This window comes from Streptomyces sp. NBC_01237 (assembly GCF_035917275.1).
Lineage (GTDB): Bacteria > Actinomycetota > Actinomycetes > Streptomycetales > Streptomycetaceae > Streptomyces.
The window spans coordinates 169576-226180 of record NZ_CP108509.1; the positions used below are offsets into that span (position 1 = coordinate 169576).

General features: G+C 68.8%; 52 protein-coding genes and 3 pseudogenes (1 of these 55 cut by a window edge). 25 read left to right on the forward strand and 30 right to left on the reverse strand.

What is annotated here, in order from left to right; genetic code table 11:
• Positions 1-742: pseudogene (locus OG251_RS37195) on the reverse strand (IS110 family transposase) (its annotated part extends 65 nt beyond the left edge of the window); the annotation flags it as partial.
• Between OG251_RS37195 and OG251_RS37200 the strand changes: the two are divergent.
• The 3 genes from OG251_RS37200 (at position 680) to OG251_RS37210 (ending at position 2329) form a co-directional block, all read left to right on the forward strand.
• Entirely contained in the window at positions 680-832 is a 153-nt protein-coding gene (locus OG251_RS37200) for a hypothetical protein (protein ID WP_326682817.1), read from the forward strand. The pseudogene OG251_RS37195 and the gene OG251_RS37200 sit on opposite strands and share 63 nt — an antisense overlap.
• Before the next feature lie 721 nt (positions 833-1553).
• Positions 1554-1760: a hypothetical protein gene (locus tag OG251_RS37205; RefSeq protein ID WP_326681690.1), complete on the forward strand. Its 207-nt coding sequence runs from the start codon at positions 1554-1556 to the stop codon at positions 1758-1760.
• Between the two features lie 395 nt (positions 1761-2155).
• Positions 2156-2329 carry a CsbD family protein gene (locus OG251_RS37210; protein ID WP_326681691.1) on the forward strand — a complete coding sequence of 58 codons (174 nt, stop codon included), beginning with the start codon at positions 2156-2158 and terminating at the stop codon, positions 2327-2329.
• Positions 2330-3276: 947 nt separating this feature from the next.
• On the opposite strand, the gene OG251_RS37215 is transcribed toward OG251_RS37210, so the two are convergent.
• Positions 3277-3759: a hypothetical protein gene (locus OG251_RS37215; RefSeq protein ID WP_326681692.1), complete on the reverse strand. Its 483-nt coding sequence runs from the start codon at positions 3757-3759 to the stop codon at positions 3277-3279.
• A gap of 855 nt (positions 3760-4614) precedes the next feature.
• Here OG251_RS37215 and OG251_RS37220 point away from each other — a divergent pair.
• Positions 4615-4986: an SbtR family transcriptional regulator gene (locus OG251_RS37220; RefSeq protein ID WP_326682747.1), complete on the forward strand. Its 372-nt coding sequence runs from the start codon at positions 4615-4617 to the stop codon at positions 4984-4986.
• A gap of 166 nt (positions 4987-5152) precedes the next feature.
• Here the strand turns inward: OG251_RS37220 and OG251_RS37225 are convergent, their stop codons facing one another.
• Positions 5153-5911, reverse strand: coding sequence for an SDR family NAD(P)-dependent oxidoreductase (locus tag OG251_RS37225; protein WP_326682748.1), 759 nt, complete (start codon positions 5909-5911; stop codon positions 5153-5155).
• Positions 5912-6060: 149 nt separating this feature from the next.
• Between OG251_RS37225 and OG251_RS37230 the strand changes: the two genes are divergently transcribed.
• The 3 genes from OG251_RS37230 (at position 6061) to OG251_RS37240 (ending at position 7861) form a co-directional block, all read left to right on the forward strand.
• The gene (locus OG251_RS37230) at positions 6061-6714 is read left to right on the forward strand and encodes a TetR/AcrR family transcriptional regulator (RefSeq protein WP_326681693.1); all 654 of its coding nucleotides are present in this window, start codon (positions 6061-6063) and stop codon (positions 6712-6714) included.
• Between the two features lie 306 nt (positions 6715-7020).
• Positions 7021-7326 carry a hypothetical protein gene (locus OG251_RS37235; protein ID WP_326681694.1) on the forward strand — a complete coding sequence of 102 codons (306 nt, stop codon included), beginning with the start codon at positions 7021-7023 and terminating at the stop codon, positions 7324-7326.
• A 43-nt stretch (positions 7327-7369) separates the two neighbouring features.
• Entirely contained in the window at positions 7370-7861 is a 492-nt protein-coding gene (locus tag OG251_RS37240) for a hypothetical protein (RefSeq protein WP_326681695.1), read from the forward strand.
• Between the two features lie 383 nt (positions 7862-8244).
• On the opposite strand, the gene OG251_RS37245 is transcribed toward OG251_RS37240, so the two are convergent.
• On the reverse strand, positions 8245-9186 hold the full coding sequence (locus OG251_RS37245; protein ID WP_326681696.1) for an alpha/beta fold hydrolase: 942 nt from the start codon (positions 9184-9186) through the stop codon (positions 8245-8247).
• Between the two features lie 117 nt (positions 9187-9303).
• On the opposite strand from OG251_RS37245, the gene OG251_RS37250 reads away from it, so the two are divergent.
• On the forward strand, positions 9304-10323 hold the full coding sequence (locus OG251_RS37250; protein ID WP_326682749.1) for a helix-turn-helix transcriptional regulator: 1020 nt from the start codon (positions 9304-9306) through the stop codon (positions 10321-10323).
• Positions 10324-10618: 295 nt separating this feature from the next.
• Here OG251_RS37250 and OG251_RS37255 read toward each other — a convergent pair whose 3' ends face one another.
• Positions 10619-11182: a YdeI/OmpD-associated family protein gene (locus OG251_RS37255; protein WP_326681697.1), complete on the reverse strand. Its 564-nt coding sequence runs from the start codon at positions 11180-11182 to the stop codon at positions 10619-10621.
• 820 nt (positions 11183-12002) lie between these two features.
• Positions 12003-12518 (reverse strand): tetratricopeptide repeat protein, encoded by a 516-nt coding sequence (locus OG251_RS37260; RefSeq protein ID WP_326681698.1) that lies wholly within the window; start codon positions 12516-12518, stop codon positions 12003-12005.
• Between the two features lie 295 nt (positions 12519-12813).
• On the opposite strand from OG251_RS37260, the gene OG251_RS37265 reads away from it, so the two are divergent.
• From OG251_RS37265 to OG251_RS37280, 4 genes and pseudogenes are all read left to right on the forward strand, one after another.
• Positions 12814-13599, forward strand: coding sequence for a GlxA family transcriptional regulator (locus OG251_RS37265; protein WP_326682750.1), 786 nt, complete (start codon positions 12814-12816; stop codon positions 13597-13599).
• Positions 13556-13723: pseudogene (locus tag OG251_RS37270) on the forward strand (helix-turn-helix domain-containing protein); the annotation flags it as partial. The gene OG251_RS37265 and the pseudogene OG251_RS37270, both read left to right, overlap by 44 nt.
• A gap of 116 nt (positions 13724-13839) precedes the next feature.
• Positions 13840-14433, forward strand: a complete 594-nt coding sequence (locus tag OG251_RS37275) for an HD domain-containing protein (RefSeq protein ID WP_326681699.1) — start codon at positions 13840-13842, stop codon at positions 14431-14433.
• 208 nt (positions 14434-14641) lie between these two features.
• On the forward strand, positions 14642-14899 hold the full coding sequence (locus tag OG251_RS37280) for a hypothetical protein (protein WP_326681700.1): 258 nt from the start codon (positions 14642-14644) through the stop codon (positions 14897-14899).
• A 134-nt stretch (positions 14900-15033) separates the two neighbouring features.
• On the opposite strand, the gene aac(6') is transcribed toward OG251_RS37280, so the two are convergent.
• The 7 genes from aac(6') to OG251_RS37310 all read right to left on the reverse strand — a co-directional run bounded on the left by aac(6') (position 15034) and on the right by OG251_RS37310 (position 19637).
• On the reverse strand, positions 15034-15507 hold the full coding sequence (aac(6'), locus tag OG251_RS37285; RefSeq protein ID WP_326682751.1) for an aminoglycoside 6'-N-acetyltransferase: 474 nt from the start codon (positions 15505-15507) through the stop codon (positions 15034-15036).
• Between the two features lie 282 nt (positions 15508-15789).
• A complete protein-coding gene (locus OG251_RS37290) occupies positions 15790-16599 on the reverse strand; it encodes a phosphotransferase (RefSeq protein ID WP_326681701.1) in 810 nt (269 codons plus the stop codon).
• 1 nt (position 16600) lies between these two features.
• Positions 16601-17068, reverse strand: a complete 468-nt coding sequence (locus OG251_RS45080) for a zinc ribbon domain-containing protein (RefSeq protein ID WP_442818473.1) — start codon at positions 17066-17068, stop codon at positions 16601-16603.
• Between the two features lie 640 nt (positions 17069-17708).
• A complete protein-coding gene (locus OG251_RS37295) occupies positions 17709-18158 on the reverse strand; it encodes a DUF3592 domain-containing protein (protein WP_326681702.1) in 450 nt (149 codons plus the stop codon).
• Between the two features lie 476 nt (positions 18159-18634).
• Positions 18635-18889 (reverse strand): hypothetical protein, encoded by a 255-nt coding sequence (locus tag OG251_RS37300; protein WP_326681703.1) that lies wholly within the window; start codon positions 18887-18889, stop codon positions 18635-18637.
• A gap of 17 nt (positions 18890-18906) precedes the next feature.
• Positions 18907-19494, reverse strand: coding sequence for a hypothetical protein (locus OG251_RS37305; RefSeq protein WP_326681704.1), 588 nt, complete (start codon positions 19492-19494; stop codon positions 18907-18909).
• Positions 19491-19637: a hypothetical protein gene (locus tag OG251_RS37310; protein ID WP_326681705.1), complete on the reverse strand. Its 147-nt coding sequence runs from the start codon at positions 19635-19637 to the stop codon at positions 19491-19493. Before OG251_RS37310 ends, OG251_RS37305 begins: the two co-directional genes overlap by 4 nt.
• A 550-nt stretch (positions 19638-20187) precedes the next feature.
• Here OG251_RS37310 and OG251_RS37315 point away from each other — a divergent pair.
• On the forward strand, positions 20188-21012 hold the full coding sequence (locus OG251_RS37315; RefSeq protein WP_326681706.1) for an FAD binding domain-containing protein: 825 nt from the start codon (positions 20188-20190) through the stop codon (positions 21010-21012).
• Positions 21009-23816, forward strand: a complete 2808-nt coding sequence (locus OG251_RS37320; RefSeq protein ID WP_326681707.1) for a molybdopterin-dependent oxidoreductase — start codon at positions 21009-21011, stop codon at positions 23814-23816. The genes OG251_RS37315 and OG251_RS37320 overlap by 4 nt, the downstream gene beginning before the upstream one ends.
• Before the next feature lie 584 nt (positions 23817-24400).
• Here the strand turns inward: OG251_RS37320 and phnE are convergent.
• From phnE to OG251_RS37345, 5 genes are all read right to left on the reverse strand, one after another.
• On the reverse strand, positions 24401-25219 hold the full coding sequence (gene phnE, locus OG251_RS37325) for a phosphonate ABC transporter, permease protein PhnE (RefSeq protein WP_326681708.1): 819 nt from the start codon (positions 25217-25219) through the stop codon (positions 24401-24403).
• On the reverse strand, positions 25216-25929 hold the full coding sequence (locus tag OG251_RS37330; RefSeq protein ID WP_326681709.1) for a phosphonate ABC transporter ATP-binding protein: 714 nt from the start codon (positions 25927-25929) through the stop codon (positions 25216-25218). The genes phnE and OG251_RS37330 overlap by 4 nt, the downstream gene beginning before the upstream one ends.
• Positions 25929-26837, reverse strand: a complete 909-nt coding sequence (locus OG251_RS37335) for a phosphate/phosphite/phosphonate ABC transporter substrate-binding protein (protein WP_326681710.1) — start codon at positions 26835-26837, stop codon at positions 25929-25931. Before OG251_RS37335 ends, OG251_RS37330 begins: the two co-directional genes overlap by 1 nt.
• Positions 26838-27044: 207 nt before the next feature.
• A complete protein-coding gene (locus tag OG251_RS37340; protein ID WP_326681711.1) occupies positions 27045-29219 on the reverse strand; it encodes an alkaline phosphatase D family protein in 2175 nt (724 codons plus the stop codon).
• Between the two features lie 234 nt (positions 29220-29453).
• Complete coding sequence (locus OG251_RS37345; protein ID WP_326681712.1) at positions 29454-30533, reverse strand: zinc-binding dehydrogenase; 1080 nt, start codon at positions 30531-30533, stop codon at positions 29454-29456.
• Positions 30534-30833: 300 nt separating this feature from the next.
• Here OG251_RS37345 and OG251_RS37350 point away from each other — a divergent pair, with 300 nt between their 5' ends.
• Positions 30834-31562, forward strand: a complete 729-nt coding sequence (locus OG251_RS37350; RefSeq protein ID WP_326681713.1) for a GntR family transcriptional regulator — start codon at positions 30834-30836, stop codon at positions 31560-31562.
• A gap of 523 nt (positions 31563-32085) precedes the next feature.
• Positions 32086-32529 (forward strand): hypothetical protein, encoded by a 444-nt coding sequence (locus OG251_RS37355; RefSeq protein WP_326681714.1) that lies wholly within the window; start codon positions 32086-32088, stop codon positions 32527-32529.
• A gap of 605 nt (positions 32530-33134) precedes the next feature.
• Here OG251_RS37355 and OG251_RS37360 read toward each other — a convergent pair.
• Genes OG251_RS37360 through OG251_RS37370 form a run of 3 tightly spaced genes read right to left on the reverse strand, consistent with a single transcriptional unit; the run spans position 33135 to position 35568 of the window.
• Positions 33135-33488 carry an STAS domain-containing protein gene (locus OG251_RS37360; protein WP_326681715.1) on the reverse strand — a complete coding sequence of 118 codons (354 nt, stop codon included), beginning with the start codon at positions 33486-33488 and terminating at the stop codon, positions 33135-33137.
• A complete protein-coding gene (locus OG251_RS37365; RefSeq protein WP_385895075.1) occupies positions 33485-34768 on the reverse strand; it encodes a PP2C family protein-serine/threonine phosphatase in 1284 nt (427 codons plus the stop codon). The genes OG251_RS37360 and OG251_RS37365 overlap by 4 nt, the downstream gene beginning before the upstream one ends.
• Complete coding sequence (locus tag OG251_RS37370) at positions 34768-35568, reverse strand: alpha/beta fold hydrolase (protein ID WP_326682753.1); 801 nt, start codon at positions 35566-35568, stop codon at positions 34768-34770. The genes OG251_RS37365 and OG251_RS37370 overlap by 1 nt, the downstream gene beginning before the upstream one ends.
• 344 nt (positions 35569-35912) lie before the next feature.
• Between OG251_RS37370 and OG251_RS37375 the strand changes: the two genes are divergently transcribed.
• The 3 genes from OG251_RS37375 (at position 35913) to OG251_RS37385 (ending at position 38801) form a co-directional block, all read left to right on the forward strand.
• Positions 35913-36743: a class I SAM-dependent methyltransferase gene (locus OG251_RS37375; RefSeq protein WP_326681716.1), complete on the forward strand. Its 831-nt coding sequence runs from the start codon at positions 35913-35915 to the stop codon at positions 36741-36743.
• Positions 36744-36808: 65 nt separating this feature from the next.
• Positions 36809-37594, forward strand: a complete 786-nt coding sequence (locus tag OG251_RS37380; protein WP_326681717.1) for a tRNA-dependent cyclodipeptide synthase — start codon at positions 36809-36811, stop codon at positions 37592-37594.
• Entirely contained in the window at positions 37581-38801 is a 1221-nt protein-coding gene (locus tag OG251_RS37385) for a cytochrome P450 (protein WP_326682754.1), read from the forward strand. Before OG251_RS37380 ends, OG251_RS37385 begins: the two co-directional genes overlap by 14 nt.
• Positions 38802-39219: 418 nt before the next feature.
• On the opposite strand, the gene OG251_RS37390 is transcribed toward OG251_RS37385, so the two are convergent.
• From OG251_RS37390 to OG251_RS37410, 4 genes are all read right to left on the reverse strand, one after another.
• Entirely contained in the window at positions 39220-40536 is a 1317-nt protein-coding gene (locus OG251_RS37390; RefSeq protein ID WP_326681718.1) for a tetratricopeptide repeat protein, read from the reverse strand.
• A 557-nt stretch (positions 40537-41093) separates the two neighbouring features.
• Positions 41094-41759 (reverse strand): nitroreductase, encoded by a 666-nt coding sequence (locus OG251_RS37400; RefSeq protein ID WP_326682755.1) that lies wholly within the window; start codon positions 41757-41759, stop codon positions 41094-41096.
• Positions 41760-42745: 986 nt separating this feature from the next.
• Entirely contained in the window at positions 42746-43177 is a 432-nt protein-coding gene (locus OG251_RS37405) for a hypothetical protein (protein WP_326681719.1), read from the reverse strand.
• On the reverse strand, positions 43134-43712 hold the full coding sequence (locus tag OG251_RS37410; protein WP_326681720.1) for a hypothetical protein: 579 nt from the start codon (positions 43710-43712) through the stop codon (positions 43134-43136). Before OG251_RS37410 ends, OG251_RS37405 begins: the two co-directional genes overlap by 44 nt.
• A 59-nt stretch (positions 43713-43771) precedes the next feature.
• On the opposite strand from OG251_RS37410, the gene OG251_RS37415 reads away from it, so the two are divergent.
• The 3 genes from OG251_RS37415 to OG251_RS37425 all read left to right on the forward strand — a co-directional run bounded on the left by OG251_RS37415 (position 43772) and on the right by OG251_RS37425 (position 47009).
• Positions 43772-43927, forward strand: a complete 156-nt coding sequence (locus OG251_RS37415; protein WP_326681721.1) for a hypothetical protein — start codon at positions 43772-43774, stop codon at positions 43925-43927.
• A 358-nt stretch (positions 43928-44285) separates the two neighbouring features.
• Positions 44286-45836 (forward strand): MFS transporter, encoded by a 1551-nt coding sequence (locus OG251_RS37420; RefSeq protein ID WP_326682756.1) that lies wholly within the window; start codon positions 44286-44288, stop codon positions 45834-45836.
• 186 nt (positions 45837-46022) lie between these two features.
• Positions 46023-47009 carry an Lrp/AsnC family transcriptional regulator gene (locus tag OG251_RS37425; RefSeq protein ID WP_326681722.1) on the forward strand — a complete coding sequence of 329 codons (987 nt, stop codon included), beginning with the start codon at positions 46023-46025 and terminating at the stop codon, positions 47007-47009.
• 162 nt (positions 47010-47171) lie between these two features.
• Here the strand turns inward: OG251_RS37425 and OG251_RS37430 are convergent, their stop codons facing one another.
• Entirely contained in the window at positions 47172-48200 is a 1029-nt protein-coding gene (locus OG251_RS37430; RefSeq protein ID WP_326681723.1) for a GNAT family N-acetyltransferase, read from the reverse strand.
• Between the two features lie 443 nt (positions 48201-48643).
• Positions 48644-48859, reverse strand: a pseudogene (locus OG251_RS37435) (transposase); the annotation flags it as partial.
• A 100-nt stretch (positions 48860-48959) separates the two neighbouring features.
• Here OG251_RS37435 and OG251_RS37440 point away from each other — a divergent pair.
• The gene (locus tag OG251_RS37440) at positions 48960-49286 is read left to right on the forward strand and encodes a hypothetical protein (protein WP_326681724.1); all 327 of its coding nucleotides are present in this window, start codon (positions 48960-48962) and stop codon (positions 49284-49286) included.
• A 102-nt stretch (positions 49287-49388) separates the two neighbouring features.
• Here OG251_RS37440 and OG251_RS37445 read toward each other — a convergent pair whose 3' ends face one another.
• Positions 49389-50510: an FG-GAP repeat domain-containing protein gene (locus tag OG251_RS37445; protein WP_326681725.1), complete on the reverse strand. Its 1122-nt coding sequence runs from the start codon at positions 50508-50510 to the stop codon at positions 49389-49391.
• A gap of 616 nt (positions 50511-51126) precedes the next feature.
• Positions 51127-52596: an FAD-dependent monooxygenase gene (locus OG251_RS37450; RefSeq protein WP_326681726.1), complete on the reverse strand. Its 1470-nt coding sequence runs from the start codon at positions 52594-52596 to the stop codon at positions 51127-51129.
• 68 nt (positions 52597-52664) lie between these two features.
• Between OG251_RS37450 and OG251_RS37455 the strand changes: the two genes are divergently transcribed.
• Together OG251_RS37455 and OG251_RS37460 are read left to right on the forward strand one after the other, a co-directional pair.
• On the forward strand, positions 52665-53288 hold the full coding sequence (locus OG251_RS37455) for a TetR/AcrR family transcriptional regulator C-terminal domain-containing protein (protein WP_326681727.1): 624 nt from the start codon (positions 52665-52667) through the stop codon (positions 53286-53288).
• Between the two features lie 1329 nt (positions 53289-54617).
• A complete protein-coding gene (locus OG251_RS37460; RefSeq protein ID WP_326681728.1) occupies positions 54618-55481 on the forward strand; it encodes an alpha/beta fold hydrolase in 864 nt (287 codons plus the stop codon).
• Between the two features lie 371 nt (positions 55482-55852).
• Here the strand turns inward: OG251_RS37460 and OG251_RS37470 are convergent, their stop codons facing one another.
• Positions 55853-56179 (reverse strand): hypothetical protein, encoded by a 327-nt coding sequence (locus OG251_RS37470; RefSeq protein WP_326681729.1) that lies wholly within the window; start codon positions 56177-56179, stop codon positions 55853-55855.
• Positions 56180-56605 lie beyond the last annotated feature (426 nt).

A 56605-nucleotide genomic window follows, 5' to 3' on the forward strand; every position in this document is an offset into this window, starting at 1 on the left:
TCAGCGATCCGGCCAGGCTCGGGACGATGAGGGCGGCCGCTTCGGTCCCCGGAACGGTCACGGTCTGTTCGTCCAGCGCGGCGAAGATTTCCTTGACCAGCCGCTCGGCCATCCGCAGCGCCTTCGGCCGCAGCAGCGTGACCAGCCGCCGACGCCCGCCTTGTGTATCTGTGCCGGGGACCCGAACCGCTCCAGCAGGCCGAGGACGGCCGGGTGCTGCAGCCGCGGCCCCAGCACCCGCTCCAGCGACGGGTGGATCTGCGTCAGCAGGCCGTGGAGCCGGTTCGCGACCCGGGTCGATTCCCCGGCCAGGTCGTCGTCGAAGCCGACGATCATCTCCAGCTCGGCGATCGTCTCGTCCTCGCCGTCGATCGCCGCAGCGTGTGCGGCATCGCGCGGGCCGCGTCCGCGATGGTGAACGCCTCCCTGGCCTCGGTCTTCGCCTCGCCCGCGTAGAGGTCGGCGATCCGTCGCATCGTCAGGCCCGAAGGTAGCCGACTGGGCAGCCCATGTCCCGCGCGACCGCCAGCGGCAGGCTCCGATCGAGGCGGGCTGGTCGACCACGACCAGCACGGTGCCGTGCTTGGTCTGGAGTTTCACGAACACTTCGCGGAGCTTGGTTCGGTGTTCGGCAGACACTTGTCGAGAGCCTTCTTGCGGCTGGCGTGATGGCGGTGGCGTGGTGTTCGCTCTTGCCGACGTCCAGGCCGAGGAAGACGTCGAAATTGCCGATGTCGATCACGTGCAGGCCCTCCATGACGCTTTCGTCCGGCCTTGCCTCGGCATCGAGCTGCCACACCCACGTTACGGAGAGCTCTTCCGGCTCGGGTGAAGCCGGTACTCAAGCCCCTCATCAGCGGTCCGTCGAAGCCTCCAGGCCCGGTGACACCACCCCCCGGATCATCAACCGCAACAAGGGGGAAGTCATGCCGGACCCGAAGGCCGGAGGCCCCCTTGCGGAGCCACGAAAAAGGTGACGGGGGGCAAGGGGTGGAGCGGGGCGTGACACCGGGCATGTCCGGTCGTTAAACCCGGTCGGGACAGACGTCACGTCATGTCGCACGGAGACCCCGGGCCCCCACACCCGGGGTCTCCTGCTGCCGGAACCCATGAACGGCGCCGTGCTCCTGGTGCTCGCCGTCCTACGTCATCCCGGCGACGAACGACGGTGGACGATGACGTACACGGCGATCCCAGCCGGGACGGCCAGCCGCACGAGAGGACCTGGCCCATGACCGAGACCGACCGCACCACGCACGTCCTGCCCCGGGCTGAACAACGCCGCCCCGGGGTCCCTCAGAGATCCAGAACCTCAAATTACTAACGAATTAGAGGTGTCGTCCTCCGGGACCGGCTTGCCTGCGGGGTCTGGCCTGCATAAACGGACCGTGTCCGTTCTTTTTTTGGGGGGCCCTACCTCCGGCAGTACCTCCGGTCCCCCGTCCGGAACAACCGTCCAGCCGCCCTCCGGTGCAACCCCTCCGGGCGGCTCGGGAAGGGCGCTGGAGGGGGATGACGGGTGTCCGCGTCCGGCGTCCGCTCGTTGCCTGCTCATGGATGACTTCGGAATCGTCGGTCGCATCGAGGTCCGGCCCGAGCTGGGCACGGGTCCGCTCGGGTGCGTGCAATGCGCGCTGACGCTGAGAGTTTTCGAGCTGCTGGCCGGTCCGGACACCTCGGCGGCACCGGGTACCTGCCCGGAGTGCGGCACGCCGCACTCCGAGGTCACCGCCCCGGTCGGCGTGCCCGCCAGGTCGTGATGCGTAGGGGCCTACTCGCCGTGTCCATCGGCTGCGGCCGACAAGCGCCCCTCAGCGGGGGCTCGTCCTACGGGGCCGGGCCCGCAGACCGGTGAACCCCACGACCCCCGCCTCAGTGATATCCACGTGCCGCTGGTGAACTGTCGGTATTCGAGAGCTGCAGTATTCGCCCACCGGGTGAGGGGCTCTGGGAGCCTGGCCGGCTGAGAACACTTCTGGTCCAGCCGGGTCGTGGCCGAGCAAAACCGGTGGTGACGGCGATCTGGCTGAAGGTCGGGGGCCGCGGCTCTCGTGAGACCGGGCAGGACTTTTTCGCAGCTGGCCTGTTTACGGGAGCCTTCGGCGGCCATACGGGGTTTCGTAGGACGTTTCCGTCGAACAGGGAGTGATCAGCTGTGTCCGGTGAGCAGAAGGCCGAGGCGAAGACCGAGCAGGCCAAGGGCAAGTTCAAGGAGACCGCCGGCCGCGTTACGGGCGATGAGAGGCTGACCGCCGAGGGCCGCGCGGAGCAGGCCAAGGGCGACGCCCGTGAGGCCAAGGAGAAGGCCAAGGACGTCTTCAAGCACTGATCGTCATGCCGCAGGGGCCGGGACCGCAGGAGCGGTCCCGGCCCCTGCGGCATGCGCGTGCATTGCCGGTCTGGGTCAGGCGGCGGGCTCGGTGCCTCCGACGTGCGCTGGGTGCACGTCAGGGCCAGGCTTGCCCGGCCCGTAAGGGGCTTGCCCAGCCGGTGGGGTCCTGCCCCGGGTCATCGGCGGGTGACCGCGGCGTCAACCCCGAGCGCGACCAGGACGAGTCCGCCAGTGCGGGGCGCTCGTACAGCACGTACAGGGCACCGCCGGCCGCAAGAGTGTCGACCGCCCCCAGAGGCAGCGCACCGACGTCAGCCACCCGGGCGTCCGGGGGCGACGGGGCAGGGGGCAGGGGGCAGGGGGCAGGGGGCAGGGGGCAGTCTGCAACGGCACGGCCGGGGTGGTGACGCTGGTGGCGGCCGGGGTTGTGATCGGGGGCGTCTGCTGGATCGTCACGGATCTCTCCTCGGTGTCGATGGGGCGCTCCGGATGAGCGCGGGGCCACAGTCCGCCTCGGGAGCTTCCCGATTCATTTCTCGCGAATTCCGGTTCCGTCCCTGCTCGGAGACTTCTCTCACGGGGCACCAGACGGATTCGCGAACGTCTGACACGGTGTCGCGGACTGCTTGGCAGCACCATGCGACGTGGCGGGGTTAGCCGCGCAGCCCCGCCGGATCGTCGTCATCACCACCCGCCGGACGCCTGGCCCCGGGGCCGAACACGGACGTACGGGGCACGCGGTCACATGTACGCGTGCGAGAATTCGTGGAGGCAGAGCCGGTGCAGATCGTCGAACGCGCCGAGTTCCAGCGGGAGAAGTCCGCGGGATGTGGGTGCGGTAGGTGGCGCCGACGCAGCGTGCCCTGATGACCATGTGGGGGGTGCTCTGGTCGGACGGCATGGTCACGCGCCAGTCCCCCGCGACCGGCCCGGACCCCCACCCCTCAATCGCCCAGTCCCCGCCACGGGAGTCGGTGTGCCCGATGACGAGGGCACCTGCTCCTTCCCCGAAGACCGCCGGGAAAAGCCACTCGTCGAGGCTCGTTCTCCGGGGCGGGGCAGGGACTACGGGTGTGGGCGATGGCGGACAGGTCATTGCTCCTGGTGACGAAGACCAGGGCATCCGCATCGTTCCGGGCTGCCGTGCGGTGCAACAGGTACTGCGCGTAGTCCAGGGCTTCGTAGAGCCCCGCGCATCCGGACAGGATGTGCAGGGACGACAGGCCGGGCCGGTGCCACCCGGTCTCACGACGCGCCTCGGCGAGTGCGAACATCTGCCGGTCGTCTCCCGTCCACGACACATGGATGTGTCGGGCGAGCGAGCCGGGCCGGGCCCCTTCCCGGCCGCTGGAGCGCGCGTAGTCCTCCAGCGCCAGGTGCAGCGCCCGCCGGGTCATCGCTTCGATGTCAGGATTGAACAGCCGCACGGGAGGCAGAGGACTCGGCGCCGGCCAGTGCCTGGGCCGTGAGGGAGTCGGTGGTGTGTGTCGTCGCGACGGATGCGATCCCGAGTTTGTCCCGGATGGAAGAGGCCGAGACGTTCTCGACGGCCTCACGTGCCCCTCCTTTCTGTGGCGTTTGGGGGCGATGTCCTCCACGAGCTCCTCTGTGGAACCAGACGCCCGAACGGCCGGCCCTCCTCGCCGTAACCGGCCGTGACGCAGCGTGCGCTCTTGATGGACAGAGATCCCGCAGGCATGGCCAACTCCTCGTCCCGCCGTGACAGCCACGGTCCAGGCACCGCCCGAAACCGCCTTCATCCTGGCCATGAAAGTGCCGGAGGCGTGCGTCCACGTCACCGGGCCACGTCCCGGCCGGCACAGGTTCACCGAGAAACCGTTCCGCCAGAGCCATCTGCCAGAGCAGTCGCAGCACGTCGGCCAGTGGGCAGTCCGGCTCGCCGGCCAGCCGCACCGTAGCCGGCAGGCACGGTTCCTGGCCGGCCACGGGACGTCGTGGACCAGCCGATCGGGCTCCCGGACAGGCACCAACGGGCATGAGACCGCGCAACCAGAGCGGCCACCGTGCTTGTCACCGTGTCCGGGTGACGGCGAAGATGCCGTGGCGGCCCGACCCTGCGAGGACCTCCACGACCAGGTCCATGTCCAAGCGCCCGCCGCGCTCCTGACCCCTGCCGGCATAGGCAGGGCGACGACCAGCCCGTGCGCCGTCAACCCCGACCGGATCGACGAAGTGGTGACCGGCCTGGCCGCGGACCGTCCGGCGAAGCCGCCGAGCACGCCCTGTCCTTCGAGCAGGCTTGAGAGGGATTCGCGTACAACATCGAGAAGGTCTGCGAACTCCAGGCCACCGAGCCCGCGGTCGCCGACGTCGTCAGCGGACGCTATCCGGCTGCCGACTGCCTGATGGCCGTCTGCGGCCGGGCACAGGACTCCGGCACACGGATCATCGAGCGAGCCCAGCTGGCCGGCGCTGTCCGTCCGGACTTCACCGTCGAGGACCTCCTGCTCTTCTTCGGTACCAACGCTCTGCTCGCTCGCGCAGTCGCGGACACTGCGCCGGTCGCCCGGCGCCGCCAAGTTGCCTTCTTGCTTGACGGACTGAGTGCGGAAACAGCGCAAGAGGCGATTTCCGTCGTCCCCCTGACCCCGCAGCGGATATACGACGTGATGGGCAGGCTCGCCGCGCCGTAGCACGGTGCGGATGCCTCAGGGAGCGGCAGGAAGCCTCACCCCATCCTGGTCCGCCTGCCATTCCCGCCCCAGACGGCCCGCCCCCTGCGTGATATGCCGTTCCTATAAACGACCATTTACGACAATGGCCGCGCGTGGCACGCGTGGCCCGAGGTCGCCAGCTCGCTCAGAGGAGGGCGCCGCCGGAGACCTCGATGCGCTGGGCGGTGATCCAGCGCAGACCATCGGAGGCCAGCGTGGCGATGGCGTCGCCGATCTCCTCAGGTTCGCCGACGCGGCCGAGTGCGGTCTGTCCGGCCAGAACTTGGCGCATCTCGGCATCGTCCCGCATCGCTCCACCGTTGAAATCGGTGGCGGTCGGTCCTGGGGCGATGGAGTTGACCCGGATTCCGCGCGGGCCGAGTTCTGCGGCGAGGGTGCGGCTCAAGGCTTCGACCGCGGCCTTCGAGGCGGAGTAGACCGAGGTGGCCGGGCTGGTGTGGCGGGTCAGTGACGTCGAGACGTTGATGACGCGGCTGCCCTGGGTCATCAGCGGCACGAGTGACTGGATGAGGAAGAACGTGCCCCGGACGTTGGTGCCCATCACCGTGTCGAAGTCGTCGATCGTGACGTCTTCCAGCGGGCCGAAGATCCCCACTCCCGCGTTGTTGACCAGGATGTCGAGCCGCGAAGCACCCCAGCGCTCCAGCCTCTCGCTCAGTTCGGAGGTAAAGGACGCGAAAGAGGAGACGTCGCCGATGTCGAGCCGGAGAACAGCGGCAGTCCCACCCACCGCCTGCACCTGTTCCACCGTCTTCTCGGCCCCGGCCGCATCGCCGCGGTGGGTGACCACGACCCGCACCCCGCGTGCGGCGAGGGAGATGGCCGCGCTGCGTCCGAGGCCGCGATTCGCACCGGTCACCAGAGCGATCTTGTCGATTGTCATGAGCTGTTCCTCCACCGCGCGGCAGCCGGAATGCGCCCGGGCGCCACAGATCGGATACGAGTCAATCGACTCGCCTTGCTCTCGTACCGTAAGCAGGACCATCGAGGCGAGTCAAGTGACTCGCCTCGGGTCTGCGGCATACTGTCCGCATGGCAGCAGAACTCTCCGCACACCACCGCAGACTCGCTCAGCAGAAACGCGAGGCGATCACCACCGCAGCCAGAGAACTGTTCTTGGATCGTGGCTATGACGGCACCTCACTGGCCCGGATCGCCGAAGCGGCCGGGGTCTCGAAGTCCACCCTGTTCAAGCGGTTCCCCACCAAGGCGGCCCTCTTCGAGGCCATCGTCACCGAGTCCTGGCAGCGTGACACCGGCGACGCCGGCGCGCGGCCACAGACCGGAGATCTGCGCTCCGGACTGACAGCCATCGGCCACCGCTATGCCGACCTGGTCGGCCAGCCCGGCATGACAGCCCTGTTCCGGATCGTCATCGCCGAACTGCCTCGTTTCCCCGAACTGGGACGGATGCAGTTCCAGCTCGGCAAACTGCCCTACTTCACCTCCGTTCAGCACTACTTGGAATCCGAGCACGAGGCGGGCAACGCTGATGTTCCGGACGCGGCGAGCGCCGCGAACCAGTTCCTCGGCATGATCGCCAACTACGTCCTGTGGCCCCGCATGCTGCTGACCGACTGGAACCCCGCAGCCTCCGACATCCACGACGCCGTCGAACAGGCCGTCCAGACCATGCTCGCCAGATACACCCCGACCCGCCAGCCTGACCCCAAGCCAGAACGTTGACACTGACGCGCAATGCTCAACATCCGCGACGCCTCACCAGCCTCTCCCCCGCCGACGAGCTCCCGGCCGATCCGCGCGGCCGGCCCCGCGGCGAGACGGGCCGACAGCCTCACCCCGCTCCCCCACCGGGGCCGGGCCCGCAGACCGGTGAACCCCTCGATCCCCAGCGACAGAAACGACTCGTACCACGCTCGCGCCACCTCGGAGTCGTCGCTCGACGGCACCACCTGAACCGGCGGCACGTCACCGGCGAGGAGCTCGGCCAGGAGGGCGCGGCGGGCGGGCGGTGATGTCGCCGTGGGCGGGGTGGTGCAGGACGTCCCAGACCATGTAGGTGCCGGGCGGCGAGGGTGCGGGACGGGGGGAGGCGGCACGAAACTGAACCACGCCGAAGTCGAGGCGGCCGGATCCTATTTCCAGATCAGCAAGAACAAGAGCGTCAAGTGGTCTGGTGCCGTCAGCGCCTTCGGCGTCTCGCTCGGGGGCTCCACCAGCTATGACAAGGATCATCGTCAGCGGATCACCGCAGGCAACCTCAAGCACATGAAGCACTACATTTGGGGGGCGAAGGACGGTGCCTCGGGCAAGCCTGGCGTCTTCTGTTCGTATTAGGAATACACTCCTCCTGGCTTCGGCCCTCTCGCTTTCGGCATGCATGCCGCAGAGTGCTCCCCGGGAAACAACACAAGTCAGCTCAGGGAGCTCTCTCGAGGAATCTGGCAATCAATCAAGCGGTACAGTCGGAAATGAAAATGCAAAAGTTGGACAGGTCTGGTGGTTCGCCCTCCCGATTCCTCTGAACACCAGCAATGGGGACATCAAAATAACTGACGTCTCCATAGTCAGACCTGCACAAGGTATGAAAATCCTCGAATACGGGGCTTATGATCTGGAGGATACCGAAGGCCTCCCCCTCATGGCTCTTGAAGGAGCCGGCGACGCTCCTGACTTCAAAAAACTGAAGAACTATGCAACCGAGCCGGTCGTGGTAAAGGCCCACGAAGAGAGCAAAATATTCTTCGTGGCCCGGATGAAGATAAATTCTTCTCCGAAGGGAACCAGTCGGTACTGCCGGTTCGACTACACACAAGAAAAGCGCTCGTACAATCAGACCCTGGACTGCGAACTCGACCTCCAGACAAACTGACAGCGGAGACCCATTTGCGCAGCCGCATGCCCTGAAGGAGATGCGGCTGCGCGGGTGCTCGTGCTCCGGGCCCACCCACGTACTCACCCGATGCACTTGGCCGCGACCCGTGCAATGTGCACACCCTCGCCGTCGGCCTGCTCGCCACGTACGCGGGGACGGACGCGGCCCTGTGGACGGTGGGCACAGCAGCGCTCCTGCCGACGCTGCGCGATGAGCGGCGGCGGGGAGGTTGGGTTCCACCCAAGGGTGAGCCAAAAACCCGCTACCGGATGACCTTGAAGCCCTGACGAGGCGGCCGCACGACCTGGCCCTACGCCCGACTGTCATCGACGTGACGTGAGAGCTCGGGCTTCAGGTGATACGAACCGGATCACGAATCACTAGCCCTGCCGGTCCAGCCATTCCGAGATCACACGGTTGGTCTCTTCGGGCATTTCCCCCTGGATCCAGTGACCGCAGTCCAGGCCGACCACTTCCACGTTGGGCACGAACTCTGCCAGTCTTTCGAACCTCGGGACCGCGAAGTCCTGGTCGCCGTAGATCATGAGGGTGGGCTGCTTGATGATCGGGTCCGCGTCCGCCAACTGGTGCCAGTTGCGGTCGAGATTCCTGTACCAGTTGATGCCGCCGGTGAATCCCGACGTCTCGAACGCGGAGATGATGACGGCCAGGTCGCTGTCGCTCATGACGGGCTCACCAAGCGGTGCTTCCGCCTTGGCGAGATTGATGAATGCCATGCCCGGCTCCGGGGGCACGGGGGGCACGTTCTTCCGGTAGAGGTTGCGGATGAACTGGGAGGGGTTGGCATCGAACACGGCGTCCGCGACGCCCGGCTGCCGGTTGAAGTGGACGAAGTAGAAGTCACCGCCGAGGAAGGTTTCCATGGCCTCGATCCACGGCGTTTCTCCGCGTTCCATGTAAGGCAGGCTCAGGTTGATCAGCTTGTTCACCCGGTCGGGGTGCAACAGGGCCAGGCTCCAGACGACGAACGCGCCCCAGTCATGGCCGACGAAGGTGGCGTCCTCGTAGCCATAGTGGTCCAGGAGCGCGACGAGGTCGCCCGTCAGGTGTTCGATGTCGTAGTCCGTCACCTCGGCCGGGCGGGAGGAGTTGCCGTAACCCCGCTGGTTCGGAGCGATGACGTGGTAGCCGGCTGCGGCAAGGACGGGCATCTGGCGACGCCAGGTGATGGCATGCTCCGGCCAGCCGTGGCAGAGCACAATGGGCTTGCCCTTGTTCTCTCGACCTGCTTCGAACACTTCGAGCTCCACACCGTTGACCTGAATGAGGGTGGGCTCGGGAAATTCTGCTTGATTGATCACTGCATTTCCTCTCTGGGGGCGTTCGCTGGCGACATGACCTCCTCGATGAGGCCATGTGGCCAGCTTGCTACCCAAACCGGTCACCTCATGACCGGTTTTTATGAGAGTTTTGTCTGCATGCGATCCGATCGACTGGTGGCCATACTCCTCTTGCTCCAACGGCGCGAGCAGGTGACAGCCGCCGAGGTCTCCCGAGAGCTGGACGTCTCCGAGCGCACCGCCCGCCGTGACCTCGACGCCCTGGCCATGGCCGGGGTGCCCGTGTACTCCGTGCAGGGCCGAGGCGGCGGCTGGCGCCTGGTGGGCGGTGCCCGTACCGACCTGTCCGGGTTGACCTCCAGCGAGGCACGCGCCCTGTTCCTGGCTCTCGGTCCGGCCTCGGATGCGACGCCGGCGCTGAAAGCAGCTCTGCGCAAACTTGTCCATGCTCTGCCGAAGCCCTTCCAGGTGCAGGCCGAGGCAGCAGCGGCGTCGCTGGTCGTAGACCCGCAGCGATGGGGGGCGAGCCGGATCGAGCACCGGCCGCCTCGCTTCCTCGACGAACTCCAGGACGCGGTGATCCGCGGCGTCCAGGTATCGCTCGGCTACGTCGACAGCAAAGGCGCCGAAACCCGGAGAACCGTCCACCCGTTGGGCATCGTCGCCAAAGGTCCTGTGTGGTACCTCGTCTCCAACACCGAGACCGGCCGACGGGTCTTCCGGATCGACCGCGTGTCGTCCGCCGACCCGACCGGCGACCCTGTGCACCGACCCGGGGACTTCGACCTTGCCGAGAGCTGGAACGAAATCGCCGAAGAGGTCGATCGCAAACGAACGCCGCTGGAGATCCAGGCGGTATGCACACCCGACGGGATAGGCATACTCCGGATGGCGCTCGGCGACCGGCTCGACGTGGGCGGTTCCACGACCGATGGCCGCATCGAGGTCGTGATCCGCGGCCCCAATGAGTACATGCTCGCCGGCGAGCTCTCCGGGCTGGTCGAATGGGTCGAGGTGACCGGCCCTCCGGGTGTCCGAGACCACCTGGCCTCGATCGGCAACTCCCTCGTCGAACGATACGGCCGGCCGCGCACCAGCGGAGACCTCACCCGTCTTGAAGCGGACGAGGCAGGCTCCGAGAGCAGTTCCGCTCCGTAGCGTGGGTTTGTCCGTTCCTGCAGTCACCTGGTCACGAGTCGGCGGGTACACCGGCCTGGCTCGCTGCGGGTGGGCGGTGAGCCCTCTCGTGCCGGGCTGGCATCGCCACGCGCTCGGCGAGCTTCCGCGGTCGAGGTCGCGGCAGGCGGTGCAGGCTGTGGTGACGGCTGGCGCCTCGTGGGCGGCGGTGTCGATCGCCAACCGGCTTGGGCTCCGAAAGGGCAAGCCCGACGGGTTCCTGGAACGGCAGGTCCCGCGCTGGACGGCTACGCGCTCGGCCCCTTCGACAGGGCACTCAGGTTCCCGGCCTCCGGAACTGCTTGAGCCGCACCCCCTCCAGGCTGTCGGCGATCAGCTGGTCCAACCGCCGCTCCCGAGTCTCGTCCCGCTTGGCACTGATCACATAGTGGATAGCCGACTTGCGGTAGGACGGCGCCTGCCCGCTGAACCACTCCCACGCCCGCGGTTCCGCTTGGAAGCGAGCCAGCTGCGCCGCCTCGAACTCCCAGACCGGCTTCTCCTCGCACTCCCGGTCACGGGCTTCGAACACCGCGACGCCGGCCGGCCGCATGAGCCCCTGCACGGTCAGCTCCTCGATCTTGCGGAGGTTGACCTGGCTCCAGTTGCTGCGCGGCCTGCGCGGGGTAAACCGGATCGACCAGGAGAAGTCGTCGATCGGGCTCTGCCGGCCGTCGATCCAGCCGAAGCACAGGGCCTGGTCGACCGCCTCCGACCAGCTCAGGGTGGGCTTGCCCGCGCCCTTCTTCCACATGCCCACCCGGCATTCGGAGGCAGTTGTGTGGTGCTCCTCCAGCCAGTCCCGGAACTCCTCAGGACTTGAGAAGAAGATTGGCTCCATGCGTGGTGCTCCCGTCGGTCGTCTCGTCGGTGCCATTGAACCTGTCGGGTACGACAATCCGAGAGTTTCACCGCGCCGCCCGGTATCTGCGCGGGGGCGTCATCACCATGACGGGCAGGCAACCACAGGAGCCGAGCGGGGACGGATCGGCCGCAGGCCCCTCGTTCGAGGGAGCGGAAGAGCCGCGAGCCTCGCCGGCGCAATTGGACAGCCCAGCTCAAAGAAATGGCTCGCGCAGCAACGCCGGGCACACACCTGGGCGCAGCTGAGCGCCATGCAGCGGGAGCGGCTCGGCGGGCTCGGTGTGGCACCCGACGAAGCTGCCCCCGCCCCGGTGACAGCACACGCGGGGGAAGGGGGCGGGCGGGTTGTCGGCGCCGTTCCGGCGTGGGGTTGCGGCGCTCGCGCAGTGCCTCCAGAGGCAAGGGCACGAGCGGCCGGTCCCGAGGAAGCACTTGGAACCTGTCGAGGTCGACGGCCAGGAGCACGTGGTGAAGCTCGGTGTATTTATCAGTAGCGCCAAGAGCCGACGCGACCGGCCCACCCAGGAGCAGCGCCAGGTTCTCGTACAGCTCGGCATCGAATGGACGCGACACGAGCCGTGGCCGGTCGTTGAACCCGCCGGACACGTCACCGTGCACCGTGAGACCCCGGACGACGGCGCCCTGGATCCCGTGCTCTCAGCACCATGCTCAGAGCGTCGGGAGCAGCAGCCCGGGAGATTTGCGCGTGCCGTCCGGGTCAGCCCCGCCTGGGCTGAATCCAGCTCTGCCGCCACGTCCGCGGCAGGCGGAAAACGACAGCTGCTCCGCATGTTCGTCTACTGGTCTTGTTGCTGAACACCGTCCAAGTCATCGGCGTAGTGCTCGATCGCCCGCCGGTAGTCCTGCACGCGCCGGTCGCTGCTGGTGGCAGCCAGCGCCTTGAGAAGCAGGCGAACCGCCTGGCGACCCTCGCCGCTGTTGTACAACGCCATGGCCATGAATGCCTGCAAAGCGGGATCGTCCGGGAACTCCTCCAGTGCACGGCCCAAGGTCTGCACGGCCGGCTCGTACCGGCCCAGCACACGATAGGTGCTTCCCAGCCCGAGGAAAGCGCCGTGCCGGTCTTCGCCGGTCAGTCCCCCATTGCTCAGGGCGCGTTCATAGAAGGGGACAGCCTCGGCCTCCAGTTCGAGCACGTCGTGCGCCCAGGCGGTCTGATAGGCGATCTCGGCATCGTCCGGATACCGCTCGGTCAGCTCTATCAACTGGTTCCGGGCCTGCTCGGCGCGACCCTGCTCCCGCAACTGCACCGCTTGCGCCAGCACTGCATCGCGTTGGTGATCATTGTTCATGCCGCACACGCTGACACAACGCACCCAACCAGGCAAAAGTCTGCCCGGGCCTCCTCCCACGCGGCGGGCGGCCTCTCCAGACCACTCTGAGTAAGCACTGAGTCTGCGTGGCCACCCTCACGGCAGGCCCGTGGTCTTGGGAGGAGCTACGCACGGTAACGACGGGCACCCACTCGGGCGTTACCGTGAGTATCTCCTCCCAAGCCCTGGCGGGCGGCTTGGCGCCCGGCGGGTGTCTGGATCTGCGATATCTATGACATTGCAGTCATGTCCGGCCCCGCCGAGGATGGTCGGCATGAGCCAACCACGCAGGATCGCGATCGCCGTCTTCGACGGGGTGGAGTCGTTGGACGTCACGGGTCCCGCGCAGGTGTTCTCCACCGCAAGCCGCCTGCTGGACCGATCCGGCCGTGGTTACACCGTCGAGCTCGTCAGCGCCGCCCCCACTCCGGTGCACTGTGCCGACGGTGTCCGCCTGCTGGCCGACAGCACCTTCACCGACTCGGACGGCGAGGGAGTGGATACCCTTGTCGTACCCGGCGGGCTCCGGATCCGTCCGGAGGGCGTCGAAGCCGTCGTCGACCCCGCTGTTCTGGCCTGGGTCACCCGTGTCGCACCGCGCGTACGACGGGTGGTATCGGTCTGCGCCGGTGCGCACACCCTGGCTGCGGGCGGACTGCTGGCCGGCAGGCGGGCCACGACGCACTGGGCCACGGCCGAGGCACTGGCCGAGCGCCATGCGGACGTGACCGTGGACGCGGATGCCGTGTACGTACGGTCCGACCCTGCATGGACAGGGGCCGGGGTGAGTGCGGGAATCGGCATGAGCCTGGCCCTCGTGGCCGACGACCACGGGCGGAGGCATGCGCTGTCGACCGCCAAGTGGATGGTGATGTACTTGCAACGGCCGCGCGACCAGAGCCAGTTCAGCGCGCCCCTGAAGCCAGAGCACTGCCCGGACCGACATCGCGGAGCTTCTCGCGTGGATCGACGCGCATCTCGCCGAACGGCTGACGGTCCCCGTCCTCGCCGGCCGAATGGGACTGGGCGAACGCCAGTTCGCCCGGGTGTTCCTCCGTGAGACCGGCAGTACGCCGGCCGCCCATCTCGACGCCCAGCGCGTCCACGCCGCACAGCGCCTGCTCCAGGATAGCGACCTCACTATCGCGGCCATCGGCACACGCTGCGGCTTCGGCTCCGTCCACACCTTCCACCGGGCGTTCAAACACCACACCTCCGTCACGCCGCAGACCTACCGCCGGCACTTCACCAGCACGGCCGCGCCCGCTCCGGCCGACACCCTTCAGGAGACCGAAACCCCATGGGCTTCGCCCCCGCACTCGCCCGGCGCCCCGACACCCCTCTCGCGGACCTCGCCGAACGCATGCTGCAGGCCGCCGCGCCACCGGCGCTGGTGGCCCACTGCCACCGCACGTACGCCTACGCCGAAGCGATCCTCGACCACCGCGGTCTGTCACCGGACCGCGAGACACTCTTCCTCGGCGCCACACTCCACGACCTGGGCCTCACCCCGACCTGGGAGGACCCCTCGACACCCTTCGAGGAACACGGTGCGGCAGTGGCCCACGAGGCGCTCGTCCGGCACGGTGCGCCCCCCGAACTCGCCGACCTGGTCCACGACGCAATCCGCCTGCATCTCGACCTCACCACAGGGGACGACCACCGCCCCGAAGTCGCCGGCATCCACCTCGGCTCCGCCGCCGACGTCCTCGGCCTCCGCCTGGACGAGATCCCGGCGCCCACGATCGAACTCATCCTCAAGACCCACCCGGCGGAAGGACTCGCCCCCTTCCTGCACGACGCCTTCACCCGCGAAGCCCAGCACAAACCCCACTGCGCCACCGCCGTACTGATCCGCGACTTCCACCTCCTCGACACACTGCGCCACGCCTGAGCCGCCCTCGCACGCGGGCCAGGTACGAGGGGCAGGACAAGAAAGCGGAGCCGGCCGGGGGCGAGTGCGAGGCCGCGCCGGACGGGAAACCAACCGCCGGCCCGGCCCTTTGAGGGGTGAATCCTGCTGCCGCCCCGTTCCGCCGGTGCACCGTGTGCCGTTGCCCGAGCAAGCCCGCACCCGGGCAGCACGCGTCCAGGAGACCCCTATGGCCACCGTCCAAGCACTGCTCGGCAAGCTCACCGTCGTGGCCCTGACCACCACAGGCACCCTCGCCATCGGCGGCGGGGCCCACGCCGACGACTGCCGCACAAGCGCCACCTGCGGCTACACAGCCGACGCGGGAACCTACGCACCGGGCAGCGAGAACCCGTGCACGGACATCAAATGCATCACCATCCCGAGCCTCACCGATGGCATCAAACAATCCGACCTCGTCGCCGGCGACTTCGTCAGCAACCCTTGACCAACACCCCGATGCCCGCCGCAGCCACGGCGGGCCGGCATCCCCCCTCCGTGGAGGTTCACCTGCCACGGCCCGAAGCAACAGGTAGAGCAGTGTCGCCACTGCGGTTCAACGAGGAGCGCGGGCCGACCGGGTCAGGAAAGCTCGTCTGCGAGCAGATCCATCAGCAGCCCGTCCTGCCAGGCCCCCGTCCGGTGGTCACGCCCGTACTCTCGCATGATGCCCACGGACTTGAACCCGACCTTCCCGTAGCAGCGGATCGCCGCGGTATTGGCTGCGGCGGGATCGATGGTCAGTCGGTGATGGCCGCGTTCCTGCACCAGCCACCTGGCCAGCGTACGCACCGTGTCGGAACCGAGCCCCTTCCCGTGGTACCTCGCGGTCAGGAAGACATCGATGCCGGCGTGACGGAACTCGGGATCGGACTCTTCGTCGAACTGGACGGCACCGATGACCTCGCCCTCGAAAACGACAGCCAGCATGCCTTCGTAGGACGCCGGAGGCGACCACCACGCCGCGACTTCCGGCTCTCGTACGACTCTTGCGAGGATCTCGGAATCGCCATCGGTCGCTGGACGCAGCACGATCTTGTCCCCATGCAGTCTCATGCCCCCATCCTCCCTGAGCAATGAGAGGTCGGTCTCAAGGGACAACTTCTACGTCCCTCTCAGCGGCATCGCCCCGTTCCATCAGCGCTTCTCCACCGACGCCCAATCCGCGGCACCAGCCGCCTCTGGCCCGCGAAAACCTGCAAGTCGTCGGCCGCAGAGACCGAGCACCAACTCGACGACCCCGAGGGCGTGCCGCACTCATCGCCAACCGAGACGAACCTCACCTTGCTCGCCCCACTCAGCTCTGAGCATCCCTGGCCAACAGCCCACCCCGGAGAGTCAGTCCAGCAGGGCGGCCGTGAACATCTCGCGGCGCTCCGCCAGCCAGGTCCGCATGCGGTCCCAGCGTTCCCATCCACCGCGCTCGGCCAGTGCCTGGAGATAGACGGGGTCGCCGTCAGCCACCCGGCGGGCGACGAAAGCCCGGCAGACGTCGGTGGCCTGCTCGATGACGCCGAACAGCTCGGCGCGGTCCTGCGGCGAAAGGCCGTAGCTGTCGGCAAGTATCCGCAGCCGCGCGGGCGCATCCAGCCCAGAGGGGTAGAAGGCGGCTGTGGATGCGGGATCGACCAGGGGCACCCAGTAGCGGGCGGTCATGGCGACGTCCCAGAGGGGACGGCCAGGAGCTGCCAGGTCGAAATCGATCAGGGCGGCGGCACGGCCGTCGCGGAAGACGACGTTCTCCGGGCACACGTCGTTGTGGCACAGCATCGTGCCCCCCTCCGGGTCGGCCACGTCCCCTGGCCACCCGGCACGGGTGTCGACCTCGATGGCCGCGCTGGCTTCATGCAGGCGTCGCAGCAGGCTCCCCACCGATTCCAGGGCGGCCTTCGTCATCGCCCAGTTCGCGAACGGCGGCAGAGCCACGTCTCCGGGGATGAAGGTGAGCTGTTCACGGCCGCCCCCGGTGAGACCGACAGGCGTCGGCGCTGCGTCGAAACCGCGCTCCTTCAGGGCAAGGAGGTACGCATGCAGGACGCGAATGTTGCGCGGCGCCGGGCGCTCCACCAGCGCACCACGGCGGAAAACCGCCCCGGCGTTCGCCATGCCGCCGACCAGCGCCTCGCCCTCAGCCGTCACGACGATCACGCTACCGCCACATCGACCCCACGCGGACCAGGCCCCCGAAACTCCGGCACGAACAAGCACCCGAGGCCGACACAGACCAGGGTCGCCCAAGCCATGCCAAGAGACACAACCCAGGAGACTCCGGAACGGTATTGCCTGTTCTTGGCGTGGATGGGGAGACGCCGTCGGATCGCTCCGCCGAGTGGCACCGGGCCCGGTGGCCCGGTGTCTTCCCGTTTCGCTGTCTTCTGCTCCCGCCCCCGAGGGGCCGGGAGTCTGACGGAGACTCCACGGGCGTTTCGCGTCTCCTCCTACCGGGGGCGACGGGTGGAACAGGTACTGCGACCGAATGCTCGGCGATGTTCCGGGCGGCATTGAGGTCCCGGTCCATGGACAGACCGCACGAGGTGCAGTGAACAGCCTGTCGGCGAGGATCTGGCCTGTGTTTCGCCGGCCGCAGGCCGAGGATGCCTTGCTGGAGGACCGCCAGCGGTCAAGAGCCGCGAGAGCGGAGCCGTACCAGGAAACCCTGTACCCGAGCTGCCGGCGCAGCTCGCCGGGACGGAGTCGAGGATGGATGGTGCGGTTGAGACCGGCCTTCCGCCGTACTTGTCCTCCGGCGGCGGTGACGGTGCGAGCGGCCTCGTTCCCCTCACCCTGGCAGAAATCCTACGGCTCCTGGACCTTGCCCATCCCCCGCTGCCCGGCACCAGTCAGTCACCCGCGCGCCGACTCCGCTGGTCCCACTGGCGCCGACGCCACCAGACCATCGCCCGCCACGGCCACGGCCAGCACCGCACCGACCTCGATCGGGTGGGTCACGAACACCACCCTGACGGAGTGACAAGTCGACAGTCTCTCTCATTTGTCCTGGTCACCGACTTGGGCGTGCAGATTGAGCGTTTTCCAACCTGCTTGCGTGCGGCGCGGGTTGGCCGGCTGCACGGAACGGAAGAGCTCCTGGCAGACGGGATGTCGACCAAGATCGCCCGTGCCGCCCGGAGCCGCGTGTGCTTGTCTACGTCTTTCATGTGACCGTGTGGGAAGTCGCCGATCAGATGCTTCTGCCGTCAAGGCGACCCAGTACGCCCTGACGCCGGACCACGCAGACATCCCCCGGGTCGGCAGCGTTATCCCACGACCGACCGTTTCCGTACCGCACGCCGGATGTCACGGATGACTTCGCGGCCGAGCCGGAGTATCAGAAGCGGCATGAGGATCACGAGCGCGAGCCCGGCCACGGTCAGCAGGCCGTACCCCACCCTGTCGCTCGTCACGGAGTGAGTGGTTGCCGTCTCAGGACGCCCCGGCTCGTAGCGGACGTGGATCGTGTCGCCGACGTCCGCACCGCCGGCCTCCCAAAACTGGTAGGATAGTCCGGTGGCCGTGGTGAAACGGACTTCGATCCGCTTGCTGTGGCTGCCCTGGGGCCCAGTCACCTCGTCCTCCGCCAGGACGACTCCGTCGACGGACCGTTCATGCGCGACGCCGGCGGAGGCGCCGTTCAGCCCGTCCAGTCCTGTCCGGACGAACCCGTACCCGAGGACGACGAACAACGCCGCCAAAGCCGTCAGGGCCACCCCGCCCACAGCTTTCCCGGCGACGCGTGCCCACCCTGCGAACCGGTACGGCCGCCGTGAGCTCACCGTCTCCCACCCGTCCCCTGAGCCACGGCCCCTCCCGTCGGACCTCGCACCGGGCGGCCTCCGCCGCGTGCTCCTCCAACAGGTTCTCCCCGTCACGCGGAGGTCTATCCGGAAAATTCTGCGTTCCCTACGCCCGGCAGTCTCACGTGACTCTGTCCCCCTCGTCCGCGGATCGGAGAGCGTCAGGTGAGACAGCCTCAAGACCCCGTGGGACGGGAACTTGCCGCGCTGTCCCGTCTCAGTGGATCTTGCCGGTAGCCGCAGTCGGGCGGCCGGTGCATGTCTGCCTGGGGTGCCACCGGAGCAAGCACCCCCACCTGGCTCGACGCGGAGCCCTCGAACCCGTTCTCCGGTCACCTGGCCCAAGCCTCACCTCGACGATCACGGGCGGACATCCAGATCCGCGTGCGTCACGTCTCGGCTCGGTTCACCCGCGGCACTTCGATGTCGTAGACCAGCGCATACACGATGTCCCGGGCCTGGCGGAGGTCGTAGCCCGTCGCGTCCACGATCACCTTGACCGCCCGGATGGTGTCCCCACCCAGCATGAACATGCGCGCATCGGCCTGCGCCTCGGCCGGAACAGGCAGTGCACAGGCTCGCCGTGGATCCACGCTCCGCGGGATCTTCGGCAGCCCGCCCTCCTTCTTCCTGCCCCCGAACACCTTCGGTCCCCAACCCCTCATCCGTACGACCACTTTCGCGGAGCGCATCCTACGCGGGACGGATGCCCGGGCAGATCCAACGTCCTCGCCAAAGCCGCGCAGGCGGCGTCGCCAGGAAGCCGTAGCCGACCACAGCTGCGAACCTCAGACCACAAGGATCGCCTGTGCGTGCACACCAGCCATGTGCAGAGGTGTGCACTGGCCATCCACTGGACCGGGTGGACGGCCTTCTCCGCGATCCAGTACGACTCGATGCGGGCCTTGAGTCGGGACTGCGCCACCGCGAATACGAGGTAGGGCAGTTCAGCTCCGCGGCCTTGAAGTCTGTAGATGCCGGACATGGTCTGCTCCACCGCCCCTGCCCAGTCCCCCACCTCATCCGACGCCGGGGAATGTCCCTCACGGATCTGGTCCAGCAATAGCGGTGAGACAAAGCCGCCGCCGTCCAGCGCGAGGCGGCGCAGGTTCATCCGGCGGGCACGCGCCGCGTGCTCCCTGATCCCCCGCGGGTCAGAACAGTCGACGACGCGCACCCCTTGCTCTTCAAGGTGGCCGTGCACACGATGGCGCCACGGGTACGCATAGCCCTTGCGCAGTACGGTCATGGCCTCAAGGGGAGCTCCCGGCTCGGCGAGAGAGCGAGAGAATCGACGAGATGGACCAGATCGGTCAGCAAGTGCCCGGTGAGCAGCACCGCGAAGCCCGCGAGGGGCCGGCCGCCACGCAGTTGTCCGATGGTGGAACTCATGAGTGGCTGTTCACTGGCGATCCGTTCCGCCTCCGGTTCCGGAGAGCGGCTGACGGTGCCGGATTGTCGCCCAATGGTCCAGGGAAGGCGCTGCCAGCGCTGTTCGGTGGCCCGACAACCGCAGGTTGAGGTGTAGGAGAGGCGTCGCGCCGGAATCGCGGCGGGTGGTCACCGTGTTGAATTCTCGATCTATTCGGCGTTCAATTCCCTTAGTTGTACGCGGAGACAGCCGTCTTCATCAGGCGCCCACAGGGTTCTCTTATATGACTGTATTGAATTGCATGTTCCTTATCCAAGCGTCACCGCAGAGGCCCCTTCGACAACATGGGAATGGTTTCGCGATTTCGGTGTATCCGTCCACATGCCTGGCATCGGCCGGGGAACCGACCGAGCCGGGGACAACTGATTCCTGCACGTCTGCGCCCTGGGTTTCCCGGGCGGCCCTCAGGCATTCAGCACCGTTGCCCGGCTCACCGCCCCGGCAGCGGACCGTCCTCGTGAAGGCCTGCTCGTCCTTCACCACACGTCAGCGCGAGATGAGAACCAGCTCATGGACCTGAACACGGTTCTCGAGGTGCGCGACGCGCGCCGTCATGGACCCTGGCGCCCGGGCGACGCCTGGCTCGGCGGCGGAACGTACCTCTTCTCGGAGCCACAGCCACAACTGCGTCGGCTGGTGGATCTGAGCCGTATGGGCTGGGAGCCTGTCCAATTGCTGTCCGATGGCTCGGTGGAGATCGCGGCCACATGCACGATCACACAACTGTCCCGCTTCGGCCGGACACTCGACGCGGAAGCCGCCCCTCTCTTCGAGCAGTGCTGCCGGGCGTTCCTGGCCTCGTTCAAGATCTGGAACAGGGCGACCGTCGGCGGGAACCTGTGCACGGCTCTGCCCGCGGGGCCCATGATCTCGCTGACCACCGCGCTCGACGGCGCGTGTCTGCTCCAGGCGCAGAAGGGCACCCTGCGCAGCGTGCAGGTCGTCGACTTCATCACCGGCGCGGGCCAAAAGGATCTCGGTGAGGGCGAACTGCTCCGTGCGGTGACGCTCCCCGCGCGAGCGCTGAGGTCGCGTACGGCGTTCCGGCAAGCGTCGCTCCACGGGCTCGGACGCTCCGGCGCCCTTGTCATCGGGGCGCGGGAGCCTGGGGAGGACGCGCTGTCCCTCACCATCACGGCCGCGACCCGACGCCCCTTCCGCCTCAGCTTCGAACTGCCCTGCGGTGAAGCTGAGCTGCGTGCGGCGATCACGGCGGCCGTAGGGGCATCCGACTGGCTCGACGACATCCACGGACTCCCTGAGTGGCGGCGGCACATGGTCCTGCGGCTCGCCGGGCAGGTCTGTCACGAACTCACCCGAGGGGGTGTGCGATGAGCTTCAGCATCCATGTGAACGACCAGTGCTTCGACTCCGCGCCCCGTCCCGGCCAGTGCTTGCGGACGTATCTGCGCGAATGCGGCTGGTTCGGGGTGAAGACGGGCTGTGATGCCGGGGACTGCGGAGCCTGCACGGTCCATGTGGATGGCGAGCCGGTGCACAGCTGCCTGTACCCGGCAGTACGCGCCGAAGGCCGCAGCGTGACTACCGTTGAGGGCCTGGCGGCTCCCGAGGGGGAACTCCACTCGGTACAGAAGAAGTTCCTCGATGCTCAGGGCTTCCAGTGCGGCTTCTGCACCGCCGGATTCCTGATGACGACGGCCTCGCTGGAGGCCGAGCAGGGCAGCGAGCATGACGACGGCAAGCTGGACGACCTGCCGCGCGCCTTCAAGGGCAACCTCTGCCGCTGCACCGGATACCGCGCCATCGAGGACGCCGTGCGGGGCGTACGGCACACCGAACCCGCGCGTGCGGGTTCGGCCGTGGGCAAGAGTCCGGGTGCGTCTGCGGGCCCGCAGGTGGTAACCGGCACCGCCCGCTACACCTTCGACGTCGAGGTGCCCGGCCTGCTCCATATGAAGTTGCTGCGCTCCCCGCACCCGCACGCCCGGATCGTGTCCATCGATACCTCCGAGGCACTTCGGGTGCCGGGCGTGCGAGCCGTCCTGACATACGAGGACGCGCCCACGACGCTGTACTCGTCGGCCCGGCACGAACATCCCAGCGTGGATCCCGACGACACGCGCGTCCTCGACGACACTGTTCGCTTCGTCGGCCAGCGCGTCGCCGCCGTCGTCGCCGACAGCGAGCAGGACGCCGAGGAGGGCTGCCGCCGCGTCATGGTGTCGTACGGCCAACTCCCCTACGTCATCGACGCGGAGGAGGCGATGGCACCTGGCGCCCCCGCCCTGCACGCCGGCAAGGGCCCGGAGACGCGAATCGCCTGCGCCGAGAGCAACGTGGCCGCTGAGGTACACGGTGAAATCGGCTGCGTCGACGACGGTTTCACCGAAGCCGCCGTCGTGCACGAAGGAACCTTCCGCACGCAGCGCGTGCAACACGCAAGTCTGGAGACGCTCGGCTGCGTCGCGTACTTCGAGCCGAAAGAGGACGGTACCGGTGAGCGCCTGACGATCCGCTCCTCCACGCAGACCCCCTTCCTGACGCGCCGCGCGATCTGCGCCCTGTACGGGCTCGGCGAGGACGAGGTCCGAGTCGTCGCGGGGATCGTGGGAGGCAGCTTCGGTGGCAAACAGGAAATGCTCACCGAGGACATCGTCACGCTGGCCGCGCTGAAACTGCGCCGGCCGGTGAAGCTGGAGTACACCCGCGCCGAGCAGTTCCACGGGGCGACAACCCGCCACCCGTTCACCATCGACATCAAGATCGGTGCCCACTGGGATGGCACGTTGACCGCAATCCAGCTGCGGGTGGTCTCCAACACCGGCGCCTACGGCAACCACGGGCCTGCCGTGTTGTGCACCAGCGTCGGCGAGTCGTTGGCCATGTACCGCGCACCGCACAAGAAGGTCGATGCGTTCTCGGTGTACACCAACGTCGTCCCGGCGGGCGCATTTCGGGGGTACGGGCTCGGCCAAGTGACATTCGCCCTCGAGTCGGCGATGGACGAACTGGCCCGGCGTCTCGACATGGACCCGCTGACCCTGCGGGAAAGGAACGTCATCAGGCCCGACGAGCACATGCTGAGCCCGATCGGTGAAGAGGAAGAGGACCTGAGCATCGCTTCCTACGGCCTCGACCAGTGCCTGGCCGCGATCCGCAGGGCCAGCGCCGAGGACCACAGCGCCGGCAACGCACCGGATGGATGGCTGACCGGCCAGGGCGCTGCCCTGACCATGGTCGCCACCGGCCCACCGGGCGGCCACTACGCCGACGCCGCCATCAGCCTGCTCCCTGACGGAACGTACGACCTCGCCGTCGGCACGGCCGAATTCGGCAACGGCACCGTCACCGTCCACAGGCAGATCGCAGCCGACGCGCTCCGCACCACCATGAACCGGATCACCGTCCGACACTCCGACACCGACATCGTCCGCCACGACACCGGCGCGTTCGGTTCAACAGGCACCTTCGTGGCCGGCAGAGCAGTGCTGCTCGCAGCGGAAGGGCTCGCCGAACGTTTGCAGAGCTTCGCGGCCCGGTACACGGGCGTGGCCGAGCACATGTGCGTACTCGGCTCCGAGACCGTCGACTGCGCGGGCCGGACTCTCACACTGGAAGAGCTCCACGAAGCAGCCCACAGCGCCTGCGCGCCGGAGGCTACCGCCGCGCACGGACACTGGAGCGGCAGCCCTCGCTCGGTGGCCTTCAACGCCCACTGGTTCCGGATCGCCGTCGACCCGGACACCGGCGAGATGAGGATCCTGCGCAGCGTCCACGCCGCCGACGCCGGCAAGGTGATGAATCCCGTCCAGTGCCGCGGCCAGGTCGAGGGCGGAGTCGCCCAGGCACTGGGTGCCACGCTCTTCGAAAGCGTACGGCTCGACGAACGCGGTGAGGTGACCACAGAAGGCTTCCGGAGCTACCGTCTGCCCCAGTTCGCCGACGTGCCGCGCACTGAGGTCCATTTCTCGGAGACCAACGATGTGATCGGCCCACTCGGTGCCAAGTCGATGAGCGAGAGCCCATTCATCCCGGTGGCCCCCGCCTTCGCCAACGCCCTGCGCGACGCCACCGGCATCCGATTCACCGAACTGCCGCTGACCCGCGACCGCGTCTGGCTGGCCATCGACCAGTGGGCCCGCGCTCGGAGCTCACCGTCCGAAACACACGGGGCGTAGGCAGTGTAGTGTCCCAGGGTTTCCGGACAGCCACTGACACACTCCCTGCGCGAGTAGTAGGCAAGTCCTGCGGGTGCGTGGGGTTGACGGGTCAGCGTTTGCGTTTGCGTTTGCGGGTGAGGCTGGCTCTTGCAGTGTTACGGACTCGTCGAAGTGTGCCCCGCAGTTCCGGCGGTGCCGGGCGCCGGTTGGTCAGGAACGGTATCCCCAGTTCACCCAGAGCGCCGTGGGGCCGCACGGGGGGCAACGCTCAACGTCCCTGATGTCATGAAGGGGCTCCCTGCCACCTGGGACGTGGTTTGGATTCCTTGCTGATCCGTGAGCGTGCTCGAAGGAGCGGCCCGAGGAACCCTGCCTTCGGCTTTCGCCGCCGCAGCCCGAACTCCCGGGCCGCCCCGCCTTTCCCGGATTGCTGAGACCTCGTTCCCACCGCTGCGGTCACGGAGCCGACCACGGCGGAACGCCTCCCCCCTCGGCCTCCGGCGCCGGCTTGCCCATGAGACCGAAGCCGGAGCCATGTCCCGACACGTGACGAACACGCCCGGGACCGCAGACCCGGGCGCCTCGGCTGTCGTGGCCGACGGTCAGGCAAGGCGCAGCCGCACCCATGCCGACAGCCGGTCGACAGCGACGATCAGGACCAGCACCACCATGATGTGGGTCAGCATCTCGTCGAACTGGAACAGCTTGATCGACTGGTTGATCAGGAAGCCGATCCCGCCCGCGCCGACGAGGCCGAGTACCAGGGACGCACGTACATTGACGTCGAGCCGGTACAGCAGCAGTCCGATCAGCTGGGGCATCACGGTGGGCAGCAGGGCGTGCGCCGCTATCTGGATCCGGCCCGCACCCGCTGATCTCAGGGCCTGGACCGGACCGGGATCGGCGTCCTCCAGCGCCTCCGCCCACAGCTTGCCCATCACACCGATGTTGTGGAGAAGCAACGCCAGTACGCCGGGGAAGGGCCCGAGTCCAACGGCGGTGACGAAGATCAGGGCGAAGACCACATCGGGTACGGCACGCAGGAACGACAACAGGGAGCGCGCCGCCTGGTAGACAGCCGCCGAGGGTGCGGTGCCGCGTGCCGCGAGCAGGGCCAGGAGGAGCGAGAACGGCACGGACAGGGTCGTGCCGAGCAGCCCGATCCACAGAGTGACCAGAGCGCCGTTGAGACTGGGTTCCAGGACGCCCCAGCTCAGATCGGGCGGGATCGCGTCGCCCAGGAAGTCCGCGATGCCGCCCCAGCCTTCGGCCAGCGCGCCGAAGGACATGTCGGTGGTGTTCCACGCGACGACATGAGCGGTGATCAGCACGGCGGTGACGGCGGCGCCGATCGCCGCGGCCCGCGGCCGGGCCGGCTTCGCCGGGACGGGCAGCCCTCGTGGCTCGCTGAGATCGATCATGACACGGCCTCCACAACGGCGGACTGGTACAGGGCGTCGACGTTCTGGCCGGGTGTCCCGTCCAGGATCACCCTGCCGTCTCGCAGACCGACCACGCGGTCGGCGTGGCGCGCGGCGAGCGAGGGCTGGTGCAGGACGGCGAGGACGGCCAGGCCCGCGTCATGGGCGAGTTCGGCCAGCAGCGCGAGTACCTGCTCGGACGCGGCCGGGTCCAGTGCGGACACCGGTTCGTCGGCCAGCAGGACGCGGGGGCGCTGGCACAGGGCACGGGCCAGGGCGACGCGCTGCTGCTGGCCACCGGAGAGGCGGCCCGCGCGTTCGTGCGCACGGTCGGCGAGACCCACCCGGTCCAGGCAGGCCATCGCCTCCTCCCGCAGCGCGCGCGGGAACAGGGCGGGAACCAGCGAGTGCCGCAGCCGAAGCCGGCCGAGGGCGCCGGCACACACGTTCTCCAGGACGCTGCGCCGGCGCACGAGGTGGATGTGCTGGAAGACCACGGCGATGTCCAGCGCTCCGCACGTCCTGCCGTCGATGTGTACGCTGCCCGCAGCCATCGGCTCCAGCCCGGCGGCCGCTCGCAGCAGCGTCGACTTGCCGGAGCCGTTGGCCCCGAGCACGGCGAGCAGTTCACCGCGGGCGACGTCCACGTCCACCCCGTGCAGCACCTGCCGGTCGCCGTACCGCACGGTGATCCCGGACAGTGCGAGCATCAGACGTCCTTCTCGGTCAGGTGGAGGGTGGCGGCCAGGTCGAACAGCGGCTGATACGTGGACTTGTCGACGGCGATCAGTGGCGCCGGCGGGTCGACGTCGAGGAGGGCGCCGATCTTGCCGACCTTGTCCGGCGGCAGCTTCAGCAGGGCGTCGGTGACGGCCTTCTTGAACTCGGCGTCCAGGTCGCCGCGGACGGTGATCGGGTCGTTCGGGATCGGGTCGGAGCCCCATACCTTGCGGAACTCGGACGCGTCGAAGGTGCCCGAGGCGGTGGCGCTCGCCAACTGCTGGGAGTTGATCTCGGCGGCGTCGACCGTGCCCTTGGAGAGGGCGAGCAACGCCTCCGGGTGACCTCCCGCGTAGTTGACCTTGACGTCGTCCTTCTTCAGGCCGGCGTCGAGCATCGCCTTGCGCGGCAGGGCGTCACCCGATGTCGATCCGACGGATGCCAGCGCGAGGGAGTGCCCCTTGAGGCCGCCCACCGATGTGATGCCGGAGTCCTTCGGCACCCAGATGCCGGCGGTGTAGCTGGACACCTGGCCCTTGCCGTCGCCGAACGAGGCGATGGCCTCGGCATCTGCCCGTCCACTGGCGAAGACGTAGCCGAGGGGGCCGAACATGGCGATGTCGAGCTTGCCGTTCTCCATGGCGAGGACCTCGGCGGAGTAGTCCTCGGTGATGGTCAGCTCCACCTCGCAGTCCAGGCTCTCACCGAGGGCGTCGGCGAGGACCTCGGCGGCCGGAGTGAGCTTGGCGGGGTCCTCGAAGGGCTCCACACCGAAGCGGATCTTGCCGCCTGGGCAGGTGACGGACTCGGCCGCGTCAGAACTGCCGCCGCATGCGGTCAGGGACAGCGCGGCGACGACGGCGAGCGAGGTGGCAAGGGTAAATGCGCGGACGGGCACGGTGAACTCCGGGTTCGAGGGCAGCAAGGGGGAAGGACGCCATATGTACGGGGTGGGGGGAGTCGCTCGCCGGGGCGGCTGTGGCCAACGTGTCAGGCACAGCCACCCCGGTCAACACTTGTATCGACAGGTTGCCAACTGTTCATCTGTGAGTCGGCAGTGGGTTGTCCGGCCTACCGGAGAGCGCGGGGAGACCGGGGACGGGGGTCAGTGGTGGCTGCGTCCGCGACCGTCGTCGGCGTGCTTCCCGCCCCCGCCGTGGTGGGGACGGGCAGGACGCCTCGGGTAGGAGGTGTGGCCGAGCTCGGCCGCGGTACGGGTCACTTCGAAGAGACGCTCGCCTTCGCGGTTGATCCAGGTCGCCGTGAGGGTCGGCATGTCGAGCGTCGTGTCGGCGACCAGCTTGAGGAAGACATGCGGTTCGACAGCGCTGTGCACCAGGTAGGGGCTGGGCACGTTGAGGCTGGGGATGGTGCTGTCATGCAGGGGGCTGACGATGAACTGCCACAGGTCGTAGCCGACACGGGGGCCGTAGCTCAGGGCACGGGAGACGTGGATGTCCCCGCCGACCAGGAAGCAGCCCGGGATCTCCTCCGCGGCGATGAAGTCGTAGATCGCGTCCCGCTCGTAGGAGTAGGTGGCCCAGTCGTCCTTCTCCGCGTTCTGCTTGTCGTCCCAGATCATGCCGGTGGCGATGGCCTTGAAGGGCGCCGTGCTCCTGCGCAGCTGCTTGCGGAACCAGTCCCACTGCACCGTCCCCAGGCAGGTCACCTGGCTGCTGTCGGCCCAGCTCGGTGCGGTACGGCTGAACCAGCGCGGGTCCAGCAGGAAGACCTCGACGGGGCCCCGGCGGAAAGATGTATAGACACCCTCTCCGTCCGTCCGCTGCCGCAGGATCTTCCCGTCCGCCGTCTGCCCGAAGGTGGGGTTGGCACGGTAGTTGACGAAGGCGGTGCGGTTCTGGCGTTTGCTCTTGTAGTCGCCGTGGAAGTCGTTGCCGCCGAAGTCGTGGTCGTCCCAGGTGGCCCAGACCGGCATGGACGAGACCAGCCGGGAGATCTCCGGCTGAACCAGGAACGTACGGTGTTTCCGGCGCGCCACTTCGAGGTCCGAGCTGTCGACGTACGGAGTGTCGCCGAGCATGACGAAGCTGTCGCAGCCCTCGTCCATGATCGCCGTCCATACGTGGTCGGGGACCGACGGGCCGCACGAACCCATCCCCATGGTGACCACGGACGGCCTGTCCGGGTCGGGCGAGGTGGTGAACGATCCCGTCATCGGAGCGAAGCCGGCCGCCTCCTTCACCGGAGTGAGAGCGAACTCGTACGCCGTGTCGGGTGCCAGACCCCGCAGTTGGGCGATCAGTGTGTTGTCGTTGCCGGGGTCGACAGCGGTGGTGACGGTGCGCCAGTTCCGGTGCCCCTTGCGGCCCAGCTCCCGGTAGGCGCAGTTCCAGCGGGAGTAGAGCGAGGGGTCGAGGCCGGGGCGGGCCCAGATCCGGGCGTTACCGGGTTCGGTGTGGCCGACCATCGGTCCGACCGGCTGCTCGGGCGGCATCGGTGTCGGCACCACGGCGGGTGCCGTGCCGCTGCGCACAGAGGCGACGTAACCCGCCAGCGCGGTGAAGAACGCCTCGCTGTCCGCCACCGCCTGGGCCGGCTGCACCACCGCCCCAGCACTGTTGCGGATCTTGTCCACGGTCAGGCTGGTGACGAGGAACCGACCGGCCCCGAACTGGCCCTCCAGCAGCGCGGGAGGGAACCCGGAGGCGGAGCAGGCCATCAGCACCCGCATCGAACTCCACCGCTGAACCGTCTCGTAGCTCACCCGGGGACTGGCGTTCCGGCCGGTGAAGAGTCTGCCGTTGCTGACACGAAGTCCCTTCACGAGCGGGTGGCCCACGTCGACCGGGTGGATGGTGTCGAAGTCCGCGTCGCTGCGCACGGCGGACACGCCACTGGGCAGATAGGCAACCGCGGCGCCGTACTGGTCGGACTGCGCCAGGTCCAGCACGACCCGGCGGTCGGCGACGAACCGGCGCAGGGAGTCGGCCTGGTCGGCGACGTAGTCGAGGTAGCCATCGCTGTTGTTCGTGAAGGTACCGAAGGCGATCAGGTCGACCTGCCGCGGCTGTTCGTCGGCCGGCAGCGTCAGGTCGAGCGGCACGACCTCGAAGCCTGCCTTCCGCAGCAGTTCGGCCAGCCCCAGGGCCTTCGTCCAGGAGTCCTCGTACTCCAGGACGGCGGCGCGCAGCGGGGCGGGATCGTCCGCGGCACGCGGCGTGCCACCGGCGGCGAACGCCGGAGTGGCGGCACCGGCCGTGAGAGCGGCGGCGACACCGCCCGTCAGTATCTTCCGTCTGTCCAGACCGTTGTCCGGCATCTCTGTCTCCTTCGGAACGTGGTCTCCGTATCCGCCTCAGGCGGATACGGAGACCGGGGGGTGGGCGCCCGTCTCGGGGCCTGTGCCGCAGACGCTGGCAGAGCGAGCGACAGGCGACAATAGCTTGTATCGACAAGTCATTCGGAGTTCACGCAGACCGTCGACGCGCTGCGCGATGTTCACCCGCGCCGGCATCATGTGCTCCTGCCCGGGGTCCGCAGGGCCCGGGCAGGTTCAGCCCAGTCCCGGCAGAACGGCCTGGCGTGGGGCATCCGCTCCCTGGGCAGCCCGTACGGCCGTGCCGAGATCTCTCAGGGAATGGGCCCCTTCCACCAGTTCGGCGAAGGGGTGGGCGGCGTGGCGGGCGGCAAGGAACGCGACGGCCGTATGGAGGTCGGCGGGCCGGTAGTTGTGCACCCCGGTGACGGTGCGCAGGCCCCGCACCAGCCACTCGGGGTCGACGGGGACGGCGTCCGACGGGGAGACCGAGCCGGCCAGCACGGCGGTCCCTCCGATGTCGAGGGCGGACAGGCACGCCCGGACCGCTTCCGTGCGGCCCGACAGTTCCAGGGTGATGTCGGCCGGGCCCGACGGTTCACTCACGTCCAGCACTCGGGCGGCCCCGAACTGTCCGGCGCGCGCCCGCCGGGCCGGTGACGGATCGACGGCGGTCACGCGGGCGCCCTTCAGGGCCGCCATCGCCACCGCTGTCAGGCCGAGCATGCCCGCGCCGGTGACCAGCACCTCGCGCCCCTCCAGGGGGCCGGCGGCCGCGATGGCGGCGGCCACGGTGGCGGTCGCGCAGGACGCCGGGGCGGCGACCGCGTCCGGCAACCCTTCGGGCACCGCGACGATGGCAGTCCCCGGCAGCAGTACGCAGTGAGTGGCGAACCCGCCCGTCAGGGGAGCCTGTTCGTCCAGCGACTCGTGCCCGTACTTGCGCAGGTCACGACACTTCTGCGGATGGTCGCGCAGACAGCGCGGGCAGGTCCCGCAGGAGGCGGTGACCGACCACACCACCCGCATCCCCGGCACCACCGCAGTGCCGTCCACACACGACGGCGCCCCCGGCCCCACTGCCAGCACGGTGCCCACCTGTTCGTGCCCCAGCAGGGCCGGAACCGGGGACGGCCGCTTGCCGTTCACGGTGTGCAGGTCGCTGCCGCACACCGTGGCCAGGTCGATGCGCACCAGCACCTCGCCCTCGTCCGGCGACCCGGGGGTGGTGGTGGTCACCAGCGTGAACGGCCGGCCGACCCCGTCCCAGCGGGCGTAGCGGACGGCGAGAAGTCCGTCGGAGATGGTCCCAGGCATCGCGTCACCCAATCGTCACGATCACTTGTCAGTGAATAGACCACCTGTATAGACATCTTTTCGAAGCCGGGGCAAAACTCTGGATGAACAGTGGATGCAGAGGCTGTTCGCCGGCCGGCTCCCGCCTGGTCGTACCCAAGGTCCGGGGCCGGCCCCACGGCCGGTCGAACCACGCGTGACAGACGGGCAGTCCAGTGCGAATCACCCGGAATTTCCCGAGGCGACAGAGGCGGGGAGGACCCGTACGGCAGGCCGGCCCGGGACCGAAGGAACGGGGGCGAGACCTGTAGGGTCAAGTTCATGGCCACCCCTCTGCACCGGACCATCGCAGCCGAACTCCGTCATCGGATTCGTTCCGGGAACCTCGCGGTCGGCGGGTCGCTGCCGTCCGAGTCCCAGCTCTGCGAAGAGTTCTCGGCGTCGCGGGGGCCTGTCCGGCAGGCCCTCGCGACCTTGCGTGACGAGGGGGTCATCGGTGGCGGGCAGGGCAAGCGGGCGGTGGTGCTGGACGATGTGCCCACCCAGCCGTTCGAGTCGTTCCTGTCCTTCACCCGCCGTGCGGAACTGACCGGCTACTCCCCCGGTCAGAAGCTGCAGGAGATCGCCCTGCGCCGCCCCGAACCGGAGATCGCCGCGGCTCTGCAGATCAATCCGGACGACCTCGCGGTCCAGCTCGTCAGACTGCGCCTGCTCGATGGGCGCCCCGCGATGCTGGAACGCATGACGTACGTCGAGTCTGTGGGCCGCCCATTGATCTCCGCGGACCTGGACGCCGGTTCCATCTACGCCCTGCTCACCGAGCAGGGCGTGGATCTGCACTCGGCCCGGCACACGTTCGACGCCGTACCCGCCAACACGCTGGACGCGAAGCTGCTGGATGTCTCCGAGGGCTTCCCGCTGCTGAGGGAGCGACGCCTGACGACGGATTCCCTGGGCACTCCTGTCGAATGGTCCGAGGACCGCTACCGTTCGGACACCGCCACGGTGACGGTCACCAATACCCGCAGTTCCCGCACCGCCATGCTCTGAGCCTGTCCCGTCGTCCAAGCATGGGTCCAAGCCTGCCCTTCGTACGATCAGCGGCCCCGGGGGTTCTGGGCATGGCTGTGAGCCGGTCACCGTTCACGGCTCAGCCGGATCGCGACGGGAGCTTCGCCGGTGCGTGCCCGACCCTCCGGATCGCCCGGCACCTCCGCATGGCCGTCGCGCCCCACGGCCGGTCCGGGCGGTGGCAGACGCTGGTGCCGGTGAACCGGCCGTCCACGCCGACCCGCTACGGGCAGCTCAGCAAGGCGCAGAAGTACGCCCCGGGAACGCCCCTCTGCGTTGCCCCGGATCTCCGGAATGCCCGTCGCAGGAGCGGCGCACCCGGTACGCAGTCGCACTCGTAACTCGGCGGTGAGGGCACGAAGATCCCATGGAGGTACGGGATTTGACCCTTCACGCTGCCTCCACACATACTGGGGACCAGTGCAATATCACATTGCACCTGCATCCTGAGTGCATCAGTGATGCCAATGAACAACGCCTCCGAACAGAGAGAACTGCCCTCATGTCTCGTATCGCTCTGCTCGCTGCCGCGGCCGTGGGCCTGGCCTTATCCGGCGCGGCCCCGGCCACCGCCGCGCATGCCCCCACCACCGCCACCGTGACGTGCGGTCCGTCAGCCCTCCGGGTGGGCTTGTCGACCAAGGTGTGTGCCGAAGTCACCGGCAACAGCGTGCAGTTGATCGGCCGGATAAGCCTGGCGGGTCCGCCCAGCCCGGGCTCCACGCTCCCGGTCAAGGACCTGACCACGACCCTCACCGGCAACGCCGTCGGCGGCACCTCCCTCGGCCACCTGGTGCAGCCGGTCCGTTTCCAAGCCTCGACCACCCAGGTCCGTGGCGTCGGCGGCACCGTCCCCTGCGGCTCGACCGTCCACGCCGAGTTCACCTCATCCGCCCTCGGCCACCCCTCCAGCCCGGTGACCCTGGACGTTCCGGTCACCTGCTGACGAGCATCCGACGCCATGAGCGGGCTCCGCGGCCGGAACCGGACGCGGAGCCCGCCAGGGCGGGGAGCCGGTCTTGCGGGTCCGGCAATCCGACGGCACCCCGCCTGCCGGTGGTGATGAACTGACGGCCGATGTGGCGGACCGCTTCCCGCAACACCGCATCATGGGGGTCTCCGACCTGGTCCGGATCTGTGCAGGGGCTCATCGCCGTACTGCTACTGACCGGTCTCGCCGAGGTTCCGTATCCGGCCCTGCCGATGATCGTGTTCGGCAGGGCCGGATACGTTCTTCATGCCCGCGTCCACGGGGGCTGATGCCGCTGGTGCTCGGTCCTGACCGGCTGCGGGAGGCGACTGGCCTGCGCGTGTTCCTCCTGACGCCGGACGCCCCCTGACCTTCGCGATCAGTGCCGCGTGTCTGGGCCGTCCGAGGCCCCGCGAAAGGCAGTCGAGCCTGAGTGGGGCGGTGCGGCAAGCTGGTCGGTGGTGGTCGCAGCCTTCGGCATCGGGCCATCGTCGGCGGTGTACGCGCCTCCAGGCAACGCCCGAAGGGTTCCGGAGAGGGACACCACCGAATCCCTCGGCCGACTGCTGCTCAGGGCAGTATCAGCCGGCGACGGAACCGCGGCCGGTAGCCGTCGCGGCGTCCGGGTGGATGGTGAAGACCTGGTCCAGACCGACGATTCGCAGGATTCGGGCGGTGTTGGCGGGGACCGCAGCCAGAGCTATGCCACCACCTTGTTCGATGGCCAGGCTTCTGGCCGCCAGCAGAGCGCTGATCCCGCTGGAGTCGCAGAAGTCCAGGCCGGCCAGATCCAGAACCAGTTGTTGCCCCGCCGCAACGGTGAGGCCCTCCACTGCCTTGCGCAGTCCGGGCGCCGTCGCATGGTCGAGATCACCGGTGATCTCCAGTACGGGTCCGGTGTCGGCGTCACGGGTGATGATCGTCAGTGGGCTCATGTCAGGTTGTCACTCACCGTGGTGGGAAGCGGGGCGGGCACGCCGAGGGCGAGCAGCGCGGTGTCGTCGTCGAGTCCGTCGCCGAAGGAGGCGAGCAGTCGGCCCAGGGCGTTGATCAGGGCCTGCGGGCCCTGTGCGGGCTGGGCGGCGCTGAAGGTGCGCAGGGCTTCGTCGCCGTACAGTTCCCGGTCTGGTCCGGTGCGGGCTTCGGTCAGGCCGTCGGTGTACAGAAGCAGGGTGTCGCCGGGGAGCAGTCGGGTGCGGGCGGCGGTGAAGGAGGCTTGGGGCAGGACGCCGATGAGCATCCCGCCGGGGGTGGGGAGGTAGTCGGTGCTGCCGTCGGCGCGTTGGATCAGGGCGGAGGGGTGCCCGCCGGAGGCCAGGTGCACGTTGACGCGGCCGTCGCCGTCGGGTTCGAGGACGCCGAATATGGCGGTGCAGTAGCGGCCCTCGCCGCTGGTGTAGCGCTCGTGCAGCACCGTGTTCAAGGTGGTCAGCGCGGTGATCGGGTCGGCGTCGTGCAGGGCGGCGGCGCGCAGGGTGTAGCGGGCCAGCGAGGTGACCGCGGCGGCCTGGGGGCCCTTCCCGCACACGTCGCCGAGGAAGAACGCCGACCGCCCGGCGTCCAGAGGGAAGAGGTCGTAGAAGTCTCCGCCCAGCAGATCCGGGGAGGCCGTGTGGTAGTAGGAGCCGGCTTCCAGGCCCGGAACCGCGGGCAGGGCGGAGGGCAGCAGGCTCTGCTGGAGGACGGCGAGCGCCTCTTGGAGCCGGGCACGGTCGGCCTCGGACTGCCGACGGGCTTCCTCGGCAGCCTGGCGGGCGCGCAGCAGTTCCGTCTCGTAGGCGCGGCGGTCACGGGCGTCGAAGAGGGTGGTGCGGATCAGCAGGGGCTCGCCGTCCTCGCTGGTCTTCACCTTCGAGGTGACCAGCACCGGCATCCGCTCGCCGGCGGCTCTGATGTCCATGGCGATGCCGCCGGCCTCGCCCTTCATCTGGAGCAGCGGGGCGAAGTGCGTCTCGTGATACAGCCTGCCGCCCACGGTCAGCAGGTCCGTGAACCGCATCCGTCCCACCACCCGGGAGCGGTCCAGGCCCAGCCACTCCAGCAGCGTGTTGTTGATCTTCGCGATGGTGCCGTCCATCAGCGTCGACAGATACCCGCACGGAGCCTGCTCGTACAGCTCCTCGGCACTGTCCTCCAGCAGCGAGGTGAACATCGCGTCCGTGGCGTCCGCGTCCTCCTCGCCCGGTTCAGGGATCTTGTCGGTGCGGCGCATCATCAGGCGGTTCCGACGAAGGCGACGACCGCTGCGGCTGTGGCATGGGGCGCGCTCAATTGCGGGCAGTGCCCCGTCGCCTCCAGGGTGACCAGGCGGCTGCCGGGGATGGCGTCGCGAACGTAGGCGCCGACTTCGCGGGGGGCGATCACGTCCTGCCGGGACTCCAGGATCAGGGTCGGCACCGTGACCGTCTTGAGGTCCTCGCGGCTGTCGGACAGGAACGTCGTGCGGGCGAAGACTCGGGCCATGTCCGGGTCGGTCGCGCAGAACGAGGCGGTCAGTTCCCGGCCGAGTTCGGGCCGGTCATCGTTGCCCATGATGACGGGTGCCATCGCCGCCGACCAGCCCAGATAGTTCGACTCCAAGGACTCCAGCAGCTCGTCGATGTCCTCCGCGCCGAATCCGCCCCGGTAGCCGTCGTCGTCGATGTAGCGGGGCGAGGGGGCAACCATCACCAGGCGGGAGATGCGCTCCGGCACCTGCGCCGCCGCGAGCACCCCCACCATCGCGCTGACCGAATGCCCCACGAACGTCACATCCCGCAGGTCCAGCTCCTCGGCCACCTCAAGCACGTCCTGGGCGTAGCCCTCCAGGGAGCTGTAGCGCCGCTCATCCCAGGCTGAAGGGTTCGCCCGGCCCGAGCCCACGTAGTCGAAGAGCACCACCCGGTAGTTCTCGGCCAGCGTCGGCGTGACCAGGCGCCACATGTTCTGATCGCAGCCGAACCCGTGCGCCAGCAGGAGCACCGGCCCGTCCGCACGGCCTGTGACGGTGACGTTGTTCCTGCGACGGATATCCATACTCACCAGTTTCCCATCCTCCGCCCCGCACAAGAGCGCACAGGAGCGTGGGCCTACCCACACCTGGCGACCTCGCCGGGAACGGCTCGCCCGCGCCCCCGGACGTTCTTCGTCGGTGCGCCGCCTCCGTCAGCCGAGCCCGGCCCCCGCGGGCGGCTTCGGGACCGGCGGTTCTCACCATCGCACCGGTATTCAACGCGTTCACGCCTCCGGCCGCCCGGGGGCTCTTCCCGCGTCGCGTTGCGGCGATACGACAGGAACAGCGCACGAGGAACGACGCACCCGCGTCCTTGCCGGGCCTCTTCGGGGGACGGCCGTGCACAACGACACACAGGAGCGAGGAGATGACGATGGATTCCCAGTTCGACACTGCGGTGGCGGCGTACGAGAGCAGCATGGAGGTGATGCCGTTCCGGGAGCACGTCGAGGCGTACAGCTTCCTGAACGCGGTCGGCGACATCTGCGGGCGGGATGTGCTCGACCTCGGGTGCGGCAGCGGGCTGTACGCCCGTCAGCTGCGCCGCGCCGGGGCGGCTCGTGCGGTGGGGATGGACGAGTCGGCCCCCATGGTGGAGCACGCGCAGCGGCGAGAGGAGCACGAGGGGCTGGGCGTGGAGTACGTGGCAGCGAACGCCGCCGACCCCACCGCCGGCTACCTGCCGGGCATCACCGGATCATTCGACGTGGTCACGGCCGTGTACGTGCTGCCCTACGCGTCCAGCCCGGAAGCGCTGGAGGGGTTCTGTGCGACGGCGCGACGCGCGCTGCGCGCGACGGGCGGACGGTTTGTGGCCGCAGTGCTCAACCCCGAGTTCTCCACGGATCCGGAGTGGTACCGGGGCTACGGCATGCTCCTGAGCTCGCAGCAGTCACCGGCGGAGGGCACACCGGGGCACCTGCGGGCCTGGGTCGGGCCGGAGGTGCTGGACCTGGACTTCTTCCGCTGGTCCGCGGCAGCGCACGAGCGGGCTCTCGAGGCGGCCGGATTCGACCGCGTCTCGTGGATCCGCCCGACTGTCTCCGAAGAGGGCCGCGCGAGGTACGGGGAGGCGTTCTGGGCGAACTACCTCGACTGCCCCCACGCGCTGATCATCGACGCGCAGGCCGGCCCCGGGGCTGTGTCCGACACCCCGGCCGGCCCGGCCGGGAGCACTCCAGCGACCCCGACGAAGTGAGCCCTCTTCCACGAGCAAGCTCTGCGAACGCCCTGCCCCGACCGACCGGAGACGAGGCCACTCCCATGAACCGATTCCGTACAGCTTCACCGCCCATCACCGACGCGGACGGGCCCCCCGGCACGACGGCACAAGATCCCTCAGGCCCCAGCGGGTTCCGGGTAGAGGGGCTCGATCTCCACAGCTGCCACCTGGCCGAGCGGTACGGCACCCTGGTGCTGGGCCTGTCACCGTTCAACTCCTTCTACTCCACGCAGACCGTGACCGCACTGTGCCGAAGCGCCGCCGCTTCCTTCGCCGACGTGCACGTGGTCCTTCCGGGGGCGCCCGAATCCGCGCTGCGCTACATATCCGCGGGCAAGGCCCCACGGCACGCGGTCCAGCGCTCCAAGCGCGTCATCCACAACATGCGCAACGTCGCACGTCGCACCCTCGCCGACTGCGGGATGCCCGACACGGACACCCGGGTCCATGTGATGACCCGCTTCGCCTCCCACCCGCGCTACCAGAAGAGCCGGGCCCGCATCGAGACCGCCTACCGCACGCAAGATCGGATGCGAGAGGCGGTGCACGCGATGACCCGTACGGCCCTGGCCACGTCGACCGACTCGGAGCCCACACCCGGCCAGATCGAGATCAACACCCGCTACATCTTCGCCGAGGCCCCGCTGCTGCTGGATGCGGCCGGAATGCTCGCGCGACCCAGCACCCTGTTCGTCTACCACCGCAGGGTTCCCGTCTACGACGTGGTGTCCGCCGGCCTGGTCCCCGGCCTCACCGTCGGGACGGGCCACACCCTGTCCGTAATCACCGATGAGAGGAACGACCGTGGCTCCGATGATTCCCGATGAACTGACCTGGCCCGACTCCTTCCCCACCCGAGGACACGGCCTGCCCCCCGAGATGTTCGACCTCCTGCGGCGCGAAAGGCCGGTTGCCCCGGTGACATTCCCCTCCGGCCACCGCGCCTGGCTGGTGACCCGCCGCAACGACATCACCACGATCGGATCAAGCCGCAACTTCTCCCGCGACCTCACCTGCCCCGGCGGTCAGCGCATCGCCGGGGACGACTTCAACAGCGTGCCCGGCGGCATCTTCAACCTCGACCCGCCCGAGCACACCACCGTACGGCGCGTGGTCCAGCCGTTCTTCAGCTCGGCCGCCGCGACGGCCCTCGAACCCGCCATAGCCCTGGCCGCCGCCGACCTGGCGACGACGCTGCACGACGGCCCCAACCCCGCGGACCTGCACCGCGCCTACGCACATCCGCTCGCGGCGACCCTGGCCTGTGACCTCATGCGCGTGGCACCACGCCAACGCCGCAAGATCGTGCCCCGGCTGCGCTCACAGGTCGACTACACGACACCGGCCGCCAAGATCGACACCTCCACCCGGTGGATGCTCGACTTCGCCGACGAGGTCATCGAAGCCAAGAGGGCCGACTACGAGGACGACCGCGAACCGCGCGACCCGGTCGAGGCGCTGATCCAAGCCCACCACCGCGGGGCCATCACCTCGGAGCATCTGCACGCCACGGTGATGTATCTGTTCGTCACCTCCGCGGAACCGGTCACAGGCCCGGTCACCACCGGCGTCTACACCCTGCTGCGCCACGGCGACCAGCTCGCCCGAATACTGCGCGACCCCACCCTGTGGCCCACCGCGGTGGCCGAACTGCTGCGACTGCACCACAACGGAATGACCTCCATGCCCCGCGTCGCCCTGGCGGACACCGAACTGCACGGGGTACGCATCCGGGCCGGCGACGCCGTCGTCACCCCCTGGGTCGCCGCGACCTGGGACCCGGAACACTACAAACAACCAGAGCGGTTTCGCCTCGACCGCAGCGCACGGGAGGACCCCGCCGTCACCTTCGGCACCGGCCCCCACTTCTGCCTCGGCGTCAATATCGCCCGCCTGTACCTGCAGACGGCGCTCTCGACCCTCTTCACACATCTGCCGGAGCTGGCGCTGGCGGCCAAACACGAGGACATCGCCTGGGAACCCGACACCTACCTGTTCACCCGACCGACAGAACTGCCCGTCACCTGGTCCTGAGCCGCGCCGATCAGCAGCGTCTTCCCGGAAGCGGGCAGGCCGTTGACGGGAGCTCCGGGACCGGTGCCGGCAGCCCCGGCCCGACTGGGCCGGGGCTGCCGATCATCACCAGGTACCGACAGATGCGGGAAACCATCGGAGGGACTGGCGATGCGGTCGACGCATCGCCAGTCCGGTGCGCAGTGCTCCGGTCAGCTCGCGGCGCATTTCGCCGCAGCCGGACGGACCGTGCGTGCCCGGGACGCTCGCGCCGACCGCACGAACGAGAGTCACCTCGACACCCCGGCGCCGCCCAGAAGCACCACCAGGGCCGGAAGCAGAAACCGGACAGGACGGGTGGCCGCAGGAGCAGCCCGGCGCCGCGGCGATGTGGGCGGGCGCGGAACCACCCGGCCGGACCTCGCCGACAGCCGCTACGTCACCCGCGGGCGCGCGGCCCGGCGGGATCGGCTCCCCCGGTCCGTACGCGGCGGCGGAAGGCCGCCATCGACTGGCGTAGTTCTGCCACGTTCGTGTGCGTGGGCATGGAAGAGACTGCCCGGGCGCTGGCGAAGGCCTTCTGGGCGTGTGGGAGCGCTTGGTCCCACTGCCCTGCGTGGAGCAGGGCGAGTGCGATCTGGCTGTGCGTGATGGCCAGGGCTCTGTGATGGTCGTCGGGTCTTGTTCTCAGTGAGTCGAGGAGGGCCTGCAGGTGGTCGGGGCCTGCTCCCAGGGCCTTGAGAACGAGGGCGCGCTGGTACTGGAGGGAAGCGTTGGTGTACGTGTCGAAGGGGCTCGTTGCCTGGTGGTCCTCAGGGTGTACGCGCAAGGCGGTGGAGAGGGCGCGGAGGGCGGCGGGGCGGTCGCCGGCCCGGGCGAGGGCGAGGGCGCGACCGGAGTGGAGGAAGCTCCGGACCGCAGGCGCCGCGTTCGGTCCTGCGATCTCAATGGCGTCGCCGGTGAGTTTCAGACTGAGCGCGCTCTCGCCGACGCTGTCCGCCAGGGTCGCCAGGGCGCGGAGGGTGATCGCGTAGTCGGACCGGGATCCGGCCCGACGGGCGAGTCTCAGCGCGTGCTGGTAGTAGCCCTGGGCGACCCCCGGACGACCGCTGTCGGCGGCAATGGCGGCCTGGACGTAGCTCAGCCGGGCAAGGGCGGTGAGGACTTCCGGCCTGTCGGTCTCGGTGCTGCGTGCGACGAGGAGGCGAGGTGTTTCATCGGCCAAGTAGCGTGACACGGCGCTGCCGATCGTCAGACCCCCATAGCGCTGGACGTGTTCGTAGAAGAAGCTGCTGAGGTATTCCAGGCGCTGTGCGGTGAACGAGCGGTGGCTGTCGGAATTCCGCAGCCGGAGCCCTGCTGCTGTGCTGAGCTCGGCTTCGATCTCTTGGCCGGAAAAGAGGCGCGCAGTGCCGCCTTGTCCGCCGGATTCGACATCGATGACGGCGAATTCGGCGAGTGCGAGGATCGGGTGCCTGTTCGAGGAAGGCGTTGCGCGTTGTCGGGGGGCCAGCCCCGTCCATTCGGAAGTCACCAGCCGGCCCAGGCGACGGCTGAGGACCTCGGCCACCAGAGCGGGCACGGGAGGACGCGGGCGCGACCCGGACAGCCAGTGCGCGACCGCCGTCCGGTCGTAGGTCAGGTGCAGGCCGTGGAGAGTGCCGAGCCGGTTCACTTCCCGGGCCAACTCCCCGTTGGTCCACCGCGCCTCCTGCTGAAGAGCCGCCAGGCGGGTGTTACGCGTTCCCTTAGGCACGGCTGCCCCCGTTCCACAGCACCAGCGTGGTCCTGACAGATGCCAGAAAATGCCGCCACGATGCTGGGACCGTCCACACTAGGACCGACGGCGATACACGTCCCAGCGAATTCCGGACAGCCCCACAAAGGTCACGGGGCTCTGTTCAATGGCTTTCCCCATGCCTTTCCGGCCTGTCTCCGATCACGGTATGTCCGGCAACCCGACAGGCTATCGCCAAGCCGGCCATGCTCCCCGCGCGTGGAATCTGATCCGGTGCCAGCAGAAATCATCGGCACGCAGTGCTGGACGCCGTCCACCTGGAACCTGGCGCCGACGTCGCCGACGTGACCACGCTTCAGATTCGCGAGGTCGTCGAGCGGCTGGTCGCCGTCGGCCAGTGGCGGCCAGGTGACCCGAAGGTTCTGCACCGCTGGGCCTCGGTGCGTCCACGTACAAGATCGTGGCCATGATGGCGCGCAGGTCGTGCTCGGGCTGTCGGCCGAGCGTCATGGGCCTGCCGCGACGCTCGAAACGCCAAGCAATCAGGACCGGGTCGATCGGCTCCCGGCGGGACGTCACACTCCGATGAAGCTCACGGTTTCCGTCATGTCCGCCCGACCGGTACTCAGCTGTGGCACGCCTTCCTTCTCGAATCCCACCGCGACGCCGCAGAACAGTACGAGCCCGTCGTCTGCTCCGACGATCCGGCTGACCGTCTTGCGGTACATCGTCCACATCACCTGGGGACAGCTGTGCAGCCCTTCCGCCCTCAGCAACAGCATGACCGTCTGCAGGTGCATTCCCGCGTCCCCCCACTGCCCTGGCCCCATCGTCCGGTCGAGGTAGCAGAACAGCACGACCGGGACCTCGAACGCCTGCGAGTTCAAGGCGGCCATCTTCATGGGCCTTTCGGGGTCGTCGCGCTCGATTCCCAGTGCCTTGTACCGCTGGGCTGCCGCGGCGGAGAAGCGGTCCACGTACGGAGAGGTCAGTTCGGCCGGGTACATCGGATACTCCCGCCCATCTCCCGGGTCTCCTGTCAGCGCCCTGGCGGTCGCGCGCCTCTTCAGTTCGGCCAGGGGCTCGCCGGCCACGGCATATACATGCCACGGCTGAAGGTTCCCACTCGACGGAGCCCGATTCGCCGCCGTCAGGACGCGTTCGAGAAGCTCTCTGGGCACCGGCTCATCGCTGAACGCCCGCACAGCCCGGCGACTGGCCACGGCTTCATACACGTCCATGTCTGCGCGTCCTTTCACGTAAGGACAGCTTCCCTGAATGGCGTCGTCGGCGGCGGCAGGAATCACGAACCGCTCGTGCACAAGGTCCAGTTCACCGGCCCACGCGGTTCGTGGCGTTCTGGCTCCGCGAAGGGCCGTCTCTCCGCCGTACGGCGCCAGGGACTTCGAGGAGAACCGCGAGAACCGCTTCCGCTCGCGGTCTTTGACGGTCACCTGGCCCCCGCCTGTGCGGCTCTCCACGCCTCACGCCTCGCCAGCCAATGGCAACACGGATCAGGGCAGTGCTTGGGGGCGTATCGAGGCGATGACCGCGGAGGCCGATGCGCCACGGTATGCCTCCCGTTGGGGGCTTCACCCACTGTCCGTGGTCAGGTCCGCGCGCACCAGCGCTCGAAGTCGACGTTTTCGGTCTCAGGGCGTCGTGTACCGGTCGATCTGCGCGGGCGCGAGGATCTACGATCTCGGCGGCGTCCTGAAGCTCCTGGAGGCAGCGTGCGAACTCCTCGGCCACATGCCGGTAGGCGCCCTGGGCGGCTGGTGCCGCCGCCGCTCCGGTCGGCGTAGAAGCCGGTCCTGGTCACGCCCAACCGCTCGGAGAGGGGTCTTCATGTCAGCCTGGCGCCGGGCGAAAGATCCTTACGCAGGATGCGCTCCACGGCGGCACCCTCGCCTACGCGGCCTCGCTGCAGCAGCCCGTGCTCGCCCTCCACACCAGCCTCACCGAGGAGGAGGCCCTGCGCTGCCGGGACTACTGGACCCCGGTGGGGCGACCGAGCCCCGCCGGAGACCGTCGCCTCCCCCTACCGGGCCCTGGCCCGCTCGTCAACCATCTGGAGGCACTGCACCGGCAGCACCCGGATCTGGCACTGCCCGTGATCCTCCCGAAAATCGTCACCCACCAGCGACGTCACCAGTTCCCGTTGCGATGCCGCCGTCCGCCGACGGCAACGGAGGGGGGCGGGCGGGCTCATCCCGAGCGGGCGGGGCTATTTCCGGCCCCGCCGGATCCAGTGCGCGCGGCGCTGGTACCTGGCCACCGGAGGCGGCGGGTCCGCGGCGGGCACGGGGGGCGTGGCACGGGCGTCCTGACCGTCCGCTCCACCCGGCGGCACACGGGGAGCATCCGCCGGCGGGCGGAGCCCTTCCGGGGAGTAGTCGGTTCGCGCGATGCTGTCCACCAACTGCGACTCGGTGAAGTTCTCAGAGCCTGGCACATGCGGAACGAAACCGATCAGGACCCCGTCACCGACGATCTCCGCGTCGAGCCCGGCGGCTCCGTCAACGTCCCAGAGCGCCTCGATGCCCTCGTCGAGGACCACACGGATACCGAATTCATAGACACCCGCCTGGACAAGGTGGGCCATCACCTTGCGTTCACGGAGCGCCGACACGATGCGCTCGGCACGTTCCGAATCCATCGCAACCGCACCTCCTCGTCTCCGCGTGCCCCTGAACCGGGCGCGTCGCCACACGGCGGGAGCGATCGTGCAGCCTGATGTCCGCGATCACCCTCCACTCCACCGTAACCCCGCCGGTCACCCGCGACTCGGCGGCGTCCGACCGGCCCAGTGGCCCGGCGACAGGGCTCAGCGGCTCGTGGTGACCCTCGTGGTGACCTCTGCACGAGAGGTAATAGGCGATCACCGGCCTCAACCACCACCCCACCGCGGACGCCCGGCCCGCAGCGGCGGCCCGTGCCGCCGACAACGGCCAAGCGGAAACGCGGAGGTCGTGGTCGTAGTTGATGACCCATGGGGTCTCGATGGTGCGGGTCTCCAGGATTCCGTGGTTGTAGTCGCCGTAGACAAAATGCGTGAAGGTGCCCTCCTGGATATGAATCTCGCAGTCACCACCCTCCAGGGTCTCCGCCCGGGTGGTACCGCCGACGCAGAGCCCCGGCAGAGACTCGTGGAGCGCGATCGGACCGGACACCGTCAGATCGCCGGTGATCATCACCGGGTCCACATCGTCCGGACTTCCGGTCCCGGCGACGGGCTTCGAGGAAGCCCTCCATGCCCACCTCGCAGGTCACCGACGCGATCGAGATGGCCGCGGCCGCCTGCGGCGGCCGGGTCCGGGACGTCTTTCCCACGGACAGGGGCGCGCCATCTGGATCGGCCGACTTCGGCGAGGTCTGCGCTCACACGATGACAACGCCCTCGCCGTGAAACCCGGTGTCCACCGCCGGGGATCCCCTTCAGCAAGGGCCTGAACCTCGGGCCCACACAACTGATCCGGTTCCGCACCTGCATGCCGTCCTACGGCGGGACAGGGCGTCGTGTCCGCTGCGGAGGGTGCAGAGCGTCCGATCCCAGCGGGAGGAGCCGTCGTGGAGGAAATCCTCAGCATCTGAGGGGTTGATGGCGCTTTTCCAAGTCCTCGGCCCCTGTGGCTGGTCCTGATCCGAGGTGCGGTGGAAGGTGTCGCAGTCGGAGCCGGGCGGCATTGCCCGGCGCAGTGAGGGAGAGTTTCTTGAACGTCACGACAACAAACGCGCCGGTGGACCGGCGGGTGGTGACACTCGTGATGGCCTGCGTGGGTGTGTTCGTCGCCTATCTGCCGGTGACCACGGTCTCGGTGAGTCTGCCGGCCATCCAGCGGGCGCTGAACGCGTCGACGTCCGAGCTGTCGTGGGTGTCCTCGGCGTTCGTGCTGCCGGTGGCCGCGCTGATCCTGACCTCCGGAGTCTTCGGCGATGTCCACGGCCGCAAGAAGGTGTTCCAGGCGGGCCTGGCCTTCTGTGCGCTGGGAGCGACCGTTTCGCTGTCCGCACAGTCGGTTCAGAGCGTATGGGCGGGGCAGGCCCTGTCGGGCGTTGGTTCGGCCGCACTGCAGCCGATGACGCTGGCGCTGATCAGTCACGCGGTCCCGGACCCGAGGGAACGCGGGAAGTTCATCGGCCTGTGGGCGACGTCCCTGATGGCGGCACTCGCGGTCGGCCCGCTGATCGCCGGGTTGATCGTGGACCATTTCGCCTGGCGGTGGATCTTCCTGCCGACCGTCCCGGTGGCCCTCCTGGTGATGGCCCTGTCGGTCCCGCTGCTGAGGGACTCCCGCGCTCCCGGCTCTCGCCGCCTGGACTGGCCCGGCCAGATCACCGCCGCACTCGCCGTCACCGCGCTCGTGTACGGCGTCATCGAAGGTGGAGCCGGTTCCTTCGCAGACGCCCGGGTGATGGTGGCTCTGTCGGTGGCGGCAGTCGCCTTGGTGGCGTTCGTCCTGGTGGAGAAACGCAGTGAGAGCCCGATGCTCGACCTCTCGTTGTTCCGCAGCCCGGCATTCACCGCGACGACCGTGGTCATCATGATCACTTTTCTCGGGCTGATCGGCTTCTTCTTCGTACTGAGCCTGTACTTCGGCACGGTGCAGCACCTCAGCACCCTTGAAGCGGGCCTGCGACTGCTGATGGTCACGCTGGTTCCCGTTGCGCTGGGCGGGGTGTTCGGGCGACTGTCCCGGAAGGTTTCGGCCCGTGTCCTGATTACCGGCGGACTGCTGGTCACCGCGGCCGCGCTGCTGAGTCTCACCACGATCGACGCGGTCACCTCGTTCGGTTCGCTGGCCTGGCGCCTGGCCCTGCTCGGCCTGGGGCTCGGCACGACATTCACCGCGGTCACGGCCACCGCGGTCGCTTCGGTGCCGCATCACCTGGCCGGTATGGCGGCGGCCGGTAACAATGCCTTCCGGCAGGTCGGCGGCGCGCTGGGCCCGGCTGTTCTGGGCACGCTCCTGACCACCAAGGCCGTCGACGCGCTGCCTGGCCACCTCGCCGGCGTCGACGGTACGGCAGGCGCGCGCATCATCTCCGCCGTGGAGACGGGCGGCTTCGGCGCGGTGGCCCGGATGGACCTGGGACCGATGAGAGGCAAGACGCTCGGGGCCCTGTCCGAAGCCTTCGTCGACGGCCTCCATCTCTGCCTGATCGTCTCGGCGGCACTCATGCTGCTCGCAGCCGTGATCAGCGCGCTCCTGCTGCGCCGCACACGGCAGACCTCGGTTACCGTGGCCGTGGGCACCGCGTCCAACGCGACGCCCACGGCTGCTGCGGCGGCCGCTCAGGAGCGCATCAGCCAGTGACGGTCCGCCGGGTCGGATTGGGCCGCGGGATGCGGGCGGTTCGGCGCGGCTGCCGCCCTGGGAACGGGTGGCACCCCCGCGAGGCCCGGGACACCGCACTGACGGCGTTCCGGGCCTCAGCGGTCAAGGCCGTGGACGATGAGTCCGGCCATAACCCCCTACCCCCTTGTGGCAGGAGACATCCTGGTGAACACCCGCACACCCGACGCACTCGACCTGAAGCTGCTCCAGGCCCTGCAGCTCGACGGGCGGGCGCCGTTCAGCCGTATCGCGCAGGTGCTGGGTGTCTCCGAGCAGACCATCGCCCGACGGTTTCGCCGCCTGCACAGCACGGCAGGGCTGCGCGTCCTCGGAATCACCGACGAGAGCAGGCTCGGCCGCAGCAGCTGGATCGTCCGGCTGTGCTGCACACCGAACGTGGCCGACCCGCTTGCCGAGGCGCTCGCCAAGAGACCCGACACCGCACACGTCGCTCTGATCTCCGGTGGCACCGAGGTGATGTGTGCGATGAAGCCGCGCAGTCGGCAGGAGCGCGACGAGCTGCTCTTCGACCGCATGCAACGCACCCCCCGCGTCACGTCGGTCAGCGCCCACTGCGTGCTGCACTCCTTCTACGGCGGCGCCCTCGGCTGGCTCACGAAGATCAGCGCTCTCACTCCGGAGGAGGAGACCGCCCTCCGGCCGACAGCGGGCGAACCGACCGCCGGTCCCGTATCGCTCGATCCGGCCGATGAGCGGCTGCTCGCCCTGCTCCGGCGCGACGGGCGAGCCACGCTCACCGAACTCCAGACCGCGACGGGTCTGTCGGAATCCGTGGTCAAGAGGCGCCTGGGGCACCTGAGGGCAACAGGCGTGCTCTACTTCGACGTCCAGCACGACCACGAACCCCTGGGCCAGGAAGCCAACGCAATGCTCTGGCTCACCGTGGCCCCGGCCAGGCTCGCCGAGGTCGGCCAGGCGCTCGCAGCACACCCGGAAGTCCGCTTCGCCGCCGCGACCACCGGCCCGGCCAGCATCGTCGTCTCCACCCTCCACCCGGGCGTCAACGATCTGTACACCTATCTGAGCGCCAAAGTCGGGGCCCTCGACGGCGTGCAGTCCGTGGAAACAGCCCTCATCCTCCGCCAGGTGAAACACCTCACCTACGAACAGCCCCGCACACGCCTCGCCTAAGGGCTGTCCCGTCATCCCTTGTGGGATCAGCGCACGGCGTCGGATGCGGTGTATCGCAAGGCGGAGGAATGTTCGCATACTGGATGTATTCGGGCGTTCCGACAACGCCGCGAGGTGCCGTAGCTAAGGTTGGAGTCATCCGGATCCGGCTCCGCGACACCGCTACATGATCGGGTCCAATGCGCGCTCGAGCTGGTACATGGTCTCCACAGGGCGGAAGCCGAGACGCTTGTTCACCGCGTGCATCGCGTCGTTGACCTCGGCCGTCCACGTGTGCACACGGCGGGCATGCGGGTAATGCTCACTGAGCAGGCGCAGGTTGGAGAGTTTCGCGAGTGTGCCGAGACCGCGTCCGCGCTGGGAGCGCAGTACGAAGGTGTTGTCCTGCAGCACTTCCCGGCTCTCACCGCCCATCACGAACATCATTGTGTACCCGACGGGCCCGTCGCCCTGATCGCTGATCAGGGTGGTGACAAGGCCGTACCCCTGCTCGATCAGCCGCTCCTGGCTGCGCAGGACACGCTCCGCGTCGTGGACGACCGGCTCGCGGCTGAGTCCGCCTGTCGGCACGTCGGCGTCCATCAGGGTGTGCAGGTGCGCGAAGTGTTCGAGTACGTCGTGCGGCGGTACGCCGGTCCACCCGACGACTCGGTACTCCGCGGCGCGCTTCGCGGTGGTCTCTTCGAGTGCCCTCAGCTTCTCCTCGGATACAGGCACGTCGAGCATCAGCCGAAGTTCGGTGTGTTTGGGCGAGAAGCCACAGGCGAGGGCGAAGCGGCCGCCCGGGCTGGCGGTGAGAGTGTGCGCGCCGACGCCAGCCGCGTCGACCTCGGCGGTCAGTACGGTCCTGCCCTCCTGGCGGGCTACGTTGCGAAGATGGTCGAACATCGCGCGCCCGACGCCGCGGTGACGGGAGCGTGGCGGGATGCCTATCCCGATTTCGGCGAGGCGCTTGTTGTCGCGGCGCGGCAACTCAAGCAGCGCGGTGCCGACACACTCCGTGCCGCGCCAGGCGCCATACGCGCGGCGATCATAGTTCAGATTGCCGTCGTTGCTCCGCAGCGAGGTCAGCACGGCCTCGCGCGCAACCACGACGGGTGCCACGCGGTCGGCGGACGCGGCCTCCCGCAACGCGCAGTACCAAGCGTCGGTCTCGTCGGGACGCTGCAGATCAAGACCACGAATCTCCATCCGTGCAGAGTCATTCACGACCAGCAAGGCCGCAACGGGTTTTCCCGGTGAGGAGTGCGCGGTGCGTATGAAAACCCATGGCGTCCAGGGACGCTTGCGCCGCCCGTACCGACCTCGCCCACCGGCGCTCGCGCACGCCCCCCGTCATCGCCGGTCATCGCCGGTCATCGCCGGTCAAGCAGTACCAGCCGGACTTCTCCTGGGACCGTGTCACAGCGTGGTCGTGCAGCCGTCGATGCGTACAAGGTCGGCGACGGTGGCTCCCAGGGGTGCGCCGGCGAGGTGGTAGGCGATCTCGTCGGGCTCGGCGATGCTGCGGCGGGCCGCCATTCAGCGTTGCCGTGTGGGTTCGTCGCCGTCGAACTCCCACTCGGTCGGCGGGCGGGCTGCCGCCCAGTCGTAGAAGCGCTCGCCCTTCGCGCCGCTGCCTACGGACAGCCACTGCCAGGCCTCCGGTGGTGCTCGCGGTCGCCGGTCCAGGACTTGGGCAGGTGGAACTCTCCGTCGACCAAGGTGTGGCCGCGGGTGGTGGCGTAGGCGGCGAAGACCCCGATCTGACCATTCTCGGTGCGGCCTGCGGTGCCGGAGTACTGGCGCTGCACACCGGCGGAGGTAGTGCCCTTCTTCACGAAGCCTGTGTCGTCGATGATCAGTACGCCGTTGTGTCCGCGCCAAGGTGCTCGGCGATCGTGATCTTGCCGGCTGTGCCGGGGCACCCCGTCGTCGCGCTCAGCCAGTCGCCCCGGCTACCCTCCGGCCATGGAGCAGGACCACCCCCTCATTCGCGACGCCTTCCCCGATCTCATCGCCGAGCTGATTGCCCTCCTGGAGGACGAAGGCGAACGCGAGCTGGCCATCTGCGCGTGGGATCTGCGTCTGGTTGACGAGTGCGGCTGCGGCGATGGCTTTTGCCAGAGCATCCGGACGGCAGATCATCCGCAGGGGCAGCCGTACGGCCCGGGCCATCGGTGCGTGCCTCTCCTGCCCTCGAAAGGCATGCTGATCCTGGACGTCGTGGACGGCCGGATCATGTACATCGAGATACTCGATCGGCCACCCATGCACCGTCGGGGTCCACAGCCGTGACATTCGCCCGAGCGCAAGACGAAGTGCGGGTCCGGGCTTGCCGACTCGTGTGCTCGGGAATACTGATGGGGCCGGGGGCCTGGTTCGACAGCAGGCATGTACCTACGAACCTTGATCCGTGCTGGGGGCGACAGGGAAGGATGCCTCGTCACGGCCCGTGCCGTCGGTGATCCACCACCTGTCCCCGCCGAGAAGGGCCAGTTCCGCGCGGCCGTCGCCGTCCCAGTCGTGGACGGCGAAGAGCGTGCCGCCGTCGGGGCCGTCGTCACCCGGCACGGATCGCTCGGTGGAGTGCCAGGGTTTCGATCCGAGCCCGTGCTCGGAGCCGCCCCGCAGCACCTCGATCCGCGCGTCCCCCGCCTCCTTCTTCTTGGTGAGCTGTACGGCCAGGTCGTCGCAGCCATCGCCGTTGAAGTCCCCGGCAGCGAGCCTGGCGCCGAAGCCCTCCTTGAAGTCACCGCCGTCCATGGTGACCCACTTCCCCGGCTCCTTCCCGTAGCGGACGTTGACCTGGCCGCGCCGGTGGGGGGTGTCGACCTCGTCGTAGCTGTCGACGTAGCTCCGGCCGATGGCGATGTCCTGGCGCCCGTCGCCGTCGAAGTCGCCGAAGACGATGTTCTCGCCTTCCGGCAGCCGCTCGGGTTCCTTGCTCAGACCGCCGGCGGTACGGGCGCCGCCGGTGAACAGCAGGGGCGGATCCCATGGAGAGCCGTAGAGCGCGAGATCGGTGGCGCGGTCGTCGTTCGCGTCCCCGGCGACCAGTACGGGTGACGCGCCCTCGTCGACCGGGCTGGGGATCTCCGCAGTGCTGACCGGGGCGCCGGAGCGCTTGAACGGTCCCTTGAGGACGATCAGTTCCCGAGCCTCGTTCTCGTCCCTGAACACCGCGAGGTCGGTGTGGCCGTCCCCGTCGAAGTCGCCGGCGACCGGCGCGGTGTGGTATCCGCTGCCCGGCAGCGGCACACGCCCGTGCGCTCCGCCGGCCCGAGGGCCCTTGGGGCCTCCCCACAGGACCTGGGCGGCACCGCTCACGACGAGGTCGGCGTGGCCGTCCTCATCCAGGTCGGCGACCGTGGGCTGCAACGGGTCGTCGCCCGTCTGGACGTCGTGCGGCACACCGAGGTCATCGTGGGCGAAGGCGGTCGTGCGGTCGGGGTCAGGACCGTGCTCGGAGCCGGGCACGACGAACAGGTCGAAGTTCTCCGTCTCGGAGATCTCGTGCACCAGATCGGCGAAGCCGTCCCGTCGAGGTCGGGGGTCGCGGGCGCGGCCTCGCGCGCGGAATCGACCGCCCGGCAGGGACTGTTGGGCACCGCACGCGCGCCGCCGGACGGACGAAGGACGAGAAACGCCACCGCCACCACCGCCACTACAAGGGAGGCCGCCACGGCGTGCCACATGCGCACATGGCGGAAGGAGGGACCGCCTGCTGTCGGAAAGTGCATCAGCCCACTTCACGGCCGTGAACGCGGCCCGCACAAGGAAGCGGATCATTTCGTTACGGGGGTGATGCACGACGGTCCTGCCCTCCCTTCCGGCCCACGGGGACGCACGGCGGTGAGCCAGGGCTTCTTCCGGCCGGATCTCGGCATCGTCCGGGTAGCCCCGCGGGCTTCGATCTGTGAGGAGCGAAGCGGATCGCGGCGCTCGTCGCCTTCGCCGGGGACGACGCGATCGTCAACACCCCGGGCCGGGCCCGGAAGGCCGATGATACGGATCTTCATCTGGGCGGCCCAACGCTCAAGACAGTGCCCTGCATGGCACGTTGGCCCCTTCGTATCGGACTCTCCGCGGCCAACACCGGCCGGTCGGGTCGATGCGCTGGGCGGTACGGGGCGGCTCACTTCCGGTGCGTGGTGACGAGGGCCGTGGTGAGGCTGTCGGTGAGGGCGGTGTCGTCGTGCTCCGCGCTCGCCCAGGCGATATGGCCGTCGGGGCGGACGAGGACGGCGCGGACGTCGGTGAACTCGGCCGGTGGCTGGTCCGGGGTGGCGGTGTGGACGCGCAGTCCTCGACGCGCGTACCCGGCGAGGCGGCCGCTGCCGGTGAGGTCCAGCAGGAGGTGGCGGTCGACGCGCAGCAGTGCGAACAGGCCGGTGTCGCCGAGGGCGAGGTCGGGGGCGCGGGTGCCGGTCAGCGGGTGGTCGCCGGGGGCGGTGGGCGGGTAGGTGACGGCGAGGGAGCTGACCTGGGCGGCCAGGCGGTCGTTGAGGTCGGGCAGGGTGGTGATCAGCCGGGCGAGCAGACCGCGCAGGTCGAGGCCCTCGGGGGTGAAGGCGGTCATCAGGGCGACCTGGGCGCGGCTGGTGGCGGTGAGATCGGCGCCGACAGGGTGGCGTTCGGCGTGGTAGGTGTCCAGCAGGCTGTCGGGAGCCCATCCGTTGAGGGTGGCGGCGAGCTTCCAGGCGAGGTTGGCGGCGTCCTGGATACCCACGTTCATACCGACGCCCCCGGCGGGGAAGTGCTGGTGGGCGGCGTCCCCGGCGAGGAAGACGCGGCCCTTGCGGTACTGGTCGGCGAGGCGGGTGGCGTTGCCGTAGCGGGCGAGCCAGGCCGGGTCGCGCAGGCCGAAGTCGGTGCCGGCCATGGCGACCACGTTTTCGCGCAGTTCGTCCAGGGTGAGGTCGCCGGGCCAGGTGGTGATGAGGTCGCGGGGGGTGATGCCGACCAGGCGGTGGACGCCGCCGGGCATGGGGACGGCCATGAGGGCGCCGGCCGGGCCGAAGTAGCCGTAGCCGGGGGCGGGCGGGTTGTCCAGGACCACGTCGCCGAGCCAGCCGAGCACGGTGGAGGGGGTGCCGGGGTAGTCGATGCCGGCCGCGGTGCGCACGGTGCTTCGGGCGCCGTCGCAGCCGACCAGGTAGGCCGCGTGGAGGGTGGAGGGCCCGTGCGGTCCGGTGGTGTGCACGGCGATGTGGTCGGGGTGCTCGGTGAAGCCGGTGACCTCGTGTCCGCGCAGGATGTGCGCGCCCAGGTCAAGGGCCTGGCCCTCCAGCAGTGCCTCGGTGCGCTCCTGGGGCAGGGCGAGGGTGTGCGGGAAAGGACTGGGCAGGCGGCGGAAGTCGAGGCGGGAGTCGAGGGCGCCGAAGTGGCCTCCGGGCAGCGGTACACCCTCGCTCACGAAGGGCTGGTGCGCGCCACGGGAGGCGAAGGTCTCGATGGTGCGGGGGTGCACGGTCAGGGCGCGGGAGCGGGAGTCGCGTTCGGAGCGGGGCTCGATCACAGCGACGGTGATGCCCGCGCGGCGCAGTTCACCGGCGAGCCACAGGCCCACGGGTCCGGCACCTGCGACGACAAGCTGATAGTTCATGAATTTCCTCTTCCTCGACACAGACTCTTGGTCGGTGACCAATGCTTGGAGTGGAGTAAGCTAGGTCAGTGACCAAGAAGCAAGCCGGAGAAGACACCGCGGGCCAGCTCACCCGCGCCGCCGTGATCGATGCCGCCCTCCGGGTGCTGGACGAGCGCGGGCTGGACGGGCTCTCCACCCGGGCGGTCGCCGACCGCCTCGGGGTGCGGATGAACACCGTGCTGTGGCACGTGAAGACCAAGGCGCGGATGCTGGAGCTGATGGCCGACGCCGTCCTCGCCGGTATCCGCTACGACGACCTGCCCGACGCCCCTCCGGCACGCGTCCGTGAGCTGGTCGGCCGCTACCGGCACGCGCTGCTCGCCCGTCGCGACGGCGCCGCCCTGGTCACCGGCACCTATCCGGCCGAACCGAACACGCTGCGCTTCGCCGACCGCCTCGTCGACGCGTTCCTGGAAGCCGGTGCCGATGAGCGGCAGGCGGCGTGGACGGCGTGGACGGTCAACTACTTCACCCTGGGCCTGACCCAGGAGGAGCAGGCCGAGGGCGGGGAGGACGACGCGAAGCTCGCCCGGGCCGTCGAACGCGACGCACACCCGGCGCTGCAGCGCGCCCTTCCTCACCTCCGGCAGAACTTCGACGAGCGCTTCGCCTTCGGTCTGGAGGCGGTTCTGTCCCGCATTCCCGACTGACAGCGCACCCTCCCGAGGGCATCCAGACGCCGCACCCTGCGCCCGGCACACCCGGCCCCCTTCACCCACGCCCGTCTGCCGGGTACGGGGCATCCCGCGGCGAATGCCCAGTTCGGCTACGCCCGGGACCTGGCGGCGCCGGTCGGTTCATCGCCGGGTCGACCTGGAACCCCGAAGTGGCGGGGTGGACGCCTTCTACCGGTGGGCGGTGCGTGCCGGGCACGTGCCGACAAGCCCGACCCCGCAGGTGGCCGGGGCTCGCGGGTGGGCCCGCAGTTGTCGCACCGTACGGCGGGCGAGCAAGGGAAATCAGGATGGCGCTGGTTCCCGGCGGGCGGGACGTGCCGGTGGACGTGGTCGACGAGACGGCGGCGGTCGCATGAGCGCGGGAGCACCTGCCCCGGGTTTCGGGCGGCCCTGCCCGACGGCGACTACGAGGTCCGCTCGGCGGTCCACCGCTCGCCGGGCGGCAGCGTGTGTGTGGATCTTGAGGGCGAGGACGGCCGGAGCCGCACCTTCGACTTCGCGGACTGCGAGCTGCCTGGTTGGCTGGCTGGCTGGCTGGCTGGCATGAGAATCTCGCGGTCGCGGTGGGGCCGCCCGGATCGGGCCTGGCGGAGGACTGCGCACCACCCCTCCTCAGCCCCCGAGCACCAGGTCATCGAGGCAAGGTAGTCGAGCCTGTTCGAGGTGCATACGGCGGCGGCGGTGGAGGCCCGATCCTCACGGCCCGGCCGGAGCCCCTGAACAACGGTCCACCGAGGCCAACACTGCGGCACCGTGCCCGAACAAACGGCCCCGTCGTCATGATCGCCCTGACCCTGTCCGGCCCCGCCATCAACTGTGCCCTGCGACCACTGGAGGCGCAGGGGTAGGTGAGGATCACCGTCGACCCCGCCCACCGGCGCCGACGCCTGGTCGCCCTCACCCCGACGGCCGTGATGCCTGGCTGACTTCAGCCTCGGATACGTGACACCTCAACATGCGGGCTGACCAGTCCCGAAGGCCAGATGTCGAGGTTCGGCGATGTCGTCGTAGTTCATTCCAGAGAGGTGGTGGAGGCGAACGCAGTTGGCCTGCTCGGGCCAGTACGCCAAGAATTCTGGAAAGCACACCAAAGCCCGACTCGGGGAGGAAAGGCCGGTCCTCGACGGTCCGCCGGCGGGGATTCCACACTTGCGAGGTGCGGCTCTCCCGCGGTCAGGGCAACGGCGGCTCCGCCGCGAGGCCGAGTCGTCCGGTGAGGTTTCCTCGTCGGCGTGGCCGCCGCGACGCGCGGTCACTCGACGAGCACGTAAGCCGCACCAGTCGCCGGGCGAGAATCGCCCGGTGACCGCCGCTGCGCACAGGACCTCCTCCGTACGTGCCCTCGACATGCCGACCGGACCGGCCCCAGGCCACCCCGTGCGCTCCTTCCTCACCACCCCCGACGAGCGACGTCTCTCCTACCTCGACTTCGGGCCGGCAGAGGGGCGACCTCTACTCGGATTGCACGGACACCTCGGCGAAGCGGCTGACTTCGTGGAACTCGCCCGCGCCCTGGGCGCCGACGGATGGCGGGTGATCGCGCTGGATCAGCGGGGGCACGGGGACTCCGGCCGGGCCGAGCAGTACGACCGGGACGGATACGTCAACGATCTGCTCCTCCTGCTCAGCCGCCTGGGGCTTGATCACAGGTCCCTCCCCGTTGTCGGGCACTCCCTCGGCGCCATCAACGGCTACCACCTGGCAGCTGCCCGGCCCGACACCGTGAGCGCCCTGATCAACATTGACGGGCCCGCCTGTCTCCCCGTCGTGGAACCCGCCCCGCTGTCCTTTCTGCTCGACCTGCCGTACTCCGCCCCCACGCGCGAAGAACTCCTCGTCGCCTGCGGCTCCCTGGCACCCCTGCTGGAAAACGGACTGCGACCACACCACGACGGGTGGCGGCTCGGCTCCCACCCCGCGGACATGGTCGACTCCGACACCCGGCTGCTCGGCGACCACTGGCGTCAATGGCTGGGCTCCCACTGCCCCGCACTGCTCCTCCACGGCACAGCCAGCACCGTGCTGCCCACCGCGCAAGCCCGCGAGATGAGCAACCGGCGCCCCGGCACCACCCTGGTCGAACTGCACGCCGATCACTGGGTTCACCTTCGAAGGCCGAAGGAGTCGGCAGTCGCGATCCGCCGATTCCTCGACGCCCGCACCTGAGCCGAACGGGCCCCGTTGACACCGCCGAGCACACGGGGCACCGTCACCAGGGCCCGCCTCAGCCGGGCCACATGGACCCGGCCTGCGGACAGCCTCGTCGAGCCTTCCGTTGCCCGCGACGGTGTTCAGCCACCAGTGACCGGACCGGCCCATCCGCGCGCAGCACCGCGCCCGAGAGTTCACACCATGCCTTGGCACGCCTGGTCAGACAGGAGCAGAACTCGTCCCGGAAGCGTGACAGTCCCGCAAACGGATCATGCCGGAAAGCGTGATGCGACCGGCTCGTCCCCACCGCCTTCGTGCTGAGCATGTGTTCCTCGGCAGGATCACATGCTCAGCCGAAGGCCGCCTGGACGTAGGACAGTTACCGGCTAGTCGATGCGGTCCACCCAGGCACTCACGACGTACCCCGCACCCCACGGGTTGGAGGCCACCGAAGCCTGTCCGACCGGGGCCCAGTTACCGAGAATGATGCGCTGCGGCAGTCTGGGGTCGAGCGGGTTGAGCACCGCGTGGATCCGGTGCTGACCGGTACCGCTGGTGCAGAGACTGGAAAGGCTGCTCCCGGACGATACGGTGCAGTCGCCGGGTGCTGCCTGGGCGGCGGGCGTCGCGGCCAGCACCATGCCGGCCGTGGCCGCCGCAACGGCCACGGCACCGACGACACCGCGCTTCCTGGACAGGGACTTCGTGAACATGGGGACTCCTTCTTCTGATGACGATGCGTGAGGGGAAGGGGCGCATGTGCGGGTGGAGCGTGGAGCGGAACTCCGGCCTTGATGAGCGGCCCATGGGGCGCCGCGGACGCCGCGGATACCAAAGCGCGACAATGGATGAGAAAGCGAGTGATTACCTGCTTGATCGCGAGCCAAATCCTGCCCAGGTACGCGGTTTCTGGCAAGACCTTGGCCAGATTTGGTACAGACCAATTGTCGGCCTGACCGGTGTGGTGGGACGTAGGCGGTGTCTCCGTAGGGCGCGCCAACGCCCCGCATCGCCAAGTGCGTTGGTCGCCGATCGCATGGGGATCCAGGGCTGAGAACACACCCTTGCCGACCGTCTCTCACCACCACTGTCCCGAGATGCCTGCGACCGCCCCTGCGGTCGTGGGTACCACTGGGGGT

Excerpts from the sequence above, each read along its gene's own strand:
- OG251_RS37380 (WP_326681717.1), top strand. The coding sequence starts at position 36,809 with ATGAACCGATTCCGTACAGCTTCACCGCCCATCACCGACGCGGACGGG.
- OG251_RS37265 (WP_326682750.1), top strand. The coding sequence starts at position 12,814 with ATGAGCCAACCACGCAGGATCGCGATCGCCGTCTTCGACGGGGTGGAG.
- OG251_RS37275 (WP_326681699.1), top strand. The coding sequence starts at position 13,840 with ATGGGCTTCGCCCCCGCACTCGCCCGGCGCCCCGACACCCCTCTCGCG.
- OG251_RS37410 (WP_326681720.1), bottom strand. The coding sequence starts at position 43,712 with ATGATCACCGGCGATCTGACGGTGTCCGGTCCGATCGCGCTCCACGAG.
- OG251_RS37225 (WP_326682748.1), bottom strand. The coding sequence starts at position 5,911 with ATGACAATCGACAAGATCGCTCTGGTGACCGGTGCGAATCGCGGCCTC.
- OG251_RS37330 (WP_326681709.1), bottom strand. The coding sequence starts at position 25,929 with ATGCTCGCACTGTCCGGGATCACCGTGCGGTACGGCGACCGGCAGGTG.
- OG251_RS37375 (WP_326681716.1), top strand. The coding sequence starts at position 35,913 with ATGACGATGGATTCCCAGTTCGACACTGCGGTGGCGGCGTACGAGAGC.
- OG251_RS37385 (WP_326682754.1), top strand. The coding sequence starts at position 37,581 with ATGATTCCCGATGAACTGACCTGGCCCGACTCCTTCCCCACCCGAGGA.
- OG251_RS37400 (WP_326682755.1), bottom strand. The coding sequence starts at position 41,759 with ATGGACGTGTATGAAGCCGTGGCCAGTCGCCGGGCTGTGCGGGCGTTC.
- OG251_RS37230 (WP_326681693.1), top strand. The coding sequence starts at position 6,061 with ATGGCAGCAGAACTCTCCGCACACCACCGCAGACTCGCTCAGCAGAAA.
- OG251_RS37360 (WP_326681715.1), bottom strand. The coding sequence starts at position 33,488 with ATGAGCCCACTGACGATCATCACCCGTGACGCCGACACCGGACCCGTA.
- OG251_RS37310 (WP_326681705.1), bottom strand. The coding sequence starts at position 19,637 with ATGAGTTCCACCATCGGACAACTGCGTGGCGGCCGGCCCCTCGCGGGC.
- OG251_RS37315 (WP_326681706.1), top strand. The coding sequence starts at position 20,188 with ATGGACCTGAACACGGTTCTCGAGGTGCGCGACGCGCGCCGTCATGGA.
- OG251_RS37440 (WP_326681724.1), top strand. The coding sequence starts at position 48,960 with ATGGAGCAGGACCACCCCCTCATTCGCGACGCCTTCCCCGATCTCATC.
- OG251_RS37280 (WP_326681700.1), top strand. The coding sequence starts at position 14,642 with ATGGCCACCGTCCAAGCACTGCTCGGCAAGCTCACCGTCGTGGCCCTG.
- OG251_RS37345 (WP_326681712.1), bottom strand. The coding sequence starts at position 30,533 with ATGCCTGGGACCATCTCCGACGGACTTCTCGCCGTCCGCTACGCCCGC.
- OG251_RS37420 (WP_326682756.1), top strand. The coding sequence starts at position 44,286 with ATGGCCTGCGTGGGTGTGTTCGTCGCCTATCTGCCGGTGACCACGGTC.
- OG251_RS37355 (WP_326681714.1), top strand. The coding sequence starts at position 32,086 with ATGTCTCGTATCGCTCTGCTCGCTGCCGCGGCCGTGGGCCTGGCCTTA.
- OG251_RS37320 (WP_326681707.1), top strand. The coding sequence starts at position 21,009 with ATGAGCTTCAGCATCCATGTGAACGACCAGTGCTTCGACTCCGCGCCC.
- phnE (WP_326681708.1), bottom strand. The coding sequence starts at position 25,219 with ATGATCGATCTCAGCGAGCCACGAGGGCTGCCCGTCCCGGCGAAGCCG.
- OG251_RS37430 (WP_326681723.1), bottom strand. The coding sequence starts at position 48,200 with ATGGAGATTCGTGGTCTTGATCTGCAGCGTCCCGACGAGACCGACGCT.
- OG251_RS37340 (WP_326681711.1), bottom strand. The coding sequence starts at position 29,219 with ATGCCGGACAACGGTCTGGACAGACGGAAGATACTGACGGGCGGTGTC.
- OG251_RS37365 (WP_385895075.1), bottom strand. The coding sequence starts at position 34,768 with ATGATGCGCCGCACCGACAAGATCCCTGAACCGGGCGAGGAGGACGCG.
- OG251_RS37405 (WP_326681719.1), bottom strand. The coding sequence starts at position 43,177 with ATGGATTCGGAACGTGCCGAGCGCATCGTGTCGGCGCTCCGTGAACGC.
- OG251_RS37305 (WP_326681704.1), bottom strand. The coding sequence starts at position 19,494 with ATGACCGTACTGCGCAAGGGCTATGCGTACCCGTGGCGCCATCGTGTG.
- OG251_RS37415 (WP_326681721.1), top strand. The coding sequence starts at position 43,772 with ATGCCCACCTCGCAGGTCACCGACGCGATCGAGATGGCCGCGGCCGCC.
- OG251_RS37370 (WP_326682753.1), bottom strand. The coding sequence starts at position 35,568 with ATGGATATCCGTCGCAGGAACAACGTCACCGTCACAGGCCGTGCGGAC.
- OG251_RS37240 (WP_326681695.1), top strand. The coding sequence starts at position 7,370 with ATGCCGCAGAGTGCTCCCCGGGAAACAACACAAGTCAGCTCAGGGAGC.
- OG251_RS37350 (WP_326681713.1), top strand. The coding sequence starts at position 30,834 with ATGGCCACCCCTCTGCACCGGACCATCGCAGCCGAACTCCGTCATCGG.
- OG251_RS37450 (WP_326681726.1), bottom strand. The coding sequence starts at position 52,596 with ATGAACTATCAGCTTGTCGTCGCAGGTGCCGGACCCGTGGGCCTGTGG.
- OG251_RS37260 (WP_326681698.1), bottom strand. The coding sequence starts at position 12,518 with ATGAACAATGATCACCAACGCGATGCAGTGCTGGCGCAAGCGGTGCAG.
- OG251_RS37470 (WP_326681729.1), bottom strand. The coding sequence starts at position 56,179 with ATGTTCACGAAGTCCCTGTCCAGGAAGCGCGGTGTCGTCGGTGCCGTG.
- OG251_RS37250 (WP_326682749.1), top strand. The coding sequence starts at position 9,304 with ATGCGATCCGATCGACTGGTGGCCATACTCCTCTTGCTCCAACGGCGC.
- OG251_RS37255 (WP_326681697.1), bottom strand. The coding sequence starts at position 11,182 with ATGGAGCCAATCTTCTTCTCAAGTCCTGAGGAGTTCCGGGACTGGCTG.
- OG251_RS37205 (WP_326681690.1), top strand. The coding sequence starts at position 1,554 with ATGGATGACTTCGGAATCGTCGGTCGCATCGAGGTCCGGCCCGAGCTG.